This is a genomic window from Pseudoalteromonas sp. P1-11, from assembly GCF_001399995.1.
GTDB classification, from domain to species: Bacteria; Pseudomonadota; Gammaproteobacteria; order Enterobacterales; family Alteromonadaceae; genus Pseudoalteromonas; species Pseudoalteromonas atlantica.
Window position 1 is genome coordinate 231,934 of the sequence record NZ_LJSP01000003.1, and the last position, 57,671, is coordinate 289,604.

The 57,671-nt window shown below is 40.8% G+C and carries 49 protein-coding genes and 1 tRNA gene (2 of these 50 only partly in view); 29 read left to right on the forward strand and 21 right to left on the reverse strand.

Annotated elements, in window-relative coordinates:
- A protein-coding gene (gene sppA, locus AN390_RS06745) for a signal peptide peptidase SppA (RefSeq protein WP_055253456.1) crosses the window boundary here: on the reverse strand, positions 1 to 1,649 show its 5' portion. 217 nt of this gene lie to the left of the window's left edge; only the first 1,649 of its 1,866 coding nucleotides appear in the window; it begins with the start codon at positions 1,647 to 1,649; its stop codon lies off the left edge, out of view.
- A 219-nt stretch (positions 1,650 to 1,868) separates the two neighbouring features.
- On the opposite strand from sppA, the gene AN390_RS06750 reads away from it, so the two are divergent.
- The 7 genes from AN390_RS06750 to AN390_RS06780 all read left to right on the forward strand — a co-directional run bounded on the left by AN390_RS06750 (position 1,869) and on the right by AN390_RS06780 (position 7,326).
- Positions 1,869 to 3,830: an FAD-dependent oxidoreductase gene (locus AN390_RS06750; RefSeq protein ID WP_055253458.1), complete on the forward strand. Its 1,962-nt coding sequence runs from the start codon at positions 1,869 to 1,871 to the stop codon at positions 3,828 to 3,830.
- 90 nt (positions 3,831 to 3,920) lie between these two features.
- Complete coding sequence (locus tag AN390_RS06755; RefSeq protein ID WP_055253459.1) at positions 3,921 to 4,604, forward strand: DoxX family protein; 684 nt, start codon at positions 3,921 to 3,923, stop codon at positions 4,602 to 4,604.
- A 241-nt stretch (positions 4,605 to 4,845) separates the two neighbouring features.
- Complete coding sequence (locus AN390_RS06760) at positions 4,846 to 5,394, forward strand: NAD(P)H nitroreductase (protein ID WP_004587853.1); 549 nt, start codon at positions 4,846 to 4,848, stop codon at positions 5,392 to 5,394.
- A 204-nt stretch (positions 5,395 to 5,598) separates the two neighbouring features.
- Entirely contained in the window at positions 5,599 to 5,976 is a 378-nt protein-coding gene (locus AN390_RS06765) for a hypothetical protein (RefSeq protein WP_024034084.1), read from the forward strand.
- A 128-nt stretch (positions 5,977 to 6,104) separates the two neighbouring features.
- A tRNA-Ser gene (locus AN390_RS06770) sits at positions 6,105 to 6,196 on the forward strand.
- A gap of 53 nt (positions 6,197 to 6,249) precedes the next feature.
- The gene (locus AN390_RS06775; protein WP_029772511.1) at positions 6,250 to 6,636 is read left to right on the forward strand and encodes a hypothetical protein; all 387 of its coding nucleotides are present in this window, start codon (positions 6,250 to 6,252) and stop codon (positions 6,634 to 6,636) included.
- 69 nt (positions 6,637 to 6,705) lie between these two features.
- Positions 6,706 to 7,326: an FKBP-type peptidyl-prolyl cis-trans isomerase gene (locus tag AN390_RS06780; RefSeq protein WP_055253461.1), complete on the forward strand. Its 621-nt coding sequence runs from the start codon at positions 6,706 to 6,708 to the stop codon at positions 7,324 to 7,326.
- A gap of 267 nt (positions 7,327 to 7,593) precedes the next feature.
- Here the strand turns inward: AN390_RS06780 and AN390_RS06785 are convergent, their stop codons facing one another.
- The gene (locus AN390_RS06785) at positions 7,594 to 9,999 is read right to left on the reverse strand and encodes a TonB-dependent receptor domain-containing protein (protein ID WP_055253463.1); all 2,406 of its coding nucleotides are present in this window, start codon (positions 9,997 to 9,999) and stop codon (positions 7,594 to 7,596) included.
- Between the two features lie 124 nt (positions 10,000 to 10,123).
- Positions 10,124 to 10,513, reverse strand: a complete 390-nt coding sequence (locus AN390_RS06790) for a YkgJ family cysteine cluster protein (RefSeq protein ID WP_029772513.1) — start codon at positions 10,511 to 10,513, stop codon at positions 10,124 to 10,126.
- Between the two features lie 210 nt (positions 10,514 to 10,723).
- Here AN390_RS06790 and AN390_RS06795 point away from each other — a divergent pair, with 210 nt between their 5' ends.
- The 3 genes from AN390_RS06795 to AN390_RS06805 are packed head-to-tail and all read left to right on the forward strand — an operon-like array spanning position 10,724 to position 12,294.
- Positions 10,724 to 11,152 (forward strand): hypothetical protein, encoded by a 429-nt coding sequence (locus AN390_RS06795; RefSeq protein ID WP_024034088.1) that lies wholly within the window; start codon positions 10,724 to 10,726, stop codon positions 11,150 to 11,152.
- A 39-nt stretch (positions 11,153 to 11,191) separates the two neighbouring features.
- Complete coding sequence (locus AN390_RS06800) at positions 11,192 to 11,671, forward strand: hypothetical protein (protein ID WP_236695080.1); 480 nt, start codon at positions 11,192 to 11,194, stop codon at positions 11,669 to 11,671.
- Positions 11,672 to 11,691: 20 nt separating this feature from the next.
- On the forward strand, positions 11,692 to 12,294 hold the full coding sequence (locus AN390_RS06805) for a DUF1287 domain-containing protein (protein ID WP_055253465.1): 603 nt from the start codon (positions 11,692 to 11,694) through the stop codon (positions 12,292 to 12,294).
- 2 nt (positions 12,295 to 12,296) lie between these two features.
- Here the strand turns inward: AN390_RS06805 and yfaE are convergent, their stop codons facing one another.
- The 5 genes from yfaE to ubiG all read right to left on the reverse strand — a co-directional run bounded on the left by yfaE (position 12,297) and on the right by ubiG (position 17,858).
- On the reverse strand, positions 12,297 to 12,569 hold the full coding sequence (yfaE, locus tag AN390_RS06810; protein ID WP_004587862.1) for a class I ribonucleotide reductase maintenance protein YfaE: 273 nt from the start codon (positions 12,567 to 12,569) through the stop codon (positions 12,297 to 12,299).
- Positions 12,569 to 13,699 (reverse strand): class Ia ribonucleoside-diphosphate reductase subunit beta, encoded by a 1,131-nt coding sequence (nrdB, locus tag AN390_RS06815; RefSeq protein ID WP_004587863.1) that lies wholly within the window; start codon positions 13,697 to 13,699, stop codon positions 12,569 to 12,571. Before nrdB ends, yfaE begins: the two co-directional genes overlap by 1 nt.
- 73 nt (positions 13,700 to 13,772) lie before the next feature.
- A complete protein-coding gene (gene nrdA, locus AN390_RS06820; RefSeq protein ID WP_024034091.1) occupies positions 13,773 to 16,055 on the reverse strand; it encodes a class 1a ribonucleoside-diphosphate reductase subunit alpha in 2,283 nt (760 codons plus the stop codon).
- 412 nt (positions 16,056 to 16,467) lie between these two features.
- A complete protein-coding gene (locus tag AN390_RS06825; protein ID WP_055253467.1) occupies positions 16,468 to 17,148 on the reverse strand; it encodes an HAD family hydrolase in 681 nt (226 codons plus the stop codon).
- On the reverse strand, positions 17,148 to 17,858 hold the full coding sequence (gene ubiG / locus AN390_RS06830) for a bifunctional 2-polyprenyl-6-hydroxyphenol methylase/3-demethylubiquinol 3-O-methyltransferase UbiG (protein ID WP_004587866.1): 711 nt from the start codon (positions 17,856 to 17,858) through the stop codon (positions 17,148 to 17,150). Before ubiG ends, AN390_RS06825 begins: the two co-directional genes overlap by 1 nt.
- 178 nt (positions 17,859 to 18,036) lie before the next feature.
- On the opposite strand from ubiG, the gene gyrA reads away from it, so the two are divergent.
- From gyrA to AN390_RS06880, 10 genes are all read left to right on the forward strand, one after another.
- Positions 18,037 to 20,736, forward strand: a complete 2,700-nt coding sequence (gene gyrA, locus AN390_RS06835; protein WP_055253468.1) for a DNA topoisomerase (ATP-hydrolyzing) subunit A — start codon at positions 18,037 to 18,039, stop codon at positions 20,734 to 20,736.
- A 110-nt stretch (positions 20,737 to 20,846) separates the two neighbouring features.
- Positions 20,847 to 21,929 (forward strand): 3-phosphoserine/phosphohydroxythreonine transaminase, encoded by a 1,083-nt coding sequence (gene serC / locus AN390_RS06840; protein ID WP_055253471.1) that lies wholly within the window; start codon positions 20,847 to 20,849, stop codon positions 21,927 to 21,929.
- A complete protein-coding gene (gene aroA / locus AN390_RS06845) occupies positions 21,929 to 23,206 on the forward strand; it encodes a 3-phosphoshikimate 1-carboxyvinyltransferase (protein ID WP_055253473.1) in 1,278 nt (425 codons plus the stop codon). The genes serC and aroA overlap by 1 nt, the downstream gene beginning before the upstream one ends.
- Positions 23,207 to 23,313: 107 nt before the next feature.
- Positions 23,314 to 24,024, forward strand: coding sequence for a (d)CMP kinase (gene cmk, locus AN390_RS06850; protein WP_004587870.1), 711 nt, complete (start codon positions 23,314 to 23,316; stop codon positions 24,022 to 24,024).
- A 95-nt stretch (positions 24,025 to 24,119) separates the two neighbouring features.
- Positions 24,120 to 25,787 carry a 30S ribosomal protein S1 gene (gene rpsA / locus AN390_RS06855; RefSeq protein ID WP_004587871.1) on the forward strand — a complete coding sequence of 556 codons (1,668 nt, stop codon included), beginning with the start codon at positions 24,120 to 24,122 and terminating at the stop codon, positions 25,785 to 25,787.
- Between the two features lie 65 nt (positions 25,788 to 25,852).
- Positions 25,853 to 26,140, forward strand: coding sequence for an integration host factor subunit beta (gene ihfB, locus AN390_RS06860; RefSeq protein ID WP_004587872.1), 288 nt, complete (start codon positions 25,853 to 25,855; stop codon positions 26,138 to 26,140).
- A gap of 21 nt (positions 26,141 to 26,161) precedes the next feature.
- On the forward strand, positions 26,162 to 26,443 hold the full coding sequence (locus AN390_RS06865; RefSeq protein WP_004587873.1) for a lipopolysaccharide assembly protein LapA domain-containing protein: 282 nt from the start codon (positions 26,162 to 26,164) through the stop codon (positions 26,441 to 26,443).
- 2 nt (positions 26,444 to 26,445) lie between these two features.
- Positions 26,446 to 27,582 (forward strand): lipopolysaccharide assembly protein LapB, encoded by a 1,137-nt coding sequence (gene lapB, locus AN390_RS06870; protein ID WP_004587874.1) that lies wholly within the window; start codon positions 26,446 to 26,448, stop codon positions 27,580 to 27,582.
- Between the two features lie 46 nt (positions 27,583 to 27,628).
- Complete coding sequence (gene pyrF, locus AN390_RS06875; RefSeq protein WP_055253475.1) at positions 27,629 to 28,333, forward strand: orotidine-5'-phosphate decarboxylase; 705 nt, start codon at positions 27,629 to 27,631, stop codon at positions 28,331 to 28,333.
- A gap of 91 nt (positions 28,334 to 28,424) precedes the next feature.
- Positions 28,425 to 28,799 (forward strand): hypothetical protein, encoded by a 375-nt coding sequence (locus AN390_RS06880; RefSeq protein ID WP_004587876.1) that lies wholly within the window; start codon positions 28,425 to 28,427, stop codon positions 28,797 to 28,799.
- A gap of 250 nt (positions 28,800 to 29,049) precedes the next feature.
- On the opposite strand, the gene AN390_RS06885 is transcribed toward AN390_RS06880, so the two are convergent.
- Positions 29,050 to 29,880, reverse strand: a complete 831-nt coding sequence (locus tag AN390_RS06885) for a S1 RNA-binding domain-containing protein (RefSeq protein ID WP_054982457.1) — start codon at positions 29,878 to 29,880, stop codon at positions 29,050 to 29,052.
- A gap of 2 nt (positions 29,881 to 29,882) precedes the next feature.
- Positions 29,883 to 31,208, reverse strand: coding sequence for a DEAD/DEAH box helicase (locus AN390_RS06890; RefSeq protein ID WP_029774003.1), 1,326 nt, complete (start codon positions 31,206 to 31,208; stop codon positions 29,883 to 29,885).
- A 198-nt stretch (positions 31,209 to 31,406) separates the two neighbouring features.
- Here AN390_RS06890 and AN390_RS06895 point away from each other — a divergent pair, with 198 nt between their 5' ends.
- The 5 genes from AN390_RS06895 (at position 31,407) to AN390_RS06915 (ending at position 39,505) form a co-directional block, all read left to right on the forward strand.
- Positions 31,407 to 32,414: a rhodanese-related sulfurtransferase gene (locus tag AN390_RS06895; RefSeq protein WP_029774004.1), complete on the forward strand. Its 1,008-nt coding sequence runs from the start codon at positions 31,407 to 31,409 to the stop codon at positions 32,412 to 32,414.
- 253 nt (positions 32,415 to 32,667) lie between these two features.
- Entirely contained in the window at positions 32,668 to 33,684 is a 1,017-nt protein-coding gene (locus AN390_RS06900) for an efflux RND transporter periplasmic adaptor subunit (protein WP_055253480.1), read from the forward strand.
- Between the two features lie 2 nt (positions 33,685 to 33,686).
- A complete protein-coding gene (locus AN390_RS06905) occupies positions 33,687 to 36,764 on the forward strand; it encodes an efflux RND transporter permease subunit (protein WP_055253482.1) in 3,078 nt (1,025 codons plus the stop codon).
- 137 nt (positions 36,765 to 36,901) lie between these two features.
- Entirely contained in the window at positions 36,902 to 38,797 is a 1,896-nt protein-coding gene (locus AN390_RS06910; RefSeq protein WP_055253484.1) for a DUF294 nucleotidyltransferase-like domain-containing protein, read from the forward strand.
- A 3-nt stretch (positions 38,798 to 38,800) separates the two neighbouring features.
- Positions 38,801 to 39,505: a 3'-5' exonuclease gene (locus AN390_RS06915; RefSeq protein WP_055253487.1), complete on the forward strand. Its 705-nt coding sequence runs from the start codon at positions 38,801 to 38,803 to the stop codon at positions 39,503 to 39,505.
- A gap of 120 nt (positions 39,506 to 39,625) precedes the next feature.
- Here AN390_RS06915 and AN390_RS06920 read toward each other — a convergent pair whose 3' ends face one another.
- Positions 39,626 to 41,206: a BCCT family transporter gene (locus tag AN390_RS06920; RefSeq protein ID WP_004587884.1), complete on the reverse strand. Its 1,581-nt coding sequence runs from the start codon at positions 41,204 to 41,206 to the stop codon at positions 39,626 to 39,628.
- A 435-nt stretch (positions 41,207 to 41,641) separates the two neighbouring features.
- Between AN390_RS06920 and egtB the strand changes: the two genes are divergently transcribed.
- Together egtB and egtD are read left to right on the forward strand one after the other, a co-directional pair.
- Positions 41,642 to 42,916 carry an ergothioneine biosynthesis protein EgtB gene (egtB, locus tag AN390_RS06925; protein WP_055253489.1) on the forward strand — a complete coding sequence of 425 codons (1,275 nt, stop codon included), beginning with the start codon at positions 41,642 to 41,644 and terminating at the stop codon, positions 42,914 to 42,916.
- Positions 42,913 to 43,887 (forward strand): L-histidine N(alpha)-methyltransferase, encoded by a 975-nt coding sequence (gene egtD, locus AN390_RS06930; RefSeq protein WP_055253492.1) that lies wholly within the window; start codon positions 42,913 to 42,915, stop codon positions 43,885 to 43,887. The genes egtB and egtD overlap by 4 nt, the downstream gene beginning before the upstream one ends.
- 4 nt (positions 43,888 to 43,891) lie before the next feature.
- Here the strand turns inward: egtD and AN390_RS06935 are convergent, their stop codons facing one another.
- The 4 genes from AN390_RS06935 to pxpB all read right to left on the reverse strand — a co-directional run bounded on the left by AN390_RS06935 (position 43,892) and on the right by pxpB (position 48,420).
- The gene (locus AN390_RS06935; protein WP_055253493.1) at positions 43,892 to 44,731 is read right to left on the reverse strand and encodes a PhzF family phenazine biosynthesis protein; all 840 of its coding nucleotides are present in this window, start codon (positions 44,729 to 44,731) and stop codon (positions 43,892 to 43,894) included.
- The gene (asnB, locus tag AN390_RS06940) at positions 44,715 to 46,388 is read right to left on the reverse strand and encodes an asparagine synthase B (RefSeq protein ID WP_055253494.1); all 1,674 of its coding nucleotides are present in this window, start codon (positions 46,386 to 46,388) and stop codon (positions 44,715 to 44,717) included. The genes AN390_RS06935 and asnB overlap by 17 nt, the downstream gene beginning before the upstream one ends.
- Before the next feature lie 438 nt (positions 46,389 to 46,826).
- Positions 46,827 to 47,759, reverse strand: a complete 933-nt coding sequence (locus tag AN390_RS06945; RefSeq protein WP_055253495.1) for a biotin-dependent carboxyltransferase family protein — start codon at positions 47,757 to 47,759, stop codon at positions 46,827 to 46,829.
- Between the two features lies 1 nt (position 47,760).
- Entirely contained in the window at positions 47,761 to 48,420 is a 660-nt protein-coding gene (gene pxpB, locus AN390_RS06950; RefSeq protein ID WP_055253496.1) for a 5-oxoprolinase subunit PxpB, read from the reverse strand.
- A gap of 196 nt (positions 48,421 to 48,616) precedes the next feature.
- On the opposite strand from pxpB, the gene msrA reads away from it, so the two are divergent.
- Positions 48,617 to 49,906, forward strand: coding sequence for a peptide-methionine (S)-S-oxide reductase MsrA (gene msrA, locus AN390_RS06955; RefSeq protein ID WP_055253499.1), 1,290 nt, complete (start codon positions 48,617 to 48,619; stop codon positions 49,904 to 49,906).
- 116 nt (positions 49,907 to 50,022) lie between these two features.
- Positions 50,023 to 50,778 (forward strand): ABC transporter substrate-binding protein, encoded by a 756-nt coding sequence (locus AN390_RS06960; RefSeq protein ID WP_055253500.1) that lies wholly within the window; start codon positions 50,023 to 50,025, stop codon positions 50,776 to 50,778.
- 743 nt (positions 50,779 to 51,521) lie between these two features.
- On the opposite strand, the gene AN390_RS06965 is transcribed toward AN390_RS06960, so the two are convergent.
- The 6 genes from AN390_RS06965 to AN390_RS06990 form a co-directional block, all read right to left on the reverse strand.
- Complete coding sequence (locus AN390_RS06965) at positions 51,522 to 52,403, reverse strand: LysR family transcriptional regulator (RefSeq protein ID WP_004587893.1); 882 nt, start codon at positions 52,401 to 52,403, stop codon at positions 51,522 to 51,524.
- A gap of 315 nt (positions 52,404 to 52,718) precedes the next feature.
- The gene (locus AN390_RS06970; RefSeq protein ID WP_055253502.1) at positions 52,719 to 53,375 is read right to left on the reverse strand and encodes a CoA transferase subunit B; all 657 of its coding nucleotides are present in this window, start codon (positions 53,373 to 53,375) and stop codon (positions 52,719 to 52,721) included.
- Positions 53,376 to 53,390: 15 nt separating this feature from the next.
- Positions 53,391 to 54,089, reverse strand: coding sequence for a CoA transferase subunit A (locus AN390_RS06975; protein WP_004587895.1), 699 nt, complete (start codon positions 54,087 to 54,089; stop codon positions 53,391 to 53,393).
- A gap of 45 nt (positions 54,090 to 54,134) precedes the next feature.
- The gene (locus tag AN390_RS06980) at positions 54,135 to 55,037 is read right to left on the reverse strand and encodes a hydroxymethylglutaryl-CoA lyase (protein ID WP_055253505.1); all 903 of its coding nucleotides are present in this window, start codon (positions 55,035 to 55,037) and stop codon (positions 54,135 to 54,137) included.
- Entirely contained in the window at positions 55,037 to 57,028 is a 1,992-nt protein-coding gene (locus AN390_RS06985; RefSeq protein ID WP_055253507.1) for an acetyl/propionyl/methylcrotonyl-CoA carboxylase subunit alpha, read from the reverse strand. The genes AN390_RS06980 and AN390_RS06985 overlap by 1 nt, the downstream gene beginning before the upstream one ends.
- 8 nt (positions 57,029 to 57,036) lie before the next feature.
- Positions 57,037 to 57,671, reverse strand: partial view of an enoyl-CoA hydratase/isomerase family protein gene (locus AN390_RS06990; RefSeq protein ID WP_055253509.1) — the 3' portion only. It continues 136 nt past the right edge of the window; only the last 635 of its 771 coding nucleotides appear in the window; its start codon lies off the right edge, out of view; it ends in the stop codon at positions 57,037 to 57,039.

Below are 57,671 nucleotides of genomic sequence, written 5' to 3' on the forward strand. Positions count from 1 at the left end.
TCTTGCTTAATTGTTTTCACTTCGTAGTGATTAAGTTTTGCAAGTGCCGCTGCGGCATCAATCGCATCTTGTTTATCACCAAGCTTATCAACTAGGCCAAGCTCTTGTGCTTGTGAAGCAATCCACACACGCCCTTGCGCAATTTTATCAACTTGCTCTGGTGTCATATTGCGCGCATCAGCAACCACATCTATAAAGCGGCTATAAGCTTCTTCAACACTCATTTGAATAACTTGCGCCATTTTTTCATTAAGCGGGCGAGTAATAGAAAATCCAGCCATTTCTGACGTTGCAACACCATCTGAGTACACACCAATTTCAGATAAAGTATCTTCAAAAGTCATAAATGTACCAAACACACCAATAGAGCCGGTGATAGTACTTGGTGCTGCCCAAATTTCGTTAGCTGCTGAGGCAATCCAATAACCGCCAGATGCAGCAACTGAGCTCATTGATGCGATTACAGGTTTGCCTGCGGCTTTAAGTGCTAATACTTCAGCACGAATAACCTCAGAAGCAAACATACTGCCGCCACCTGAATCAATACGTAAAACAACCGCTTTTACTTTATCATCAAGGCGTGCTTTGCGAAGTAATGCTGCGGTAGAATCGCCGCCAATTTCACCTGCTTTGCGCTCACCATCAACAATCGTACCTTTAGCAACAACTACAGCAACTTTTTCTGTAATTGGGTTATCAAATTCGATAGGGGGCTTAACTAAGCTTAAATATTCACGAAAAGACACTTGCTTAAATGTTTTACCGTCTTCTTGTGCGCCAACTAAATCAATGAGTTGTTGGCGAATTTGCTGAGTTGTTTTAAGCGAGTCGACCCATTGATGGTCAAGTGCATATTTACCTGCATCGCCATTTGCAGCCTTCATTTTAGCAAGGTAAGCATCCATGGTTTCGTCAAAGTTAGATTCATCAAAAGGGCGTACCGCAGCAACATCTTGCTTATATTCGCTCCATAATGCACCAAGCCAAACGCGGTTTGCTTCTTTAGCAGCATCAGACATATCGTTACGAATAAACGGCTCTACCGCCGACTTAAACGTACCAACACGGAAAATATGCTGCGTTATTTTAAGTTTTTCTAGTGCTTCTTTAAAGTAAAGTGGATACATTCCATAGCCTTCAATGGCTACCGAACCATAAGGATGCATTGCAATTTCATCGGCATGCGATGCAATATAATATTGCGATTGAGTGTAATAGTAGCCCGATGCAATCACTTTTTTACCCGCTTGCTTAAAGGCATCTAACGATTTAGTAATACGCTTTAGCTTATTTAGGTGGGCTTTTGGCATTTCTTGCAAATCTAGTAAGATAACGCTGATGCGCTCGTCATTAGTGGCTTCATCAATCACTTTGACTACATCATCAAGTAAAATTTCACTAGGTGCTTCTGAATTAGACGTAGCATCGTTAATAGCTGCTTCGACAGGGTCTATATATGTTTTTTCTTCCACAATAGGCCCATTAAGATTAAGCCTAAGTACAGAGCCATCTTCTATTATTATTGTATCGTCATCGCTTGATAGCGACATAAAAAATACAACAACCAGTAATAAAAACAAAATGTTGAGTATTAAACGACGAGAAAAGTTTATTCCAGCCCAAATACCTCTAAATACCTTTGCTATCAAAATAGCTCCTTAATTTGGTACAGCTAATACATTAGTTCCATCTTAGCCTAGAATAAAAATAATTTTAACTGCTAAATCGTAACGAAGTGTTTATGAGGTTACATAAATATACGTTTTTAATCGTATTTTTAATTAAATGCAGGCACATATTGCTTATTACTTGCCATTAAAGCAGAATTAGCTAATGTATACAGGTTAGACCAGTTAACGGGGCACAGGATGTTAGAACAACAATTACAATTAAAACACACACAATTACGAAACCGCTTGGTAATGGGCTCAATGCATACAGGCCTTGAAGAGGGCTGGCACAACCGCAAAAGGTTAAGCGCTTTTTACGAGGCGCGTGCTAAAGGCGGCACGGCCATGATCATTACCGGGGGCTACAGCCCTAACTTGCGCGGTAAATTAACGCCTATTTCTTCATCATTTAACAGCTATTATGATGTATTTAAACACCGTGCATACACAGGCGCCGTTCATAAACATGGCGGAAAAATATGTTTGCAGCTTTTACATGCTGGTCGATACGCTTATCATCCGTTTAACCAAGCCCCGAGCGCTATTCAAGCGCCTATAAATCCATACAAACCTAAACAAATGTCGTTAGGCTCGATTAAAAAAACCATTAAAGACTTTGCGCACTCTGCCTATATGGCAGAAAAAGCAGGTTACGATGGTGTTGAAGTAATGGGCTCTGAAGGTTACTTAATTAATGAATTTATGGCGCCACACACCAATAAGCGCGATGACGAATTTGGTGGTAGCCTAGAAAATAGAATGCGATTAGCGCTTGAAATAGTTAAAGCCGTTAGGGCTAAAGTATCAGATACGTTTTTAATTATTTTTAGATTATCTGTCATGGACCTAATCCCGAATGGCTCAACCCCTGATGAAGTCACTATTCAGGCAAAAGCACTTGAGCAGGCCGGTGTTGATATTTTTAATACTGGCATTGGGTGGCATGAAGCACGCGTGCCAACAATCGCCAGTATGGTGCCTCCTGGAGCATTTAAAGAGGCTTCAAAACGATTAAAGTCAGTGGTGAATGTACCTGTTATAGCTGTAAACCGTATTAACACGCCGGATATAGCCAACCAAATCCTTAACGATAATGAAGCCGATTTAATTTCAATGGCGCGCCCTTTATTGGCCGATCCGGAGTTTTTTAACAAATATCAAAATCAGCAAACTAAACAAATAAATATTTGTATTGGCTGTAACCAAGGCTGTTTAGACCACGTTTTTAAAAATAAACGTGCAACTTGTTTAGTTAATCCACAAGCCGCCTTTGAACTTGATTACCCGTTAGATAAAGCTACTAACGCTAAAAATGTATTAGTTGTTGGAGCGGGTCCTGCTGGGCTTTCGGCAAGTTGTTATTTGGCTGAAAAAGGGCACACAGTAACGCTTATCGATCAAAAAACACAAATGGGTGGCCAATTTAATCTAGCTATGCAAATTCCAGGTAAAGAAGACTTTAATCATACGCTTAGCTACTTTACTAATGAACTTGAAAGGCTCAACGTAAATGTAGAACTTGGTAAAGCCTACGATGATGCAATGTTACAAAAATACGATGACATCGTATTTGCCACAGGTGTACGCCCGCGTGAAGCTGCAATTGAATGCGCAGACTCTAAGCGTGTATTTGCTTATGATGAAGTTATACGCGGTGAGGTCGAACTGGGCAAATCAATAGCCATTTTAGGTGCCGGCGGTATTGGCTTTGATATGGTTGCTTTTTTAAGTGAGCACAAATCGCAATCTATTCCTGAGTTTAAAAAGCAGTGGGGTATTGAGTGCGAGGCAGAGCCGGATAAAGATGAGCGACAATTATACATGCTAAAACGCAGTGCAGGGCGCTTTGGTAGCGGGCTTGGAAAAACCACAGGCTGGATACATCGTCAAGTTGCTAAGCAACATGGTGTTAAACAAATTGCTGATTGCCAGTACCACAGTCTTGATAAAAATGGCCTTACAGTTACTGTTGCCGGAGAAAAACAAGTACTGCCGGTTGATACGGTTATTGCGTGTATAGGGCAGGTTTCTAATAATGAAGTGCTTGAGCAACACCGTGACAATGCAAAGGTACATGTTATTGGTGGCGCTAAATTAGCAGCAGCAATTGATGCAAAGCGTGCAATTTTTGAAGCGCTTCAAGTGGCCAGAGCCATTTAACAGTGTTAATAAAATGAAATGATTTACAGTGCCCTCAGGTCTTGTGTGTATAGAGTCCATAACTTAATACACTGACAAAGCAGGCCACACATGAGTAAATTATTTCGTTTGTACAATAAAATCATGGGTAATCTATCGTATGCCGACGGATTACCTGCGTTACTTTTTCGCTTAATTTTAGCCCCCGTAATGATTATTGCGGGCTTTAATAAATTAGCCCTAAGTGGAGAAACTGACGGCTTTTTTAGCTATTTTCTTGCTGATGCAAGCGTTGTGCAATGGTTTGGCAATAGTGAATGGGGTTTAGGCTTACCATTTCCAGACTTACTTGCCTTTTTAGCTGGCTGGAGTGAATTTTTAGGCGGGTGGTTTTTACTCTTTGGGCTATTTACCCGCTTAGTAAGCATTCCGCTGATGTTTACAATGGTTGTGGCAGCAACAACTGTGCATTGGCATAATGGTTGGTTTGCTATAGCGCCATCAAACCCTACAACCAGTTCAGCTCAAGTACTTGATTGGTTATCAATTCCAGGGGCTAAAGAAAGCCTTGAAAACTCACTAGAAGTACAAGAACGTATAGGTAAAATTAGGGGCATAGTTGAAGAGCACGGATTTACTGATTACTTATATGAAAAAGGTAAACCTTCCATAATAAATAACGGTATTGAATTTTCTGCTATTTATTTTGCCATGTTACTTAGCTTGTTTTTTGTAGGTGGCGGTCGCTTTGTTAGTGTTGATTATTGGCTCAGGCGTGCAGTAGTAAAAGAGTAGCAAACAAATTGGTTTAAAAAGGGCGTATAAATATTTTTATACGCCCTTTTTGTTTGTAACGTGTGTTAAACGCATAGCGCCTCTCTCGGATTTATACAGTGGTATATGAATATTGTTTACGCAGTAAGGGCGCTTTTATACGAGAGAATAAGTAGGGTTTTAATAAAATTGATAATTACGCAGAGTTTATTTTTTAAAGGCATAAATGGTACTCTAACGTTTTGAATTATGAGAGTACGCTATGGATGCTATTGAGCTTTTACTAACCCGCCAATCTGACGCTAAATTAACCGCCCCAGGGCCAAATTCAGAGCAGCTCGATATTATAAAGCAAGCCGCGTTACGGGTGCCTGATCACGGATGCATTGCGCCTTGGCAGTTTATTGTCGTTCAAGGTGATGCCCGCCATAAATTAGGTGAGATATACCATCAAAGCGCCGTTGCTGAGCAGCAAGAAGAAAAAGTGATTAAACGCGCAAAAGAGCTTGTGCTGCGCGCACCGATGATCATTATTGCTATTGCTAAATATCAAGCCCATCCAAAAGTGCCGCGTATTGAGCAAGTACAAAGCGCCGGTTGCAGTGTACTTGCCATGCAACAAGCCGCATTTGCACAAGGTTTAGGTGGTGTATGGCGTACAGGATATTTTGCACAAAGCACAGCAGTCAAAAATGCCCTTAATTTAGACGAGCAAGATGAAATTGTTGGGTATTTATATTTAGGCACCCCAGAGATTGAGTGCAAAAAGGCAGCTAAGCATAAACCAGATGATTACTTCACTTATTTATAATAAATAATGAACTATTGCAGTTCTGCGCAGTCATATAGCATTAAGGTTGCTGCTGTTAGGCTCGTCCTTTTTTGATTTAGCTGTGAGAAGCGCACGGAAGCAATATAGGTTAACTTTTTCTTCTTCAGTTTGTTTTTTAATCGGTTGTTTTTTGTTAAAGTATGGAAAGTCTTAATAAAAATAACGATAAAGAAGACGAAAACGATGGGAAATTTATTTTTACAAGAAAAAGAGAATTGGCTGGCATGGTCAATTTGGGGAATAGTGGGTGCTTTTATTACACTTTATGTGGCAATGAGCACGAATACTGCACATTTTATAGCTGGCTCTGCTATGGGAATGCTTGTTTTATTAACCTGGTGGATGCAGCAGTCTAAAAGGTTTGATTTTGGTCGGGCCTTTAAAATTTGTTTTTATGTGTTATTGCTTAGTGTATTACCAGCATTTTTATTTGTGGTTGTACCAAGTGATGATTTAAACCGTTTTGATTTAATATTTCAAAGCGTTACATTTTTAGCACTTAGTTTATTACTGTGCTTAATTTGTTCGTGGATTGCACGTAGGCCAAAGCAATATTATTAATAGGGCAATGAGCAATGTAGGTTTTTAGCTATTTGTGGTGGTTTTTTGAACCAAATGCTGTTTTTAGCTAATTATTTACATTTAGGTCTTTACAAGTTGCTCAATACCCCCTATTATTCGCGCCGTACGGAGAGATGGCAGAGTGGTCGAATGCACCGGTCTTGAAAACCGGCAATAGGTTTGTAGCCTATCTAGGGTTCAAATCCCTATCTCTCCACCATTATTTAAAAAAACCGCCTTATGGGCGGTTTTTTGCTTTGTGGAGTTTAATAAATGTCAAAAGAAGCAAACCTTACAACATCGCAACGCTTAGTAAAGCATGTACTACTGTGGATTGTATTTGGCTACTGTTATCAAAGCGCGATTAATTTATTAATAAAAATGGCAGCAGATGCACAACCAGACGCAACGCTTATCACCGCCTTTGTGTATGGCATTGGCTTTAACGTATTAACTGCGCATCTTATTACTAAATACGATACGCATTGGCCTGTCATTGGCGCAGCTTTTATTGCTTTAGTTGGTTTAGTATTAGTGCCATTGGTGCTGTTTGGCAGTGGCGGTTTACTAGCGTGGCCATTGCTTGTTGGATTTTTATTCAGTTTACCCCTTTGTAGCTACATAGTTGGCAAAATTAAGGTAAAACACAGTAAAAACTAGCCCCAAACCGGTTTTATTTTATGTTAGCATGTACGCGTCTTTTAACTAACAAAACGTGAAAAACACATTATGTCAGATAATTTTACTACAGATGCTGAAAAAGCAAGTTACGGTATTGGCTTACAAATGGGTGAGCAACTTAAGTCTAACCCTTTTGAAGGCTTAAACCTAAATTCAGTATTTGAAGGCATGAAAGATGCGTACGCTGGTAGCGCTTTTCAAGTTGAGATCCCTGAGATCCAAGCTGCATTTGAAAAAATTAACGAAGAGAGCCAAGCGCGTCGTGAAGAAGAAGCAAAAGTACTTTCTGCTGAAGGTATTGCATTCTTAGAAGAAAACGCTAAGCGTCCTGAAATCACTGTTACCGAGTCTGGTTTACAATACGAAGTACTAGCAACAGGCGAAGGCGAAAAGCCAACTGCTGAGTCTACAGTACGTGTTGATTACCACGGTACATTAATTAACGGTACAGTATTTGATAGCTCTTACGAGCGCGGTCAACCAGCTGAATTCCCAGTAGGTGGCGTGATCAAAGGTTGGACTGAAGCTTTACAAATGATGCCAGTTGGCACTAAATGGCGTATTTACGTTCCTCATGAGCTTGCTTATGGTGAACGTGGTGCAGGTGCTGCAATTGCACCTTTCTCAACGCTTGTATTTGACGTTGAGCTACACGAAATCCTTTCTTAATTTAGTTATTAAGTCAGTATTTAAAAAGCCGTGGTCTTGACCGCGGCTTTTTTGTGTCTTGTGGTTTTATACCAAGCTATAAAACGTTAAGAATTTAGGCCAATCCGCATAATTAAGTGAGTTATTTTGGGGGAAAGATAAACTTGCTACCTGCGCTACAAACGCTATTACAACAAGTAAATAACCTAGTTAATTAAATGAGTAGGCATAAAAAAACCGCATATAAAATGCGGCTTTAAAAGTAACTAAATAAATGCCAAAGCGTTATTAAAAATAACCTCTAATACCAAAGCGGAAGTTTCTACCTGGTAGTGGGGCTTTATCTTTTATAAACGAGCTGTGAACAAAGCCAAGTTCGTCTGTAATGTTATCTATATTTAAGTATAACTGCGTATCTATAGCGCCTAAACTTAACTGATAATTAGCTTGAGCATCAACAATTGTGTAGCCATCGGTTTTAGTTTCATAGGCGCTAATATTATCTTGCTCAAAGTAGTGCGTACCTGTGAGTGTTAGTTGTAAATCGCCTACATTGTATTGTAATTCAGATCCTAATTTATTTGCTGGTATGCGCGGCAAGTTACCTTCGTCGTCTTTTAGCTTAGCGCGTGTTGAATCACCAAATACTTTAACCATGGCATTAGGGTCAATTTGATAGTGTACATCAAATTCTACACCATAGAGTTCAGCATCTTTACTGGCAAACTGATATACGGCAACCGCATCATCGTGAGCGCCAATTGCAGACTCTAAACCATCTTCTTCGTCGTAAACTAATCCAGTGTTTTGTTGATAATAAAAGTTTTTAATATCGTTATAGAAAAAGTTAACTGTGTAACCAAAGTCACCGCTAAAACGTCTAAAGCTAAAATCTAAATTGGTCGATTTTTCTTGTTTAATGTCTTCTGGCTCAAAGTGAACCTCGTTATCTTCAATATGATAGCCAAGGCCTAGCTCGTAAGTACCTGTAGCAATGTGTAATCCGTTTGATAAAAGCTCAGCAGAAAGGGGCGCACGCTCAGAGTGAGATAAGCTAAGTGCTACGCTTTGCCCTGGTGTGTATTGCCAAATAGCACCGGCAGAGGCGCTTACATTAGTAAAGCTTTCGCTGTATGCAATGCTTTCTTCTTCGCCTTCGTCATGATCTTCTTCTTCATCGTGATCATGTGCGTGCTCGCTGTCGGTAATTGTGCTTGTTATTTCGTAATCTTCAATACGCGCACCAAGCTCGAGTGTAACATCACCAAATTCACGTTCTTCAAGTAGGTATAACGCATGTGTAGTGGTTACACTTGCAGGAGTAAATGCTTCTTCGCCAATTGCGTCGTAGTCCGATTCGCTATAATGATAGCCCATCATACCGTGCCACTGCGCTAACTTGTGCTCTACATTTAAGCGTGCTTCGGTTGTTTCATTTTTAAAGGTGGTGCCAATTTCACCGTCTTCAATTTCACTGTGTTTGTAATCAGTGTAGCCAACACGAAGGTTAATATTTTCAATCCAGTTGTTATCGAGCGCATAGCTTATAAGACCTTGCCAACGATCTTGCTCTAGATGTGCATAAACAGACTCTTCTTCCTCTTCATCTGCGTACTCATCGTGTTCTTCTTCGGTTTCACCTTCATGGTCATGGTCATGGTCATGGTCATGGTCATGATCATGATGCTCATGCCCAGGAATACCGTAATTGGTTTCAATGCTACCGTAAGAAAAGCCAACCGTTAAATGATCGCCCACATAACTCGTACCCACATTAAATGTGTCGCTATCAATAAAAGTGTTTTCTACAGAGTTATGGGTTTCTACATCACCATCTTCATCTGTAATGTTAAATGTAGGCGTTTCATAGTCATCGCCGCTGCGTTTAGTCCCATCAAAATGAAAGTTAAATCCGTCATTTCCTGTTTCTAGTTTTGCAGCCAGGGTATTTGAGTTAGAAACCGTGTCATGGCTGTATTCAGCAGCACCGGTTAAATCATCTAAATTGCTCGTTGGAATACGGTTATCAACCACATTTACCACACCACCTATTGCGCCTGAGCCATAAAGTAGGGTGCTTGGTCCGCGCAATACTTCAATTTGTTCCGCTGCTAAGCTGTCGCTTGAGGTTGCATGGTCAGGACCAATGCGCGATGCATCGCTGGCATCTAAACCGTTTTGGGTAATTTTAACGCGAGGGCCATCTAAACCACGGATAATAGGGCTTGATGATACCGGACCAAAGTAACTGGCATTAACACCTGGTAAGCCCTTTAGTGTTTCGCCAAGGGTCGCTTTTGATTTGTTTTTAAGCTCATCACCTGATAAAACGCTCACCGGCGAAATCATTTCTAAGCTATTTTTATGCAGTGCAGAGGCATATACAACGACGGTTTCTACCGAGGTAGGGGTAAGCGACACCGTCACATTGTTTGAGTTTTCATTTACCGCAATACGAGAGTCTATAAAGTTGTCTTTACTTACATGCAATTGACTTTGAGAGTCTACATCAATAGAAAATTCGCCCTGTGCGTTGGTTTTTACACCTTGGTCTTTACCATGTACGTGTACAGCTGCGTTTTCAATAGGTTGGTTTTTATCGTCTGTTATTTTACCGGTAACGGTAGCAGCAAGTGCTGAATGAGAACATAAAACAGAAAAAACTGCAGAGGAAATTAATGTTAACTTTGTCATTATCGTAAAGGTTCGCGGTTACTATGTTGTGATATAATATAACACCGCATTTTTGACTTATCAACAATGTTATACTATAGCTTAATGTTTTTCGATGAATAAACACGCAAATAAGATAAGCTGTTTAAGAGCGGCTATCAAGCATAATTATATTAAGCTTATGTTGTGCTCTAGTTTGGTTTTTTACATCGATAGGTTCTATCATTTCGCATTCATCACGTATCATTTCTGAGACCAGGCTTGGATAATGGCGGCAATCTTCTGGCCTATCTAGGTAAATGCTACAGGTATACATTGTTTTATGAGAGGGCTCTTTTTTGGGCGCTATTTCTAAAAAGGGGCAAGTGGAGAGTCGCAATTGCGTTTTTGGATCAAACCAAATTTCATCATCTTTAACATATTGATAAATCTCTGGGTTAAACAGTGCCCACATTTCAATTTCTTGTACGGTTGCACTTAAATCGCCCCCACCGTATTTAATACAGCATTTACCGCATTGGTTGCACTCTTTCATTTTTAGCCAGTATATTAGGTGTCCATTTGTTTTTCAGTGTATCACTGTAACTAACGTGGATTACTTTTTTATATAATTTTAAAACCACACTTTTAATTCCAACCCGCTATCTATTATTAATGTATTATTACACCTAAATAATTAGCCGTTCTAATAAGATTAGGACGCCTCTAAATAGTTAGTTTAGTGACCAGTTAAGGATAGTTCCTGATGATGAACACCAAAGTATATAAAGCAGTACATGATTTAGCAGAGCAACTGATGGAAGCTGCAAATAGAAACGACCGTAAAAGGTTTGAATTATTATTTTCTAGGCTCAAAGCTATTTGTGAAGAAAACGAGAATACTTCAAAAGATCACCCTGTACAGTGGGAAACCTTAGCTGACTTTACCGAAGAACTTGAAGAGGCAATTACCACGTATGAAAAAGCGCTACAGAAGTCGGTTGCGATTAATAACAAAGATCATATGTCGTCGGTTGCTTATTCAATGGCAACTCTACAAATAGAGCTTGGACAAAAAAACGAAGCGATTAAAAGCCTAAAAAATGCCAAGGTCAGCGCTAATAAAATTGAAGATAAAGCGCTTAAAGCCGAAATTCATGATTTACTTGAGTCACTCACTGAAGAAGAAGGTTAATTAAGCCTAGTTAGTCGCGATTTTAATGAGGTTTGGAATATGGATATGTTAACCGCAATCGAGCAATGGATTGATGAGGTAAATCATAAATATAAATACAAGCGGGTGTGCTGTACTCAATTTACAGCACAGTTTGCAGGTTTTTACCCAACTGAATTTTTGGAAAGTGCCTTTTATGTTGTAATCGATGAAATACCCAAGCCCGATTTTGCTGCTTTACGTGCCATGGGGCTGGGTGATTTTATTGATATGAAAGTAAGTGGTATAACTTATAAAAATACTTACTACTTGTTGCCGACAAGTGTTGATAACTTGCGCGTACATTTTCATGAATTAGTGTATGTATTGCAGTGGCAAAATCTTGGTGCTTTAGCCTTTATAGCGCGCTATATGAATGAAATTAAGCACTTTGGTTATCACAATGCGCCGCTTGAAATTATGGCTTATTCGCTCGATACTCACTTTATAAGTTCAGGCGAGAAAATAAATGTGCCTGAGTATGTACTGGATGCATTATAAATTTTTTACAGGAACAGTATATGGCTAATGTATGGTTATATTTTAGTGTATTAGCGCCTTTTAGTGCGTTAGCTAATTCATTTGAAGAAGACATAACTGCTGCATTAATACAGCGAACAACACACCAAGTTACGTATGATGGGAGTTATCGTTCAATAAGTTACCCAGGTGGTGACGTGCCAAGTAATATTGGGGTGTGTACCGATGTGATAATTCGTGCTTATCGCCAGTTAGGTATAGATTTACAACAGTTAGTACACGAAGACATGCGTGACAATTTTACCCTGTACCCCTCAAAGCGTATTTGGGGGCTGACCAAACCCGATAAAAATATAGACCACCGCAGAGTGCCTAACTTACAAACCTACTTTAAAAGACAGGGTCGTGCGTTAGTATTATCTGATAGTGCTGAAGAGTATAAAACAGGTGATATAGTGACTTGGATGTTACCGGGTAACCTGCCACATATAGGGATGGTAGTTAATGAGCGTTCAGTACAAACTGGCAATCCATTAATTGTACATAGCATTGGGCGTGGGGCAGAAAAAACCGATATGCTTTTTGATTATAAAATCACGGGGCACTACCGGTTTGAACCACAGTATTTGAATAAAACGCAGTAAATTTATTTTAAATTAATACTTATATTACCGTTTGGCTTACAACAGCACAGCAGTATTTCTCCCTCGCGTACAAACGCTAAAGGCTCTTCGTTATAGTGCACTTGGCCTGAAACTAACGTGGCTCTGCACGCGCCACAATAGCCTTCGCGGCATTGATACGCTACGTCTATTTTTTGGTTTTCTAAGCAATGTAAAACAGAAGGGCAGCCAGTGCTAAATTCTATACACTGGCTGTTATCTGCAAGCGTTATACTTGCAGTGGGTTTGTCACTCATTATAAATCAAAGTCACCAAATTCTGAGGCATCTACTTGTGAGTCAATTTGACCTACAAGGTATGAGCTAATTTCTGCTTCTTGCGGTGCAACTTGCACGTTGTCAGACACAAGCCATGAGTTGATCCATGGAATTGGGTTACTGTTGTTTTCAAACTGCGCAGGCAGGCCAATGGCGGTCATACGTGCGTTGGTGATGTATTCAACATACTGACATAAAATGTGTTTGTTTAAGCCAATCATAGAGCCATCTTTGAATAAGTACTCTGCCCATTCTTTTTCTTGCTCTGCGGCTTCAACAAACATTTTAATGGCTTCTTCACGGCACTGCGCGGCAACAATCGCCATTTCAGGGTCGTCTTTACCATCTTGCATAATGTTTAAAATATGCTGCGTACCCGACAGGTGAAGCGCTTCATCACGTGCGATTAGCTTGATGATTTTAGCGTTACCTTCCATTAATTCACGCTCAGCAAAGGCAAACGAACACGCAAAGCTGACATAAAAACGAATGGCTTCAAGAATATTTACCGACATCATGGCAAGGTAAAGTTTCTTTTTAAGATCAAATAAGCTAATTACAACGGTTTGACCGTTAATTTCGTGCTTGCCTTCGCCATACAGGTTATAAAGCGACACGCCATTGATTAAATCATCGTAGTAGGTGGTTACCGCATCAGCACGTTCGCTAATTTTTTCGTTACTTACTATGTCATCAAAAATAAGTTCTGGTGACTGTGTAACGTTACGAATAATGTGGGTGTAAGAGCGACTGTGAATAGTTTCACTAAATGCCCATGTTTCTATCCATGTTTCTAGCTCAGGAATAGATACAATGGGGAGTAGGGCAACGTTTGGTGAGCGGCCTTGTACACTATCAAGCAGCGTTTGATATTTTAAGTTACTTAAAAATATGTGCTTTTCGTGCTCTGGTAATGCTTGAAAGTCTAAACGGTCTTTACTTACGTCTACTTCTTCTGGACGCCAAAAAAACGAAAGTTGCTTTTCAATCAATTTTTCAAAAATAGGGTATTTTTGTTGATCGTAACGCGAAACGTTAACGGTTTGGCCAAAAAACATTGGCTCTTGCATTTGATCATTATGGTTACGACTAAAAGTAGTATAAGACATGTCTATCACTCAAAAAACTATCACTAAAACTATCAGGACAAAGCGGGCAAAGAGCCCGCTTTAAGTTTAACTATTAAATTTTACACGCGCCGCCTGCACAATCATCATCTTCCACTTCTGGAGTGTCGTCTTGTGCATCTGATGCGCCATCGCGGGTGTTATGGTAGTAAAGTGTTTTAACACCAAGCTTGTATGCACCTAGTAAGTCTTTTAATAAGACTTTCATAGGTACTTTACCGCCTTCGTATTTGTTTGGATCATAATTAGTATTGGCCGAAATAGTTTGGTCAATAAACTTTTGCATTATGCCCACTAACTGTAAGTAACCATCGTTTGATGGAATATCCCACAGTAGCTCGTAGTTATCTTTTAAGCGTTCGTACTCAGGAACTACTTGTTTTAAAATACCGTCTTTACTTGCTTTAACGCTGATGTGACCACGTGGTGGCTCAATACCGTTAGTTGCGTTAGAGATTTGCGACGATGTTTCTGAAGGCATTAATGCGCTAAGTGTTGAGTTACGCATGCCGTGCTCTTTAATGCTGGCACGTAACGAATCCCAATCTAAGTGCAGTGGCTCATCACAAATTTTATCTAAGTCACGTTTGTACGTATCAGTTGGCATAATACCTTGAGAGTACGTTGTTTCGTTAAACTTAGGACACGCGCCACGCTCTTTAGCCAGCTCGTTTGATGCCTTCATTAAGTAGTATTGAATTGCTTCAAACGTTTTGTGAGTCAGTGCATTAGCACTGCCATCTGAGTAACGCTTACCATTTTTAGCAAGGTAGTAAGCGTAGTTAATTACGCCTATTCCTAACGTACGACGGCCCATAGTGGCATTACGTGCAGCCGGTACTGGGTAGTCTTGGAAATCAAGTAGGTTATCAAGTGCACGTACTGCAAGCTCAGCAAGCTCTTCAAGTTCATCAAGTGACTCAATAGCGCCTAGGTTAAATGCAGATAGCGTACAAAGTGCAATTTCGCCTTCTTCATCGTTTACGTTATTTAACGGCTTAGTTGGCAATGCAATTTCTAAACATAAGTTAGATTGGCGAATTGGCGCCACTTTAGAAATAAACGGGCTGTGCGTATTACAGTGATCCACGTTTTGTAAATAAATACGACCTGTGCTGGCACGCTCTTGTGCGAACATTGAGAAAAGCTCAATCGCTTTAATACGCTTTTTACGAATAGACTCGTCTTGCTCGTATTTTACGTATAACGCGTCAAACTCGTCTTGGTCTTCAAAGAATGCATCGTAAAGGCCAGGCACATCTGATGGGCTAAATAACGTAATGTAGTCGTCTTTAATTAAACGAGAATACATTAGTTTATTAAACTGTACGCCGTAATCTAAATGACGAACACGGTTATCATCAACACCACGGTTATTTTTAAGTACTAGTAGGTTTTCTACTTCTAAATGCCAAAGCGGGTAGAATAACGTTGCAGCACCGCCACGTACGCCACCTTGCGAGCAGCTTTTAACTGCTGTTTGAAAGTGCTTATAAAAAGGAATACAACCTGTGTGGTACGCCTCACCATTACGGATATGGCTACCTAATGCACGAATACGGCCGGCGTTAATACCAATACCTGCACGTTGTGAAACGTACTTAACAATGGCAGATGAAGTGGCGTTAATTGAATCAAGGCTGTCGCCACATTCAATAAGTACACACGAGCTAAACTGACGCGTAGGTGTACGCACACCCGACATAATTGGCGTAGGTAAAGAGATTTTAAACGTTGATACTGCATCGTAAAAACGTTTGATGTAGTCAATACGCGTTTCGCGCGGGTAGTCAGAGAATAAACTCGCAGCCACTAAGATATATAAAAACTGGGCGCTTTCGTAAATCTCACCCGTTACGCGGTTTTGTACTAGGTATTTACCTTCAAGCTGCTTTACTGCTGCGTAGCTAAAGTTAAGATCGCGCGAATGATCAAGATAAGCATCTAGCTCGTCAAGCTCTTGCTCTGTGTAATCAACAAGTAAGTGAGCATCGTAGCGTTTGTCTTCAACCATCTTTGTAACATGGTCAAATAAACGTGGTGGCTCAAACTGGCCATACGCTTTTTTACGTAAGTGGAATACAGCTAAGCGGGCAGCTAAGTACTGGTAGTCAGGCGACTCTTTTGAAATTTGATCGGCTGCTGCTTTAATGATGGTTTCGTGAATGTCTTTTGTACGAATACCGTCGTAAAATTGAATGTGTGACTTTAATTCAACCTGTGAAACCGATACGTTGTTTAAACCTTCGGCGGCCCATTCAATAACGCGATGGATCTTATCAAGATCTAAAGGCTCTTTACGCCCGTCACGCTTGCTTACAGATAACTGTTGGTTCATAGCTTTGCCTGTATTCCTTGGGAATTGTGTATTTTGACCAATGCTTTATACCTCGCTAAAGCAAGGTACGTATTCATTTATTATAAGTTTCACCGTATTGGCGAATTTAATTGAATAACATTTGGCCACAATATCTGGTGTTGTTCAATTTAGAGATCACAAGATAGTGTGGTCTGAGATGATTTGCAAGGGACATAATTGCCCCTATTTGTGGATAACTTTGGGATAACGCATTTGTGTTAGTAGTCACTCACCTTCGAACAATCATTTAAGTTGAAATAGCTAAAAATCAACTAATGATCTGCAAAATTTATGCATTTTGAAAATAAATTTCGACTGCTTTTTTTATCATCAAGCTTTGCATAAAAACTAACACAATCACAATATATAGTGTTTAAAAATTTACATGACACTATATATGGTTAAAAGCATCAATAGGGCTGTGCCAGTTAAAATCGGCTTCCCAGCCCTTGGCCTCATCAATACTTGGTATATAGCCCCAAAGCGCTGTTGCTGTGTGCATACCTGCGGCTTTACCTGCTTCTATATCACGTTGAGCATCACCTATGTATAAGCAACGTTTAGGATCTACGTTCATCAGTTTTGTACAGTGTAGTAAGGGTAAAGGTGATGGTTTAGCCTCGGTGAGCGTATCGCCACTGATCACAACGTGTGCATTTTTTAAAGCGGGTATAGCAGCCACTAATGGATCGGTTAAAAACCCGGGCTTATTAGTCATTATTCCCCATTTTATACCTTGGTTCTCAAGGGCTATGAGTAATGATTCTATGCCTTCAAAGCAGCGGGTGTGTGTCGCTAGGTTTTGGCTGTAGTGGCTGACTAACTGTTTTATACGTTCAGTTTGAGGTAGCGATGCCCATTGCGCTTTAAAGCCAAGTTCAAGCAATGCGCCGGCGCCATTAGACGCTACTTTTCTATACGCTTCAGGCGTAACTTGCGCAACACCTTCACTTTTAAGTACAGCATTTAAAGCAGCACCTAAATCGTCTGCCGTATCAAGCAAGGTGCCATCTAAATCAAATAAGAAAGCGTCGTACTCAAAAGGAGTTAAGGGGGTATGAGAGCTAGCCATTATGCTAACTTCTCAAAATGAAGAATATAATTAACACTCACATCTGTATTTAGTGAATACTGCTTAGAAAGCGGATTGTAGCCCAGGCCAGCACTGGCACGTACTTTTAAACCGGCTTGTTCAGCCCATGCAATAAGTTGTGCAGGTTTGATAAATTTGTTGTGATCGTGTGTGCCCTCAGGCACCATTTTTAACAGCTTTTCAGCACCTACAATAGCAAACAAGTAAGCTTTAGGCGTTTTATTTAGGGTTGAGAAAAACACATCAGCCCCTGGCTTGGCAAGCTCTGCGACTGCATGAATAATAGAAGCAGGATCAGGTACGTGCTCTAGCATTTCCATACAGGTTATTACATCAAAGCGAGCAGGGTGCTGGGTTGCAAATTCTTCTGCAGGTACTTTTATATAGTCAACATTTACACCGGTTTCTAGGCTATGAAGCTTTGCTACGGTGAGTGGCTCTTGCCCCATGTCTATACCGGTTACGTGTGCGCCCATGCGTGCCATGCTTTCGCTAAGAATGCCGCCACCACAGCCTACATCGAGTGTTTCTTTATCAAATAAGCCTTGGGTTTTGTTAGCCACAAAGTCTAATCGTAATGGGTTAATTTCGTGAAGAGGTTTAAACTCTCCGTCTTGGTCCCACCATCGCTCTGCAATGGCTTCAAATTTTGCTATTTCTGCGTTATCTACATTTTGATGTTCGGTCATAAAATACTTCCTCGTCAATCTGAGGCCATTATATAGGGCTAAATTGATAAATCGCAAAGTTTTGCGCCTGTAAATTTAAATTAATTGTGATAGCATGGTCGCTTAGAAATAATAACAAATACTCTTGGCGCCTAATACCGGGTTGCTAAGAGCTGATACTGAAGGAATGTGATATCAAATGACTGATCTCGCCAATGAAATTCTGCCAGTCAATATTGAAGACGAGTTAAAAAACTCCTACCTTGATTACGCAATGAGCGTAATTGTAGGACGTGCATTACCAGACGTACGTGATGGTTTAAAACCTGTTCACCGCCGCGTTTTGTTTGCAATGAACGAGCTTAGTAATGACTGGAATAAGCCTTACAAAAAATCGGCCCGTGTGGTCGGTGACGTAATCGGTAAATACCACCCACACGGCGACAGTGCAGTTTATGACACCATCGTGCGTATGGCACAGCCATTCTCACTACGTTATATGCTTGTAGATGGCCAAGGTAACTTCGGTTCGGTTGATGGTGATTCAGCAGCGGCAATGCGTTATACAGAAGTACGTATGGCAAAAATGTCGCATGAGTTATTAGCCGATCTTGAAAAAGAAACGGTTGATTTCGTTCCTAACTACGACGGTACCGAACAAATTCCTGACGTTTTACCAACCAAAGTGCCTAACTTACTTGTTAACGGTTCATCGGGTATTGCGGTAGGTATGGCAACAAACATTCCACCACATAACTTAACTGAAGTGGTTAATGGTTGTTTAGCGCTTATTCAAAACCCTGATTTAACGATTCATGAATTAATGGATTACATTCCGGGTCCTGATTTCCCAACGGCTGCCATTATCAATGGTAAAAAAGGCATTGAAGATGCTTATTTAACCGGCCGTGGTAAAGTGTACATGCGTGCACGTGCCGACATCGAAACCGATGAAAAAACAGGCCGCGAAACCATTATCGTGCACGAAATTCCTTATCAGGTTAACAAAGCACGCTTAATTGAAAAAATTGCTGAGCTTGTTAAAGATAAAAAAATTGAAGGCATCAGCGCACTACGTGATGAATCAGATAAAGACGGTATGCGTATCGTTATTGAGATCAAACGTGGTGATGTAGGTGAAGTTATCCTCAACAACTTATATTCACAAACTCAGTTACAAACTGTGTTTGGTATGAATATGGTTGCATTAATTAACAACCAACCTAAGTGTTTCAACTTAAAAGAAATGCTTGAAGAGTTTGTTATTCACCGCCGTGAAGTGGTTACACGCCGTACCGTATTTGATTTACGTAAAGCGCGCGACCGTGCTCATACCCTTGAAGGTTTAGCAATTGCGCTTGCCAACATCGACCCAATTATTGAGCTTATTCGTAAGTCGCCAACCCCAGCTGAGGCTAAAATAGCCTTAACAGCTCGCCCATGGGACTTAGGTAACGTACAAGCTATGCTTGAAAAAGCAGGCGAAGAAAACGTAGCACGCCCAGATTGGCTGGCAAGTGAGCTGGGTATTCGCGATGGTCAGTACTATATTTCTGAGCAGCAAGCACAAGCAATTCTTGATTTACGTTTACACAAACTAACCGGTCTTGAGCATGAAAAAATCTTAGCAGAGTACCAATCGCTGTTAGATTTAATTGCTGAGCTACTACACATTTTAGGTAGCCCTGAGCGTTTAATGGAAGTTATTCGTGATGAGTTAGTTGAAATTAAAGAGCAATATGGTGATGAGCGTCGTACAGAAATTAACGCGGCAGCGCACGATATTAGCCTTGAAGATTTAATTAACGAAGAAGATGTTGTTGTGACCCTATCGCACGAAGGTTACGTTAAGTATCAGGCATTGTCTGATTACGAAGCACAGCGCCGTGGTGGTAAAGGTAAGTCAGCAACGAAGATGAAAGATGAAGATTTCATTGAGCGTCTTTTAGTGGCTAATACCCACGATACCATTTTATGTTTCTCTACTGCGGGTCGTTTGTACTGGCTTAAAGTATACCAGTTACCACTGGCTAGTCGCGCCGCTCGCGGTAAGCCAATTGTTAACTTACTGCCACTTGAAGATGATGAGCGCATTACTGCTATCTTACCTGTACGCGAGTACGAAGAAGATAAATACATTTTCATGGCAACTGCATTTGGTACTGTGAAGAAAACACCACTAACGGCATACAGTCGTCAACGTGCAAGCGGTATTATTGCGGTAAACCTTAACGAAGGCGATAGCCTAATTGGGGTTGATATTACCGACGGTAGCAACGAAATTATGTTGTTTACTGATGCAGGTAAAGTGGTACGCTTTAAAGAAGCGGAAGAGTCTGCTGTTGTTGATGAAAACGGCAACCCGGTACTTGACGAAGAAGGCAACCCTGAAATTCGTTTCAAAGGTGTTCGCCCTATGGGTCGTACTGCTACCGGTGTTCGTGGTATTAAAATGGCCGACGACCAACGCGTAGTGTCGTTAATTGTGCCTAAGTCTGATGGTGCTATTTTAACTGTGACTGAAAATGGTTACGGTAAACGTACTCAACTTGAAGATTACCCATCTAAGAGCCGTGCAACACAAGGTGTTGTATCTATTAAGGTGAGTGAGCGTAATGGCGCAGTAGTTGGCGCTGTACAAGTTGACGACAACGACGAAATAATGATTATTTCAAACCGTGGTACGCTAGTACGTACCCGCGTTAATGAAGTATCGACGGTTGGACGTAACACCCAAGGTGTTATTTTGATCAGAACTATTGACGAAGAGCAAGTAGTTGGTTTACAACGTATCGAAGAGATTGAAGTTACAGACAGTGACTTAGTTGATATTGAAGACGTTGAAACGGTTGATACAGTAAATGAAGAAGCAACGGATGATAATCCACCTTCTGAATAACTGAAATTGAAAAAGCGGCTAAGGCCGCTTTTTTTAATCATGTTGAAAAAAATTAATAATCCTTTTTTGTTTATCAAAAGAGTTTAAATTACTGGAATGAGGCAAAGGTAATGAGTAAATATAATTTTTGTGCGGGGCCAGCTATGCTTCCACAAGCTGTTATGCAAAAAGCACAAAAAGAATTTTTAGACTGGCAAGACTTAGGCGTATCTGTGATGGAAATAAGCCATCGTAGTAAAGATTTTTTAGCGCTTACAGCAAAATGCGAAGCCAGCCTTCGTCGTTTAATGAACATTAGCGATGAATTTGAAGTGTTATTTATGCACGGTGGTGGCCGCGGTCAATTTAGCGCTGTGCCATTAAATTTACATCAAAATGATAAAACGGCGGTTTACTGCGAGAACGGCGTTTGGTCTAAAAGTGCCACTGACGAAGCTAATAAATTTACTCAAACCCACTCAATCAACGTTAGAAATGACGCAAACGGGCTGTTTTCTATAAAAGAAGTGGCGCAGTGGGAGTTACCTGCAGATGCATCTTACATTCACTACTGTCCAAATGAAACGGTAGACGGATTAGAGATTTTTGATGTGCCTAGTCACCCAACAGCGCCTATTATTGCTGATATGTCGTCGACTATTTTGTCGCGCGAAATTGACGTAAATAAATTTGATTTAATTTATGCCGGTGCACAAAAAAATATAGGTCCATCAGGTATAGCTATTGTTATTGTTCGCAAAACATTACTTGAGCGTGACGGTTTAGCTAAACCTGGCATTTTAGATTACGCACTTGAAGCAAAACAAGGCAGCATGTTTAATACACCGCCTACTTTTGCATGGTATTTAGCGGCCGAAGTATTTGAATGGCTAGAGAAAAACGGTGGCGTTAAGGCAATGGAAGCACAAAATATTGCTAAAGCTAAGCTGCTTTATGACTTTATTGATGAATCGCCTTTTTATACTAATAAAGTAGCGACGCATTGTCGTTCGCGTATGAATGTACCGTTTTGGCTAAACGATGAAAGCTTAAACGAAAAGTTTGTAACGCAATCTAAAGAAGCTGGCTTACTTGCCCTAGAAGGACACAGAATTGTAGGCGGTATGCGCGCAAGTATTTATAACGCAATGCCACTTGCAGGTGTGCAAGCCTTGGTTGACTTTATGGCGGCATTTGCACAGGAGCACAGCTAATGGAACAACTTCGTTTAGAGCCTATTTCTCGTGTAAATGGCAGTGTTACCTTACCTGGGTCTAAAAGCCTATCAAACCGTATTTTATTATTAGCAGCGCTGGCTCAAGGGACTACCGTTGTTGAAAACCTGCTAGATAGCGATGATATTCGCCATATGTTGGGTGCATTAAAACTACTAGGTGTTAACGTAACGCTTAATGATGATCGCACTGTGGCAACCGTAGAAGGGGTTGGCGGTGTATTTAAAACCCCAAGTGAACCTTTATTTTTAGGCAATGCAGGTACTGCTTATCGTCCTTTAACCGCGGTACTCGCAGCTGTAGCTGGGGAGTATGAGCTTATAGGTGAGCCGCGCATGGAAGAGCGCCCAATAGGGCACTTAGTAGATGCACTTCAAGCACTTGGCGGCGATATTACCTACACAAAACATAAAGACTACCCACCACTAAAAATAATTGGTGGGCAAATTAAAGGCGGTACTGTTGAAATTGATGGCAGTATTTCTAGCCAATTTTTAACAGCATTGCTAATGGCTGCCCCTTTATTTAGTGGTGATACGCAAATTACCATTAAGGGTACTTTGGTATCTAAGCCTTACATTGATATAACGTTAGATGTAATGGCGCGTTTTGGGGTGACTGTTGAGCACAGCGACTATACAACATTTAAAGTTAAAGGCGGCCAACAATACCAATCACTAGAGCGTATTATGGTGGAGGGTGATGCATCATCAGCGTCTTACTTTGTTGCGGCAGCGGCCATTGCCGGTGGCGAAATTGAAATTAAAGGCGTGGGCGCTAAATCAGTTCAAGGTGATATTGGTTTTGCTAAAGTGATGGAACAAGTTGGCGCTGAAATAAAATGGTATGACGAGCGTTTAGTTGTTCGCAAAGGTGAATTAAAAGGTGTAGATATTGACGCTAACGCTATCCCTGATGCGGCAATGACACTTGCTACGGTTGCTTTATTTGCTAAAGGGCCCACGGCTATTCGCAATATTTATAACTGGCGTGTAAAAGAAACCGACCGTTTATATGCAATGGCAACTGAACTTCGTAAAGTGGGTGCCGGGGTTGTAGAGGGTGAAGATTTTATCGAAATTACACCACCGAGTGCATTCAATGATGTGGCTATAGATACGTATGACGATCACCGTATAGCGATGTGTTTTGCAATGGTTGCCGTAGGCGGAAAGCCTATTACAATCAACGATCCTAAGTGTACATATAAAACTTTTCCAACCTTTTTCAAGGTTTTAGCATCAGTGAGTGAGTAGGTTTTTTATAAATAATTATAAAAAGTTACACACTAAAGCGGATCTATTTGCAGAAGTGGCGTATAATATCGCGGTTTTATTTAGGTGTGCATTGCAGGAGGTTTTAAATGCAGGCGTTATTAATGCCCGTAATCACCGTTGATGGCCCAAGTGGTTCAGGTAAAGGAACTGTTTGTCGCTTGTTAGCCGACAAATTGGGGTGGGATGTATTGGATAGCGGCGCAATTTACCGTGTATTATCCCTTGCCGCACTTCATCACCAAATAGCATTAGACAACGAAGAAGCGCTTGTCCCGCTTGCTGCAAACTTAGATGTGCAGTTTTTGGTTGATAGCCAAACTAATGCTGGAAAAGTTATTTTAGAAGGCGAAGATGTAACCTCGACAATTCGTAATGAAGAGGTTGGGGCAGCTGCTTCAAAAGTGGCTGCATTACCGCGTGTACGTGAAGCGTTACTTCGACGCCAGCGTGCGTTTAAAACCGAACGGGGCTTAATTGCTGATGGCCGAGATATGGGCACCGTGGTTTTTCAAGACGCACCATTAAAAATATATTTAACCGCTAGTGCACAAGAACGCGCGCGCAGACGTTATGTTGAGTTGAATGAGCGCGGCCTTGATGTTACACTAAGTGGTCTATTACAGGACATTCAAGCTCGTGATGAGCGCGATATGAATCGCACCGTTGCGCCGCTTGTTCCTGCTGATGATGCAATTGAAATAGACACAAGCGAGCTTAACGCTCAGCAAGTGTTTGATAAAGTTATAACTTTAGTAGATATTGCTATCTCACAAGGCAAGCTTCCTAAACGAAGCTAAACACATTTTATGCACCAGCAGGACGCCAGTGCTATTTTAACAACCCCATGCAGCATGGTTGCTTATTGGTATTAATATATGAGACGTATATTCGTATGTCAGAAAATTTTGCGCAGTTATTTGAAGAAAGCTTAAAGGGTTTTGAAGCAGAGCAAGGCTCTATTGTTAAAGGTACAGTAATCTCAATCGAGAATAACATTGTACTTGTAGATGCTGGTCTTAAATCAGAAAGTGCTATCCCTGCAGAGCAGTTCAAAAATGCTGCTGGTGAACTAGAAGTTGCTGTAGGCGACGAAGTAGATGTTGCACTAGATGCAATCGAAGACGGTTTCGGTGAAACTATCCTTTCTCGTGAGAAAGCGAAGCGTCACGAAGCGTGGATCCGTCTTGAGAAAGCATGTGAAGAGCAAGAGACTGTTACTGGTGTTATCAACGGTAAAGTTAAAGGCGGTTTCACAGTTGAAGTTGATTCAATCCGTGCTTTCCTACCTGGTTCACTTGTTGATGTTCGTCCAGTACGTGACACAACTCACCTTGAAGGCAAAGAGCTTGAATTTAAAGTAATCAAGCTTGACCAAAAACGTAACAACGTTGTTGTTTCACGTCGTGCAGTTATCGAATCTGAAAACTCACAAGAACGTGAAGAGCTTCTTGCTAACCTTGTTGAAGGCCAAGAAGTTAAAGGTATCGTTAAGAACCTTACTGACTACGGTGCATTCGTTGACCTTGGTGGTGTTGATGGTCTACTACACATCACTGATATGGCGTGGAAGCGTGTTAAGCACCCTTCAGAAATCGTTAATGTTGGCGACGAAATCGCAGTTAAAGTTCTTAAATTCGACAAAGATAAAACTCGTGTATCTCTAGGCCTTAAACAGCTTGGCGAAGATCCATGGGCTGCTATCGCTGGTCGTTACCCAGAAGGTTCTAAGCTTTCTGGTCGTGTAACTAACCTTACTGATTACGGTTGCTTCGTAGAAATCGAAGAAGGCGTTGAAGGTCTAGTTCACGTTTCTGAAATGGATTGGACTAACAAGAACATCCACCCTTCAAAAGTTGTTTCACTAGGTGACACTGTTGAAGTTATGGTTCTTGAAATCGACGAAGAACGTCGTCGTATTTCTCTTGGTCTTAAGCAATGTATTGCTAATCCTTGGCAGGAATTTGCTCGTCTACAAAACAAAGGCGACCAAGTTACTGGTAAGATCAAATCAATCACTGACTTCGGTATCTTTATCGGTCTTGACGGTGGTATTGATGGTCTTGTACACCTTTCAGACATTTCTTGGAACACGCCTGGCGAAGAAGCTGTACGTGAATTCAAGAAAGGCGACGAAATCACTGCTATCGTATTGCAAGTTGACCCAGAGCGTGAACGTATCTCTCTAGGTGTTAAGCAAATCGAAGCTGACCCGTTCAATAACTACCTTGATGCAAACAAAAAAGGTGCTATTGTTAAAGGTAAAGTGACTGAAGTTGATGCGAAAGGCGCAACTGTAGAGCTTATCGAAGGCGTTGAAGGTTACATCCGTGTAGCTGATATCGCTCAAGAGCGCGTTGAAGATGCAACGACTGTTGCTTCTGTAGGCGACGAAATCGAAGCTAAATACGTTGGCGTTGATCGTAAGAACCGCACTTTAAGCTTATCTGTTAAAGCTCTTTTCGAAGCAGAAGAGAAAGAAGTACTAGAGAAGCTTAAGAAAGAAGAGCCAGTGTTTGAAAACGCAATGGCAGCTGCTTTCGCAAATGCACAAAAAGACTAATTTCTAATTAGTTTTTAATTGGAAGGGCAGTTTTGCCCTTCCACTATTCTCTTTAAGGAAACGCTATGACTAAGTCAGAACTGATAGAAACACTTGCCGAACAGCACGCACACGTTCCAGTGAAAGATGTTGAAAATGCAGTAAAAGAAATTCTTGAACAAATGGCCGGCTCATTATCTACTTCCGATCGTATTGAGATCAGAGGTTTTGGTAGTTTCTCTTTGCATTACCGCGCTCCTCGCACAGGTCGTAATCCTAAGACTGGCGATACAGTAGAGCTTGATGGTAAGCATGTACCTCATTTTAAACCAGGCAAAGAATTACGCGACCGCGTAAACGAGAGTATTGCCTAGTTAACCAGTTGGAGTAGTTACTTGTTTAAGGTATTAAAAATTATTCTGGTTGTACTATGCCTATTTTGCGCATTTTTATTGGGTTCTCAAAATCCACAATTAGTACAAATCAATTATATTATTGCCAGTAATACCTTGCCACTCGCTGTAATAATAAGTATCTGCTTTATACTGGGTGTGATAATAGGGTGTTTTATTAGCTTTAAATTGTTTTCTAAATTAAAGTGGCAAAATTACCGCTTAAAAAAACAATTAGCGCCAGAAAAAAATAATAGTAAGCTTATTGCTAATAAAGACACCTAATCATGATTGAGCTTTTGTTTTTACTACTGCCTGTTGCTGCCGGTTATGGCTGGATTATGGGCAAAAATAGTGCAAAAAACCAAGCTCATCAACTCAATCGCCAAATCACTTCAGAATACAGTAAAGGCTTAAAGTTTTTACTAGACAGAGAAGAAGATCAGGGCTTAGAGCATCTAATAAACCTATTAGAAGTGGCTGCTGACTCTGTTGACCATTATTCAACCCTTGCTACCATGTTTCGCCGAAGAGGCGAGCTTGACCGCGCAATAAAAATTCATGAACTCCTTTTAAAACACCCAAGCTTAAATGAACAACAAGCTGCCGCTAGCCGTTTAGAATTAGCTGAAGATTATATTATGGCCGGCTTATTAGACGGTGCAGAAGAGCATTTAGTGTGGCTTGTTAAAGCTGGGCATGAACAAGCACTTGACCCAATTATTACTTTATACTCGCAAACCCGAGAGTGGGAAAAGGGCATTAATATGTTCGAAGCCCATAGTGAGTTATTCGTTAAAGAGCAGCATTTTAAAGCAATTGCTAATTTTTACAGCGAAGCTGCCTTAAGCGAAAATAAACCGCAATTAATGAACAAAGCCATTAGCTTAAATTACAAAGCGGTTCGCCCTTTATACGAATTAGGGTTATCGGCTTACACAAGTGAAGACTACGTAAAAGCAATTTACTATTGGCGTGAACTCGTTTGCCAATTTACGTTATTTGCACCTTTGTTTATTGACCAGCTTGCACATAGTTATAAGCAGTTAAATTTAACACATCAGTTTCATGATTTATTATGTGACTTGCTCGATAAAGGTGGGGTGCTAATAAAAATAAAACATTGCCAAGCACTGTTAGAGCAGGGAAATACTAAACAGGCATTTGAGTTTTTAACCGACAGCTTAAAGCGTCAGCCTACAATTCGAGGTTTTAGCTTTTTACTACAGCTAATGGGTGATAAAAATCCAAATACCAAAGAAGTACTTGATGAAATTGATAAGCTAGTTACGTCGTATATAGCTACAAAACCAGACTTTCAATGCCAACATTGTGGTTTTACAAGCCACACTATTTATTGGAACTGCCCATCTTGTAAACATTGGGAAACCATTGTGCCAAGTAGAGGCCTAGACGGATTTTAATAACCCCCAACTATTTATAACTTTACTGCCATTCATTAGGATAGTTATGTCTTTAGAAGATACAAAAAAAGTTCTTATTGCCCTAGATTACGATTCACAAGACGCGGCTCTTAATTTTGTAAAAAAACTCTCACCAGATACGTGTCGTTTAAAAGTAGGTAAAGAAATGTTTACTTATTTTGGCCCTGCATTCGTTAAACAGTTAATCGATTTAGGCTTTGACGTATTTTTAGATTTAAAATTTCACGATATCCCTAATACAGTGGCAAAAGCGGTCACCGCAGCGGCTAATATGGGCGTTTGGATGGTAAACGTTCATGCATCAGGTGGTTTTGAAATGATGAATAAGGCAAAGCAGGCACTTGAAAAGTTTGGTGATAAAGCACCTTTATTAATAGCAGTGACAGTGCTAACCAGCATGGACGAAGCTGAACTAAAGCGTTTGGGTGTTGAAAAATCAGCGCAAGAACAAGTTATTCATTTAGCTAAATTAACAAAAGAAGCAGGGCTTGATGGCGTAGTATGTTCTGCCCAAGAAGCGAAAGCGCTAAAAGCACAATTAGGTAGCGAGTTTAAGCTAGTTACTCCAGGCATTCGCCCTGCTGGTAGTGATGTGGGTGACCAAAAACGCATTATGACACCTAAGCAAGCTATTGAAGCGGGTAGCGATTACTTAGTGATTGGTAGACCGATCACAAAATCGTCAGATCCGGTACAAACTTTAACTGATGTTAATAAATCACTAGTTTAAGTTAACAAAAAGCAATTATTTAGTGCTAAACCCCTTTTATGAATACATTTTTATGCTACATTAGTACTAAGAATGCAGTAAGGGGTTTATTTTGAAGTTAATTTTTGGATCTATTTTAATTGTTGTTGCAGGTTTTTCAGTAAATAAATATGTTTTTTCTAGTAAAGCTTATGATGGAGTAGCGACGATTACTGACTTAGTCGCAAATTACCCTGTCGATTTATTTGAATTTAAGCAAACCATGCATGGCTACGCACACCACTTATGCTATAAAAATGAAGAGCGCTTAACGCGCCAAAACGTAACTACGTCAGATTGCATTTCAAATCACGACGACAAACAAAGTGAATGTGAAAATAAAGTATTTAGGTTGGCGCCACTAAGCTTAGAAACCAAAGCTGAGATACTTGATTATTCAAAGCAATATACAGAATGTACGTTGCCGTATAAGCGTATTATGGGCTAATGCCTATTAGTAATTCCCTAATTATTTTTCAGGGGTAAACCTCGTGTTAGCTTTGTTTAAAAAATTTTATTTACGCGAAGGTGAGGGCAGAGAATAGGGCAATATAAGTGCCGTTAGTGATAATAGCTAAATAACGTTTTTTATTCATCAAAACGTTATATGCCCTTTGAATAATCATTTAATTAAACTATTTAGAAAAAATTTAACTATAAGCGCCAACATAATGTTAGCGCTTATAAAAAGTGTACAACTATTTTAAGCGGATAGATTTGGCTTCTATGTCTATCAAGCCTTGCTTAAATAAACCACCAATGGCTTTTTTGTAGTTAGCTTTACTGGTTGAAAATACTTTTTTGATAAGCTCAGGATCAGATTTATCACCAATGGCTAGTATGCCGCCTTCGTTTTTAAGCTTTTCCATTATTTTATCGCCAAGTTCACTTACTTTACCCATGCCTGGCTTTTCAAGTATAACGTCGATTTTTCCGTCTTCTCGTACTTTTTGAACAAACCCTTTAAGCTTTTGCCCTACAAATAAGTTTTTAAATACCATGTTGTAAAACACAACCCCAAAGTGAGACTCTTCAATAAGCACTTTGTAGCCAATATCTGTTTTACCAGCAACAATTAAATCAACTTCTTGAAGATGTGTGTACTCAGGTTCATCTTTTGATAAAAAGCGATTAAAGTTGCTTGATGCACAAATACGTTGGCTCGCATTATCTAAATATAAGCGAACTAAATAAGAATGACCTTCTTGCATACGTGGTTTTTGCTCGTTAAATGGAGCTAAAACATCTTTCTCTAGTCCCCAATCTAAAAAAGCGCCAATGCTATTTATTTCTTTAACACGAAGCAGTGCGTATTCACCAACTTGGGCATGGGGTTTTTTTACTGTTGCTGTAGGTAAATTGGCGTTATCTAAAAAGATAAAAACGCTTATGCTATCGCCAGCTTCAAGTTCATCTTTAATTTCGTGTTTTGGTAAAAACACTTCCCCTAAATCATGGCCATCAAGGTAAGCACCTTCATTGCTCACTTCTTTTACAAATAAGGTTTGTGTTGTTCCTAGGTAACTCATAATTATTCCTGCTCAGGCTTTTTTTTACGGCGCATTGGTGAATTGCCATCAATGTTCATCGGGGCTTTTATAGGTGCAGCTGGTTTTTTAGGTTTTGCCTTGCGTTTAACTTGCGGCTTTTTCACCTGTGCAACTTTTTTAGTTTTTACAGCGGCTGTTGCAGGCTTTTTCTCTTTTATACCTTTAAATTTAGCTTTAAGGCCATCAACGCTTGCAAAAACCAGCTCGTCGTTCAAAAACGACTTAATTGCTAAGTAGCTTGCCCAGTCTTTAGGGCCTACTAGCGATAATGCATTACCTTTAAATCCGGCGCGGCCTGTACGACCTATACGGTGTACATACTCTTCAGCGTGTTTTGGTAAATCAAAATTGATTACGTGCGTTACACTTAATAAGTCCAATCCTCGCGAAGCGACATCAGTGGTGATCAAAATTTTAAAGTTTTCGCGGCTAAACGAGTCCATGATCTCTAGGCGTTTGCTCTGTGTCAAATCGCCAGCTAAAGCCACCGATTTAAAACCTTTTGCATTTAATGCTTCACTTAAACGGCTGGTATCGGCACGGGTTGCTGTAAATATAATACATTGGCCAACATCATCTTGTTTTAAAAAATGCTCAAGTAACGCTTCTTTATGATCAAGGTGATCGGCTAAATAGAGTGTTTGTTTAATATCACTGTGTTGCTCGTTAGCGGCGCTCAGTGTAATTTGTTTTGGCTTTTTTAATAAATTACGCGATAGGGCATCTACTTGAGCGTGATCTAGTGTCGCTGAAAACAACAATGTTTGGCGCAAGCGGTGATTAGCTTGCTCGTTAATCATTTTCAGCTGTTCAGTAAAACCTAAGTCTAAAATACGGTCGGCTTCATCAAAAATTAATAGCTCTAACCCACTTAATTGTAATGAGCGTTTTGTGATGTGATCGGCCAAACGCCCTGGGGTTGCCACAACAAAGTGCGGGTCGTTACGAAGGGCTTTAATTTGATCGTTAAAGTTCTCGCCACCTAGTATTTTTACAGCTTTAATGTTTGTGCCCGCAATTAATAAACGCAATTGCGTAAATACTTGCGTTGCAAGCTCACGGGTTGGTGCAACAATGAGGACACGTGGATCGCGTTTACTGAGCGCTTTTTGTTTCATAACTCGCTGAACAGCAGGTAATAAAAACGCTAATGTTTTGCCCGACCCAGTTTTAGACTGAGCAAAAATGTCATGCCCTGCAAGTGCGGTAGGCACTGCATGTGCTTGAATATCTGTGGGCTGGGTGATCCCTTGATGTGCTAATTGTGTTTCAAGGCGAGTATCAATCCCAAGATCAGTAAAGTGCAAAGTCGTGTTCTCCAATGTGCAACTTAAATTAATGGCCGCATTATAGCTTACACAAGGGTTATGCCGACAGTAAAAACCATTCTAACGCGCTATTTTTTGCAATTAATCATAAAAAGCGTAAAATACGCGCCCCATATGCGCCGGATTTACGATTCGGTAAACGCCACTTAAGGCTATCAAGGCAAAATAGGAAGTAAAATGACTGCTGTTCATAAAGATGATGTAACAAACGAGCACTTTGTAGTGTGTGCAATGTACAAATTTGTAGGTTTGCCAAATTTTGAAGCGTTACGTAAACCCCTTTTAGAAGTGATGGAAGCAAACGAAGTACGCGGTACTTTATTGCTTGCTGCTGAAGGTATTAACGGTACTGTATCGGCTAAGCGCGAAGGAATAGATAACTTACTTGCGTGGTTAGACACACAAGAAAACCTAAAAGACATAGTGACTAAAGAATCATTCGATGATGAATGCCCGTTTTACCGCACTAAAGTAAAGCTAAAAAACGAAATTGTTACTATGGGCGTTGAAGGGGTTGACCCACTAAAAGTAGTGGGAAGCTATGTTAAGCCTAAAGAGTGGAATGCATTAATATCAGACCCTGAAGTGATTTTGATTGATACACGTAACGATTACGAAATTGAAATTGGCACTTTTCAAAATGCAGTCGATCCTAATACCAAAACTTTCCGAGAGTTCCCACAGTGGGCTAAAGAAAATTTAGACCCAGAAAAACACAAAAAAGTAGCCATGTTTTGTACCGGTGGTATTCGCTGCGAAAAATCAACGGCTTACATGAAAGAGCAAGGGTTTGATGAAGTTTACCACCTTGAAGGCGGTATTTTAAAATACCTAGAAGAAGTGCCAAAAGAAGAAACAATGTGGGAAGGCGAGTGTTTTGTTTTTGATAATCGTGTAGCAGTAAATCATGATTTACAAAAAGGCTCTTACGATCAATGTCATGCGTGTCGTATGCCGATTACAGAAGAAGAAAAGCAAAAGCCAGAATACATGGAAGGTGTTTCGTGTCATCACTGTATCGACAATGTAACCGATGAGCAACGTGCTCGTTTTGCTGAGCGTCAAAAGCAAATAGAATTAGCACAAGCACGTGGTGAAGGGCACATTGGTAATGAAGCGCAAGCGGTTTTACAACAACGTAAAGAAGCTAAAAAAGCACAAAAAGAAGCCCAGCGCGGTAAATAATCTTTAACTACCTATTATCTACATAGCCCAGTTTATACTGGGCTTTTTTATTTATATAGCCACTTTTTAGTTTAATCCTGCCTGTATTTGTATAAATGCTTAGTCTTTAAGCGCCTTTTTCAAAAATTAATTGGTATTACCAATTTAATTTCATCTTATAGTTTTGCTAATTTATCGTTCTATCCTACCTATTGATCAATCAGCTGTTAGACTTCGTAAGGTAATGGAAATAATAATTAATTAAGGTGTTACTTTGAAATCGCAAAACTTTTTAATCGGTGTGCTTAGTTCGCTGCTGTTTTTCAGCCTTCCTGCAATGAGCGCGAACGTTGTTGTACAAAAAATTGCCCTCGAAAGTGCTAAACAACAAGTGCAAGCGGTAGGAAATACAGAGGCAATACATTCGGTTGTAATGTACCCTGCAGTAGGCGATAGAGTAACAGGCGTTTTTTTTAAGCCAGGTGATAAAGTAAAAAAAGGCGATACTTTACTCGAACTTGATTCTCGTAGGCAAAAAGCAGCGCTTGATGAGGCTAAAATTAAACTTGCCGACACCCAGCGAATACTAAAACGATTAGAACAAAGTCAGGCCAAAGGCGCAGTGCCTAAAAGCGATGTTGATGATGCTAAAACCGTTGTAGAGCTTGCCAAAGTCACTCTCATACAGGCCCAAACTGAGCTTGAAGACAGAAAAGTAATTGCGCCAATAAATGGCATTATGGGTTTAACAGATGTTGAGGTAGGCGATAGAATAACCGAGCAAACACCCATTGCCACAATAGATGACACAACAAGCCTGTACATAAATTTTAACGCACCGGAGTCGGCTATCAGTATGCTGCGTAATAAAAGCAGCTTAACGGTGTTTCCTTGGCAATCAGACACTGCCATTAACGCTGATATTGCCTATTTAGACTCACGCGTAGACCCACAAACTCGTACTTTACGTGTTAAAGCCAAGCTAAATAATGAAAAACAACAATTTTTACCTGGTATGAGCTTTAGAGTACATATTGAAGTGTTAGGCGAGCATTTTGCTGCAGTTCCTGAGGCTGCATTACTGTGGGGTGCAACAGGCCCGTATGTATGGACCAGCGTTGATAAAAAAGCCACACGTGTTGATGTAAAAATAGAGCAGCGCTTGGCGGGGCGATTATTGGTTTCTGGGCCGTTAAATAAAGGCGATATTTTAGTAATTGAAGGGGTACAACGCTTACGTGCAGGCCAAGAGCTAAGCTTTAATTTACCCTTACAAGATTCGCAGGAGTAGGTATGAAACAGCAACCTATGATGCAAGATTTACCTTCAATGGCGATTCGCCGCCCAGTACTTATTGTGGTGCTTAACTTGTTAATTATTATTGCAGGTATTGCCGCTATTGCGGGTGTTGAAGTAAGAGAGCTTCCTGATGTAGATAGACCACGTATTACGGTTTCGGCGCCATTTCCTGGCGGCTCGCCTGAGACCGTTGATACCGAAGTAACCAGCAAATTAGAAGGCGCAGTAGCGCGTGTAAGTGGCGTTAAATCGATACGCGCACAAAGTGAAGAGGGAAATGCACGTATTGTGGTCGAATTTAGACCAGGCATAAATTTAGATGACGCCGCGAATGAAACGCGTGAGTCTGTTGCACGTGTAGAGCGAGACCTTCCAGAGGAAGTCGAGCGTGTTTCTATTATTAAAGCCGACAACGACGCCGAAGCAGTTGTGTCTCTCACTGTTTCAAGTGAAAGTTTATCGCTTGAAGCACTTACCGAGCGCGTAAATGTTGACTTAGCACCGCAATTTTTAACTATTCCGGGTGTCGCAGATGTACGCTTAAACGGAGATAGAGAACGCGTATTAAGAGTACGAATTGACCCGCTAAAACTAAGTAGCTTTAATTTAACAGTGCCCGATGTAGCACAAGTGCTTAGCCAAGCGCCGTTTGATGTGCCAGCAGGGAGTTTAAAGTCAAACGATCAGCAAATTATTGTACGTGCTGATGCAACCTCCATTACCCCAGAGCAAGTTGGCGATATTATAATACAAGGCGATACCCGAATTAGTGATATTGCGGCTGTGTATTTTGGCCCTGCCGATCCGCGCTCTATGGTAAGGCTAAACGGTAAGCCCGTTATTGGTATGGAAATTATTCGACAAGCACAATCAAATACAATTGAAATATCAGATGAAGTGCTCAAGCTCATTACAAGCATGCAAACGCGCTTTCCAGAAATGGAATTTACACTTACCTCCGATGACGCACAATTTATAAGAAGCTCAGTAGATGAAGTAATTTACTCTTTATTACTTACAGTATTGTTAGTGGTTGTCACTTTGTGGGTATTTATTGGCTCTTGGCGCGCCACTTTAGTGCCTGCTTTTGCTATTCCTGTTGCCTTAATAGGGTCTTTAGCACTTATATGGGCACTGGGTTTTTCAATAAATATTTTAACCTTGTTGGCGCTTGTATTAGCCACAGGCTTAATTGTTGATGATGCCATAGTAGTAAGTGAAAATATTCAGCGCCAGCGGGGGCTAGGTTTAGGGCGTCGGGCAGCTGCTGTAATAGGCACGCGCGAGGTATTTTTTGCTGTTGTAGCAACCACGGCTGTACTTGCTGCTGTATTTATACCTATTGCGTTTTTACCCTCTACTGCGGGTCGATTATTTAGAGAGTTTGGTGGTGTACTTGCCGGTGCGGTAATTATATCAAGCTTTGTGGCACTTTCATTAGTGCCTGCTCTTACCTCCAAATTAAAGTTAAAGCAGGGCGGTTTTCACCCATTTGCTAAACTAGGCCTTTGGTTGGGTGGTATTTATACAAAAACAATTCATAAAGTGCTTAACCATGCATGGCTTACGTTTGCGCTTTGTTTATTGGTTGCAGCAGGCTCAGGAGCGTTATACGCCAGTTTAGACAGCGAGCTTTTACCCACAGAAGACCGAGGTAAAATTCGTATATTTGCACGTGGCCCAGATGGTGTAGGACTAAACTTTATGGATAGGCAAGCGATAAAAATGGAAGATATTCTACTTCCGTTTGTCGATAGCGGAGAAATTGAGTCTATTTATACTGTGGTAGGTCAATGGGACCCTAATATTGTGTTTATTACTGTGCCATTAAAGCATTGGGATGAGCGCCATTTTAGCCAACAAGAAATTATTAATAAGATACGCCAGCCACTTGGCGATATTCCAGGAGCACCGGCCTATCCTGGTGGGGCTAATAGTTTAAATTTACGTGGCCAAGGGGGAGGCGTTGAAATAGCGTTGCTTGGGCAAGATTATTTGCAAATATTTAAAGCGGCTCAGCAGTTTTCTGCGGCATTAGAAAAAGCCATTCCTGAGGTGGCACCTGTGCGTATTTCGTATCAGCCATCGCAACCACAACTTAGAGTAAATATAGACAGACGCCGTGCACAAGAGCTCGGTGTATCGCTAGACGACATTGCCATTACCTTGCGCGCAGCAATAAATGGCGACGATGTAGAAGATTTAAACATTGGCGATCAGTCTGTGCCAATTATGCTACAAGCGCAAAACCAAACCATAAACAGTCCAAGTGATTTGGCTAATTTATACATCAGAGCGGGTAATGGCAGTTTAGTACCATTAAGTAGTGTTGCGTATATTTCTGAAGAAGGGGTGGCTGCAGAGCTTGAGCGTCATGCCCAGCGCCGCTCAATAGAGCTCAGTATGGAGTTGCCAGAATCGTTAACCATTGCTGCTTTAGTAGAGCAAATAAAAACGGTGTCTGAGCAATCGTTAGAGCCAGGTATTGCACTTGCGTTTAAAGGCGAAGCGCTAACGTATGAAGAAACATCCAGCGAAGTACTTGTAACTTATGTACTTGCTTTTTTAATTGTATTTTTAGTATTGGCTGCTCAATTTGAAAATGTAAATAGTGCCATTGTGGTTATGATAACCGTTCCCTTTGGTATTACCTCGGCCATATTAGCGCTTTATTTAACCGGCACATCGTTAAATATTTACTCTCAAATTGGTTTAGTGATGCTGATAGGCTTAATCGCTAAAAACGCAATTTTGCTTGTTGAATTTGCAGACCAATTACGCGATCAAGGTTTAACGGTCAGAAAAGCCGTCGAGCAAGCTGCGTTGGTACGTTTACGCCCAATTACGATGACCCTTATATCTACTCTACTTGGAGCATTGCCGTTAATTCTCTCTACAGGCGCAGGGGCTGAAGCCCGAAATGCAATTGGCTGGGTGGTGTTTGGCGGCTTAGCACTTGCGGTGTTGTTTACGCTTTATCTTACTCCGGTAATTTACTTGGGCTTAGCACGCTTTACCACGCCAAGGGGGGATGAATCTAAGCAGCTCGCACAAGAGCTTGAAAAAATCTAACCTTAAAGCCATGCCCAGCAACGTTTTTAAATTAAAAGTGTACTGGGCATGGTTATGGCTTGATTGGCACTACTTGTTTGTTAAGATAGCCACTTAAGCATATACATGCATTTTTGTGTGGCCACAAGGAATCCCCAATGCAAGCCGAACAAGTTGAAATTGCGCAGTTTTTAGCGCAGCACCCGCCATTTGATGACTTACCGACAAACGCTTTAAACGAGCTTGCGCAACAAGTTGAGGTAGCTTACTACCGCTCGCAAACTGATATTTTAACGTTAGGCCAAGACATCGCTGATTTATTTATAATTCGCAGTGGCTCTGTAGAAATTTATCGTCGTAATAACGAGCTTTATAACCGCTTAGATGTGGGCGGTATTTTTGGCCAAATGGGCTTGTTGATGAATCGTAAAGTGCGCTTTCCTGCAAAGGCACTCGAAGACACCCTAGTGTATTGTATTAACTTTACGCTGTTTAACCGTTTTTGTGACGAGTTTGACAGCTTTGCTGATTATTTTGAAGCCGATGGCAATGTACGCCTTCGCCAAGCGTTAGTTGAGCAAGCCGACAGCAACGATTTAACAACCGCCAAAGTTAAGTCGCTCATTCACCGCGATGTGGTAACGCTAAGTACGCAAACCACCATACAAGATGTTGCTAAAGTAATGACAGAAGAAGCGGTTTCTTCTGTGTTAGTTACAGATTTAGACAAACCAATAAGCGATGACCCAGAAGAAGACGATGGGCAAATTGTAGGCATTATTACCGACCGCGATATACGCACAAAAGTGGTAGCCGAAGGCCTAGGGCTTGATGTTACCGCAGATAAAATTATGTCGACTAATCTTGTACTGCTTGATTCAAATGCTTATGTATTTGAAGCCGTCCTTGCTATGCTGCGCGACAACTTGCACCACTTACCTGTTGTACAAAAGCGCCGACCTATTGGGGTTATTTCACTATCCGATATTTTAAGGTACGAGTCGCAAAGTAGTTTACTCTTGGTACGCGGTATTTTAGCGCAGCAAACCATTGAAGATTTAGCACATTACGCGCGCCAGCTGCCCAATGTATTTGTACGTATGGTAAACGAAGATGCTAATTCACATATGATTGGTACTGCAATGGCGGTAATAGGGCGTACTTTTAAACAGCGCTTATTAGTACTGGCTGAAGAAAAATATGGCCCGCCGCCAGTACCTTACTGTTTTATAGCGTTAGGCTCTATGGCGCGAGATGAACAACTTATTGTAACAGATCAAGATAACGCGCTTATTTTGGATGACAATTACGATGATGAAAAACACAAAGAGTACTTTCAAAATATTTCTGATTTTGTGTGTGATGGCTTAGCGCAATGTGGTTATACCTATTGTAGCGGCGAGATAATGGCCTCGTTCAAAAAATGGCGTAAAACACGCTCGCAATGGTTTGATCAATTCTCACAGTGGATAGCCTTACCTAAACCACAAGCCCTACTTAACAGCTCAATATTCTTTGATTTAGATGGGGTGTGGGGTAAAACAAAATGGGCCGATGAGCTTAAAATTTTTATTGCTAAACAAAGTAAACAAAACCGTGTGTTTTTAGCAAATATGGCTGCCAATGCCCGAAACCGCACACCGCCACTTGGTTTTTTTAAAGGCTTTGTGCTTGAGCATAACGGCCAGCATAAGCGCTCAATGAACTTAAAACGCAGAGGCACCGCGCCGCTTTCTGATGTGATAAGAGTGCATGCACTGGCGATAGGCTCTCGTAAGCAAAATTCGTTTGAACGCCTTGAAGATATTATTGAATCGCGCCTGTTACCTGAGGGTAAAGCACAGGATTTACGTGACGCGTTAGAATACATTGCCATGATGCGAATTCGCCATCAAGCATGGCAAATAGAGCAAGAAGAAGAGCCCGATAACGACATCGACCCGCATTTACTTTCGCCGTTTGAGCAACGCAATTTAAAAGAGGCGTTTGCCATACTCGAAAAAGCACAAAGCTACTTAAAGTTTAGTTACTCAGCCAATGCAGGTGTTAAGTAACGAATGGCTAAGCAATCGTATTTTGACTGGCAGGCTCATTATCAAACACTGGCTAACAATGCTAAAAATGAGCATTTAAAGGCGTTTTATCAGCACGCTTATGGTGATACGCACACGCCCATAAAAGACATTTCGTTTGTGGCTCTTGATTTTGAGACAACCGGTCTAAATAGTGAGGTGGACGATATAGTCAGTATTGGCTTAGTCCCTTTTACAATGCAAAGAGTATATTGCACACATGCTAAGCATTGGGTAGTACAGCCTCGTAAAAGCTTAAGTGAAGAGTCGATTGTTATTCATGGTATTACGCATTCAGAAGTGGATGATGCTCCCGATTTAACCTCCCGACTAGGGCCGCTACTTAATGCACTTAGTGGTAAAGTCGTGGTGGTGCATTATGCAGCGATAGAGCGGCACTTTTTAAACAATGCATTACTTGCGAGAATTAACGAAGGGATCCAGTTTGCATTAGTCGATACCATGGAGATTGAGCAACGAGCGTTGCGCGCCCGCCAAGGCTTAATAGGGCGTTTGTTTAATCAAAAGGTAGGCTCACTGAGACTCACAGATTGCCGCAGTCGATACTCTTTGCCTGCTTATCATAATCACAATGCGCTAACTGATGCATTAGCCACAGCAGAGCTGTTAATTGCACAGCTGCAATACCATTACCGCGATGATACGCCACTAGCTGAATTACTAAGTTAAATCTATTTTTAAATTCTAGCGAGTGCAATACAGAGTTAAATTATTAAAAAGCGTTTAGCTTAGCTAATAAAAACGCCGCATATTATGCGGCGTTTTTTAAGTTTACTGGCAAGCGACTAATTATTTAACAGCGCGAGGCTCAGTACGTAATCCTAATAATAGGCTTACACACATTAGTAGTAACACTAAAGTAAACGGAAGACCTGTTGAAACAGCACCCGCTTGTAATGCTTGAATCGCCTCTGTACCGCCAATCCATAATAGAGCAGCAGCAATAGAGCCCTCAACCGTAGCCCAAAAGATGCGTTGTGGTACTGGTGCATCCACTTTACCGCCTGCTGTAATTGAGTCGATAACTAATGAACCCGAGTCAGAAGAGGTAATGAAAAACACTAATACTAATACCACAGCTAGGAACGAAAGCACGCTCGACATAGGCAGTTCGTCTAGCATTTGGAACATCGCCATAGGTACATCGGTTAAACCGTTTACGCCTAAGCTACCTACACCTTGAACAACTTGGTCTATTGCAATGCCGCCGTAAATAGACATCCATAAAATAGTAACCGCAGTAGGAATTAATAATACAGCGATTAAAAACTCTCTAATTGTACGACCACGAGAAACACGCGCAATAAACATACCTACAAACGGTGACCACGAAATCCACCATGCCCAGTAAAATACAGTCCAACCGTGCATCCATGTTTCGTCTTCTCGGCCATGTGGGTTGCTCAGTGGAATAATATTTTCAACGTAACCCATAACCGTATTTGGTACGTTACCGATTGCCACAGCAAAGCCAACTAAACCAACAAACAGGAGTAAGGCAAATGCAATAAGCATGTTTATATTACTAAGAACCTTTACGCCGCCATCAATGCCGCGTACTACTGAGATAATAGCCAGTAAGGTAACGCCAATAATAACCAATAATTGTGCACCTACGCCGCCATCAGTTCCAAATACATGATTAATACCTGCAGAAGCCTGCTGCGCGCCTAAACCTAACGAGGTTGCAAGGCCAAACAAAGTGGCAAGCACGGCAAGAATATCAATAATATGACCAGGCCAACCCCAAGCTCTGTCGCCTAATAGTGGATAAAAAATTGAACGGATTGATAAAGGAAGACCTTTATTATAAGTAAAAAACGCAAGTGAGAGCGCTACAACGGCATAAATAGCCCACGGGTGAAGACCCCAGTGAAACATGGTTGCACCCATTGCTACTTTTGCAGCCTCTGGCGTATTTGCGGTTACATTAAGTGGGGTTTCGTACCAGCCAGTAAAGTAAGCTACAGGCTCTGCAACACCCCAAAACATTAACCCAATACCCATACCTGCGGCAAATAACATGGCAAGCCATGACATACGCGAGTGCGTTGGTTTAGCACCTTCTCCGCCTAAACGAATATTACCATAGGGCGATACAATTAATGCCAAACAAAATATAACAAAGAAGTTTGCTGCCCACATAAAAAACGCATCAAAGTTATTTATTATATCGAGCTTAATACCATCAAGCGTTGCTTTGGCTGTTTGCGCATCCGAAACGAGAATGGCGACTAAAAAGATGACAATCAAACCGGCACTAATACCAAAAACAGGATTATGTATATCAAATCCCCATTTTTGCACGTTATCTTGACCTACGGTGTAGTCCGTATTATCAATACTATACTTGTCATGATTTTCGCTCATGAATACCTCTTATGTTGTCCTAACAAGCCAGAGAGTTCCGGCATAACACTAAGTTAATTAGCCACAAAGTAAGTTGCATTATTTACAATAAAACTTATTTGAGGACTAACTAAATTAATCGCTGATCATACCCTTAATAGTGTATGAGTTAAATCGTAAATGTAAAACTATTTGGTTATATATGCCTGATTACTTAGCGCTAAAAGCTATTTATCACTAAAAAGATAAGCTATTGTTAATTCAGTGAGTGTTAAAAATTAGTTTGTTATTAAACTAAAATTAAAGCAGCGCCACCAAACTCGTTTAGTCGTTAATACATTAGTCTACGTTTTAAATGGGTAGAGGGTTTGATTTAATCATTATGTAACATGCATAAAGGTAAAATCTGGGGTAGGCTTTATTTAATCGCAAAGAGTGAAAAGGACTAACTTTAATATGCTAAACACGAAAACGAATGAAGCGCACAGTACTGAAAAAATACACGCTCAATTTCAGTCAATTCGCCAACATAGTCTAACACTTATAAAAAACCTCAGCGCAGAAGATTGCCAACTACAAGCAATGGATGATGCAAGCCCAATGAAATGGCACTTAGCTCACACCACGTGGTTTTTTGAAACATTTTTACTTGCTAAGTATCTGCCTAACTACACGCTCTTTGATGAACAATTTAAGGTGCTTTTTAACTCCTACTATAACGGCATAGGTGAGCAGTTTAAGCGTGCTAATAGAGGATGTTTATCTCACCCCAGTTTAGAGGTGGTGTTGCGCTACAGAGCCTATGTTGATAATGCGCTAAACGAGCTGCTTCAATTAGGCATTAACCAAACACTGTGCAATATTATAGAACTTGGGCTGAATCATGAGCAGCAACATCAAGAGCTCATGCTAATGGATATTAAATATAATTTTTCGGTTAATCCAAGCTTTCCTGCCTACAGCCAAACCCCAAATAACTTAATAAAGGTGAGTGATTCGTTAGGCACTTTAAAATATACCGAATTTAGCCAAAGCATAACCAATATAGGGGCTGATGCTAAAAACGGTTTTTCGTACGATAACGAACAACCTAAACATCAAGCCCTTATTCATGCGTTTAGTTTTGCTAACCGATTAGTAACTAATAGAGAGTACTTACAATTTATAGAGGCGGGCGGGTATAAAAACCCTTCATTTTGGTTAAGTGATGGCTGGGCTAATATAAACACCGAGCAACTTAGTCACCCTTTATATTGGCAGTATATTGACGGGCAGTGGTTTGAATTTACTCTCTACGGACTGCAGCCTTTAAATTTAGATGCGCCAGTGAGCCATGTAAGTTATTTTGAAGCGGCAGCCTATGCTAATTTTGTAAATGCGCGCCTACCTACTGAGTTTGAATGGGAGTATGTAGCGCAGCAGCAAGCACTTAAGCAACAGCAAAACGATTTGCTTACGCCAAGTGTATGTAAAAACCCAGATGTTATCTCGCAGTTAAGCGATACATGCTGGCAGTGGACTAATAGCGCCTATTTACCTTACCCAGGCTTTAAACCCTTTAGCGGAGCCGCAGGGGAATACAATGGTAAATTTATGAATAACCAAATGGTTTTGCGTGGTGGGTGTGTGTTTACCCCAAAAGATCATTTAAGACAGACCTACCGTAACTTTTTTTATCCGCACCAAGCGTGGATGTGCAGCGGCATTAGACTAGCAAAGGACATACTATGAGCCAAGTAACAGCAATTAATCAGCAATCAATAACCGATCTAGACTTTTTAAATGATGTATTACATGGACTTGCTCAACAGCAAAAGTCGCTGCCGTGTAAGTATTTTTACGATGATAAAGGGGCGGCTTTATTCGAGCAAATAACCTCATTGCAAGAGTACTATGTTACCCGCACTGAACTTGCCATATTAGAAGATTACTCAAAAGCTATCGCTAATAGGCTGCCCGGGAACCTATCAATTATTGAGCCTGGCTGTGGCTCGGGTAAAAAGGTCGCGTATTTACTCGCCCATATGAGCAATGTAAAAACATTTGTTCCTTTTGAAATATCATCAGAGATGCTTAATTACTCGTTAGCGCATTTATCACCGTTATTTCCGGAGTTGGCCATTACACCATTGCTAGGTGATTTTACCCATAGCCAAATGGTTAAGCAGTTAACAAAAGACACCGCCTTAGACAGCCAAACAAATTTAGTTTATTTTCCAGGCTCTACACTGGGTAACTTTGCGCCAGTAAAAGCCATTGAAATAATGAATAATTTCCACCGTTTATGTGGTGTTGATGGCTATGTATTAATAGGTATTGATTTAGTAAAAGAGCGACAAGTGTTACTTGATGCTTACGATGACAAGGCCGGCATTACCGCAGCCTTTAATAAAAACTTGCTCCAGCGTATAAATAACGAGTTAAATGGCACGTTTATTTTAGATAATTTTAAACACGAATCGCGATTTAACGAAGTGCACAGCCGCATTGAAATGCATTTAGTGAGCAAGTGTAATCAAAGCGTGGTCATTAACGATAAGCAAATAGACTTTGTAGCGGGAGAGAGTATTCACACTGAAAACTCGCACAAATATACGCTTGAGTCGTTTAAAAATCTTGCTGCTCAGGCTAATTTATCGCTTGAACAAACATGGCAAGACGAGAAAAGCTACTTTGCACTTTGCCTACTAAGGCCAATGTAATAGCTTAATTTACAACTACCTGATTGCTGCTAAACGTGTAGTTTAGCAGCGCGCCTTTTGGTGACTGCTGTATAAGGGTTACTTTATTTAAACCATATAGTCTAAAAATAAGGGGCGCAATAACCGACACAGCAGAGCCTGTAGCCGTATCTTCATTTACCCCAAATTGCGGCGCAAAATACCTAAAATATGCGCTTGCGCTGTTTTTATTAATACTATGTATTTGCAGTGCAATTACCGCATTGTTATGCACATTTACTAAATGTGTAAAATTAACCTCTAAATGCTTTAAATCAGCCATGTTTTTAAACAGTACAACGGTATAGCCATTTTTATAAGCTGTTGAGTAAGTTGCTTTTATAGAGTGCGAAAACACATCACTAAGGCTATTAACCTCATCACTCTTTTTTAAATTAATAGCCGCTAGCTGAAGTTGTACCTGGCCTGTAGCTCGCTTGATTTTAAACCGTTCTTTATCGTTTGAAATAAAGTGTGAAGGGCAAAAACCAAAGTGTGCTAATAAACATTTTGCAGCAGCAAGGGTGCCATGGCCGCAGCGCTTAATTTCTGATGTTTGGTTAAACCAGCGAATGTTACATACCCGGTGAGAAATTTCATTTTCATTTAAAAAAACGCTAGCAGGGTGCTGCGAATTTGATGCAATTTTTTGCATTACACGCGTACTTAACCCTTGCGTATAAATAACAATTAACGCACTTGAACCAGCTAAGTTATGCTGTGAACTAGAAAATACAGGAACTGAATAAAGGTGCTTTATATATCGCAACCTAGGCTGTTGTAGCCTACGTTGCGATAAAAGGGTGCGTTTAGCCTTTGCTTGCATACGCGTCGTTGTGAACGCCAGCAGCACGGCCTGAAGGATCAGCATTATTTTGAAATGATGCATCCCATGCAAGTGCTTCAGGTGTTGAACACGCAACCGACTTACCATGCGGTACACATTTAGCTGATGCATCACCTGGGAAGTGTGATTCAAAAATAGAGCGATAGTAATACGCTTCTTTAGAATCTGGCGTGTTAATAGGGTATTTAAACTTAGCGTTGGCAAGCTCTTGGTCGCTTACTTGCTCGTTTACAAACTCTTTTAACGTATCTATCCAGCTGTAGCCAACACCGTCTGAGAATTGCTCTTTTTGACGCCACAGTACTTCTTCAGGCAGGTAGCCATCGAAGCCTTCGCGTAAAATGTGCTTTTCAATTTTGCCATCGTTACACATTTTTGCTTCAGGGTTGATACGCATAGCCACATCAACAAACTCTTTATCAAGAAATGGCACGCGTGCTTCTACGCCCCATGCAGCCATTGACTTATTGGCACGTAAACAGTCAAACATATGCAGCTTTGACACTTTACGGTTCAGCTCTTCATGAAATTCTTGTGCGTTTGGCGCTTTGTGGAAGTATAAATAGCCACCAAATAGTTCATCAGCGCCTTCGCCCGATAATACCATTTTAATACCCATAGCTTTAATTTGGCGCGCCATTAAATACATTGGCGTTGAGGCACGGATAGTGGTTACATCGTACGTTTCAATGTGGTAAATAACCTCACGAAGCGCATCAATACCTTCTTGAATGGTAAAGTGAATAGGGTGATGTACTGTACCAATCATATCCGCTACTTTTTGCGCAGCGGCTAAATCAGGTGAACCCTCAAGCCCAACCGAAAAAGAATGCAGCTTAGGCCACCATGCGTCGCTTTCATCGTTATCTTCAATACGTTTAGCAGCAAAACGTTGCGTAATAGCCGAAATAACCGACGAGTCTAAACCGCCCGATAGCAATACACCATACGGTACATCACACATTAGCTGGCGTTTTACAGCGCTTTCTAGCGCTTCTTTTACGTCTTGCGCTTGTGCGCTGTTATCTTTAACTGAATCAAAGGTTTCCCAATCGCGCTTATAATAAGGCGTTAGTTCACCATTTTTGCTGTATAGGTAGTGCCCTGGTGGAAACTCTTCAATGTGCTTACAAATTGGTGAAAGCGCTTTAAGCTCTGAGGCAACATAAAAATTACCATGCTCATCGTGACCAGTATAAAGCGGAATAATACCAATATGATCGCGGCCAATTAAGTACGCATCGTTTTCTTCATCGTATAAACAAAATGCAAAAATACCATTTAAGTCATCTAAAAACTCAGGCCCTTTTTGTTTGTATAACGCTAAAATAACTTCACAGTCTGATTGAGTCTGAAATTCAAAATCTACCTCTAGCTCTGCTGCCAGCTCTTTGTGGTTATAAATTTCGCCGTTAACCGCTAAAATATTTGTTTTTTCAGGGTTATATAATGGTTGTGCGCCGCTTGATACACCAACAATGGCTAAGCGTTCATGCACTAAAATCGCTTTCTCAGATGAATACACACCAGACCAATCGGGGCCACGGTGCCTTAGTAGTTTTGACATTTCAATTGCTTGGGTACGCAACTGAGTGGCGTTAGATTTAATATCTAATACACCAAAAATTGAACACATAGTAACTCCTCATTCCTATTATGTGTGCAGCAGGGCAACTTTGCTGTGCTGCGAAACCTTGTTTTATCAGAAATAATTACTCAAGTCACACTGCTTTTACAATTAATTAAGAATAATTTATGCACCAACTGAAAAGTGCGCGCACCAAAGTAGTGCGCTGCGCGCAGGTGTGGCTATATTTACAACACTTTTGGTGTGTAAAGTGGCGTTAGTAAGGCATTCAGTGCAGTGTTTGCAAAAAAGCACACTGCACAAATGCACCAAGTGTGTGCGAAAATTAAAGCAGAGCTTAAATTGCCTTATTATAATTTTTTGCGTTAGCGTGTTTTAATTTTATGCGCTTAATTAACCAATCTAAGCCTACCTATTGCAAGTTAAGTAGAGCGCCGCTTGTACTTTTATTAGCTCCTTGTAATAGGTTTATATCTCACCTTAGAGTTAACTATATTTAAGCGCCAAGCTGAGCTGATGTAAGTGACCTTTAAGCTTTTGTTTTGCTAATCTAGCTTGCTCATGGGTTACTTGCTTAAATTCAATTGAGTCACCGGGTCTAAATTGCGCAAATTGATGTAAATCAGCCTCTATTACCGTGCCAAGTAATGGGTAGCCACCGGTTGTTTGTGCGTCGTTAAGTAATACAATAGGCTCACCACTGGGCGGTAATTGAATAGAGCCCGGGCCTGTACCAAGAGAGGCAAGTGAGTGACTATGAGTTAGGGGACTTTCGTTTGTTAGCCTAAGGCCCATTCTGTTGCTGTTATGGCTTACTTTAAACGCCGTTGAAAAAAACTGTTTAAGTAGCGTATCACCTAATAGATGCGCATGTGGGCTTGCATATACCCTAATCACCTTTAGTTTAGGCGGAGTAATAGCGCCGCGCTGTATAAAGCGCGTTATTGGCACGGGCGATGTTTTAATAGGAATAATATCGCCCTCGCTAAGTGCTTTACCTGCTAAACCGCCAAAGAGCGCGTTTAAATCGGTTGATTTTGAGCCCATGATATCTTTAACATCAATGCCACCTTGTACGGCTACATAGGCACGCAAACCAGCGCGGCCAGTATCAAAGCTTAAAGTTTGTTTGGCTCTTACTTGGTAACTCCAGCCAGGGTACAAGGGTGTTTCATCAAGCGCAGCGTTTAAATCAGCACCTTGTAGGGCAATAACAGTATCGGTTTCAAACTGTAACTCGCAAAGGCCTAACGTAACTTCAAGCACAGCTTCATTATCTTTGTTACCCACTAATTTATTGGCAATTATTTGTGCGTAAGGGTCTAAACAACCCGCTTGGCTTACACCTAAATGACGATAACCGCAGCGCCCGCCATCTTGAATTGTAAGTTGTACGCCGGGTTTAAGAACTTTTATCACTTTATGCTCCTTGCATTGTGTTTATTGAAACGAACGATAGCGTGTCGCCGGGTTTAAATAAGCAAGGATCTGAGTGTGTGCTATCAAAAAGGGGCGTGTTTGTGTGGCCGATGATATGCCAACCGCCAGGTGTTTCTGCTGGGTAAATGGCAGTTTGCTCTGCGCCTAAAGCAACCGCACCTTTAGGTACTTTAGTACGCGGAGTGTCTCTGCGTGGGATATGCAAGCGTGAATCTAATCCATGCAGGTAAGCAAACCCGGGCTGAAACCCTAAAAATAAAACGTGGTAAGTGGCTTGGCTATGTATTTGAATAATTTGCTGGGGTGTTAAATTAGTTTGTTTGGCAACAAAATCTAAATCTTCTCCTTCATAAGTCGTGAGTATTTTATGGTGAGTGCCTTTAAATGTTGTTGCTTGTACTTTGTCCCATAAATCAGGCAAGGCGTTTTGCCATTTTTCTAAATTACTTGCTGATTTTAAATAAAGCGTTAAAGAGTTCATGCCTGGGACTAAATCGATAAATTCGTTACTTTGCATTAGCTGCTTAGTGAGTGCCCAAATTTTTTTTTGAGTGTCTAACACATTGTTTTGTTTATGCTGTGTGGCATCTAATAGCAAACTGTTATTTGTTAAAGTAAATACCTGTAAAAATGCAGTCATAATTTAATCTTTTTATACAACGTGCAGCAAAGCTAACATAGTTTTGTCAATTTATTCAGTACCTAGCCATAAGAAAAATAAACGAAAAAGAAATGCAGACTCAAACTGTATTCAAATTTAGCACGTATTTATTTACTGAAATTAAAACAAGGGATGTTGGGTCTTAATTAAAACACGTAGGTATTAAGAGGTATTTATGACATTTTCTCGCTCAGTTTATTTATTAGGCGCCGCTATTACATTTAGCGCCGGCTGTTTTGCTTTATCAACCGAAAAAATAGAGCACAGCAACGTAGAGGCCACAATGCATATAAAAACCATTGTGTTAGGCTCTGGCTGTTTTTGGGGAGCCGAAAAGCGCTACGAAGCACTAGAAGGGGTTATTGATGCAGAGTCAGGCTATGCAGACGGGCACGGCTTTAAAGCAACCTATAAAAATATCACCGACCAATCTCGCCGGTTTGACGAAAACAACTACGCTGAAGTAGTGCAAGTGATGTACAACAGCAATATCATTTCTTCTAAAGCGCTATTACAAAATTACTTTGAAAGCCATGATCCTACACAATCGAATCGCCAAGGTAATGATATTGGCACGCAGTATCGATCAATTATTCTTACTACCACTAAAGAGCAAGCGCAGCTTGCAGAGCAAGTTAAAGCCGAGTATCAGCCGTTATTAAGTGAAGCCGGTTATGGGGCAATTAAAACAGTAATAAAACCGCTTGAGGGGTTTGTATCTGCTGAGGAGTACCATCAAAATTATTTACAAAAGAACCCAAATGGCTATTGCCCAGATCACGCCACGGGTGTGGTATTTAATAAAACTAAAAAAGCAGATGTAGACAATAGTGTTTTACTCACGGGCAAGCAGATTGTGGTACTTGATTCGCGCGAATACTGCCCTTACTGTGAAAAATTTAAAAAAACAGTCGCTAACAATTACAAAGGTTCAATCCCACTGACATTTCGTCACGCCGATGAGCTTAATGGCCTAACTATAAAATCGGCAACTTGGGCAACCCCCACCATTTTGTTTTTAGAAAATGGAAAAGAGGTGTACGCGCGTCAAGGCTATGCAAGCCCCGCTGAATTTTACAAAGCGCTTGGCGCCTTTAAGCTAGGCGATAGTGATGCCTACGAAGTCGCATTTAATGAGCGCACCGACAGACCATACTGTAAGGAGTATAAAGAATTTAAAAACACTCCCGATGGCGTATTTGTTGATAAATTAAGTGGTGAGCCATTATTTGATACCCGCGATAGATTTAATTCGGGCACGGGGTGGCTGTCGTTTAAACATCCGGTTAAAAATAGTGTTACTAAGCATAAAGATACCAGCTGGGGGATGACTCGAATTGAGCTTAAATCAAAAAGCACCGGTATACATTTAGGGCATTTATTTAAAGGTGAGGGGCCAAGAGGCACAGATAGATACTGTATTAATGCTACTGTGTTAGAGTTTATACCTCGTGACAAAAGCTAATTTATAAGAGCGATTAATTCGCTCTTTTATATTTAATAAATCTAAACTTTAATTAACTGTGATTATGTTATATAAATTAATAATCCAAACGATATAAACGGCATTTTACTATCAAATTGATTAACACGTTAGCACTTGTATCAGGGCTTATAACTATAAGCCCTGTATTAGCACAGCCAACCGAAAAATATGTAATAGGGGTAGAGAATATAGAATACCTGCCTTATTACGATGGCAGTGGCACTAATAAGCGTGATTATTTTGGTTTTAGTAAAGAGTTACTGGAACTATTTGCAAAACAACAAAATATTAAATTTGAATTTTACACTTTGCCTATTCCGCGCCTTTATAAAGAATTTATAGAGCATCACCATGTTGACTTTAAATACCCCGACAACCCTAATTGGCAAGTAAGTTATAAAAATCAGCATCAACAAGATATTAATTATTCTGTGCCTTCATTAGTTACACATACAGGGATAGCGAGCTTAAAGGACAATATTAAACTTGAAGATTGTAAATCACTTGCAAAAGTGCGTGGCTTTACATTGCAAGGGCTTGAAAAGTTAACCTCAATGCCAGGCTTGCAAGTACTCGAAAATGATAACGTTATTGAGATGATTTATTTGCTGCATAAAGAGCGAGTTGATTGTATATATATTTCACACGATGTACTTAAATACAATATAGAAGAATTTTTTGATACTCCCGTCCCCGTGTTTTTTCAACATCAGTTGCCTGTTGATCACCAAGCATTTATGTTATCGAGCATTAAACACCCACAGCTAGTTAAAAAGTTTAATGTATTTTTAAAAGACAATGAAAATGCCATTGAAGAGCTTAAACAAAAACATAACTTTATAGTTGAATAATACTAAATTTAAGCGAATTGGTATAAAACGGTGGGGCAGGTAATCGTGTTTATAAAACAAAAACGGCCCATATAAGGTCACCACCTCACATGAACCGCTTTTCACACTGACAACATCTTACACACACAATATAAGATTATCTTACACACACAATATAAGATTTGGTTTGCTACACAGTAGCTAATTACGTTATTGCTGCGTGCTGATGGTGGAATAAAAAACAGTTCAAACCAAGTCACCACCTGACTTGAACTGCCTTTTCACACTGACAACATCTTACACACACAATATAAGATTCTTTTCTTACCTTGTTAGAGCTATCACATCTAAAAAGGTTGCATTTATTTGGTGCAAAACAGTAAATAATGTCTAATTAGTAAAAACGTTTAGCTGTTTGCTTGCGATGGGTTAACTTTAAAATAATCGTAAAAGTCAGACAAACGATAAAAATAAAACCAATAAGTGAAAAAAATTAAGCTATAGACTTTAGTCTAACGTGTTGTGTTATTTTATTGATTTTAAATGATAAATTTATATAGGTTAGTTTGTAGGGAAAAAACGAATGATTAAATAAAAATATTTAATTAATAATAAATCACTAAACGGTGTTGTTAAGTTTCAGGAAAGTAAAAAAGAAGGAGCTTTACAGTTTACTGCGTGCAGCTTTAGCACTTGCTACGTGCTGCACACATTAAAATTGCCGTTATTAAACCAAAATGTAAATTGCATTTACTAAGGCAACACTAACCTTGAATGTTGCTAAATGTAGATACAACCCATTTAGCAAATAAATCTAGCGCGGGATTTGGCGAATTAGCTTCATGCTGTACTAAATAGTATTTATCTTTGGTGGTAAGGGGCTGTTGAAATAATTTATAAAGCCATTTTTCATCAAACCAGCTTTGGCTAATAGGCAGCGGTATAAGTGAAATGCCAATGCCCTGTTGCGCTGCACGAGCGACCCCAAACATACTATCAATTTGTATAATTTGCGTAGGCGAAAAGTCATCTATACCCGCTTTTTCAGCCCATTGGTGCCATGCCCACGGCCTTGCTTTGTGAAGGATTAATGGTACTTGGTTTAATGCTTGGCAGTGATCGTCTTTCCACTGTTTTAACAGTTTTTCGTTACACGCCGGTATATATTCAAGATTAAATAGCTCTGTAGTAAGGCCCTCAGTGGGTTTACTTGAGGATAAAACAATCGATAAATCACTGTGGCGGGTTAGCTCTTTACGGGTTTTGAGCGTATCCATTTGTAAATTTATATTAGGGTGCTCAGATGTCCACTCACTTAATTTAGGCATAAGTAGTTCACTGGCAAAAAATTCAGGCAGCGTAATAGTTATATTAGTATTTTGCTGCAATTGACTGAACTCGTTGATGGTGTTTTCAAGCGTATAGATAATAGGCGAAATGGCATCAAAAAAGTTTTTACCCGCAGCCGTTAAACTAATGGATCGGGTTTGGCGTTGAAAGAGTTCAATGCCTAGTTGTTCTTCAAGTTGTTTTATCTGATGGCTTACCGCAGAGGGCGTTAAGTACAGCTCTTTAGCTGCATGTTTAAAACTTAAGCTTTTTGCTGCAAAGCAAAAAGAGCGGAGGCCTCGAATAGGAGTTTGCATGTTTTCCAGAATTGTTTAATTAATTTAAGACGCCTTTAATAGGCAATAATCGAACCAATAATTTAATATAATAATATCAATAGTTTAATTTTAAATATAGCACTAGTTCACAAAAAAGGTGCAGACAATCCACAAATTAGTGCAAATAATCTAAGCGCTTACATTAAAAGCTATTTGTATTATAGATAATATTTACTACAACTGTATTAAAACTGAAAAAAAGTTTATGGCAGGCAAAAAAAATCCCTCTTTCGAGGGATTTTGGGTAACTCAGCGCCATTGGCACTGGGAATGAGGTCGGTACATGGTAAAGCGTTAAAAAACCATTTCTGGTACTTCACCGTCAACAAGTAATTTACCTGCTGTTTTACTAATTATTTCATCAACCGATACGCCCGGAGCGCGCTCGAGTAAATGAAATGCGCCGTCTTTAACTTCAAGTACGGCCAAATCTGTTACTATTTTTTTAACGCAATTAACGCCCGTTAGCGGTAATGTGCACGACTCTAATAATTTAGAATCACCATGCTTACTGGCATGGGTCATAGTAACAATAATATTCTTTGCCCCAGCGACTAAATCCATTGCGCCCCCCATGCCTTTTATCAGCTTTTTGGGGATCATCCACGAGGCAATGTTGCCGCATTGGTCTACTTCAAATGCACCCAGAACGGTTAAGTCTACATGACCACCCCGTATCATGGCAAAACTATCTGCACTATTAAATATGGCTGCGCCTGTGGCAGCTGTCACGGTTTCTTTACCCGCGTTAATCATATCGGCGTCTAGCTCGGCTTTTGTAGGGTAGGGGCCCATACCTAAAAGCCCATTTTCTGACTGTAACATAACTTCAATACCATCAGGTACATAGTTTGCGACGAGTGTCGGAATTCCTATGCCCAAATTAACGTAAAAACCGTCTTGTAGTTCCTGTGCAACGCGCATTGCAACTTGTTCACGTGATAATGCCATAACCTATGCTCCTGCTTAATCTCGTGTTGTTACACGTTCAATGCGTTTTTCAAAGTCGCCTTTAATAACGCGATTTACAAAAATGCCTGGGGTATGAATTTGGCTTGGCTCAAGTTCACCGGGCTCTACTATTTCTTCTACTTCTGCAACGGTAATCTTACCTGCTGTTGCGGCCATTGGGTTAAAGTTCATGGCAGTGTGCCTAAATACTAAATTACCGTATCGGTCGGCTTTCCACGCTTTTACAATGGCAAACTCACCGGTGATCGACTCTTCTAAAATATAAGGGCGACCGTCAAACTCTTTTACATCTTTACCCTCTGCAACGGGCGTACCGTAACCTGTAGCGGTATAAAATGCAGGAATACCTGCACCGCCTGCGCGCATTTTTTCAGCCAAGGTGCCTTGCGGGGTAAGCTCTACATCTATTTCACCGCTTAGTAATTGCTGCTCAAATAAGGCGTTTTCGCCCACATAGGAGGCAATTACTTTTTTAATTTGTTTATCTTTAAGTAAAATTCCTAATCCAAAGTCATCTACACCACAGTTGTTAGAAACCACGGTTAGCTCTTTGGTGTTCATTGCCTTAATTTGTTTAATTAAGCCCTCAGGAATACCGCATAAGCCAAAGCCACCAGCAATAACGGTATCGCCGTCTTTCAACCCTGCCATTGCAGCTTCGTAACTAGAAACCACTTTATCAAAACCGGCCATGAGACTCTCCTCATTGTGTTAACTGCCATTTGGCAAGTTAAGCTATTATTTTTGTGTGTTGCCTAATGCAATTGAAACTTTGCTTACAGGCGTTTTGCCAAGTGCTTGTGTAATTTTCCAACCAGCGCTACTTAACCTTTGTAAATCAATTCCATGTTCAATGCCAAGCCCATTGAGTAAGTAAACCACATCTTCGGTGGCAACATTTCCTGACGCGCCTTTGGCATAAGGGCAGCCGCCAAGGCCTGCAACAGCGGCATCAACCGTTGCTATACCTAAGCTTAACGCTGCGTAAATATTTGTGAGCGCTTGCCCGTAGGTATCATGAAAATGCACTGCCAGTTTTGATTTATCAATATGCTCAAGCAAAAGTGTTAAAAGCTGGGTAACTTTATTTGCAGTGCCAACACCTATGGTATCGCCAAGGCTTATTTCGTAGCAGCCTAAATCTAAAAGCTTTTGCGAAACGCTAAGTACTTTATGCGGGTCTATTTCTCCCTCATAAGGACAACCGAGTACACAACTGACATAACCGCGTACACGTATGTTATTGGCTTTTGCAAATGCCATAACGTCGCTAAAACGCTCAATACTTTCATCAATATTGCAATTTATATTTTTTTGACAGAACGATTCGCTTGCCGCGGTAAATATGGCAAATTCTTTTATGTCAACGGCATGGGCTGCTTGCGCGCCTTTTAAATTGGGTGTAAGCGCACTTAAATTTACATGTGGTAAATTAAGCGCTGTTATCACCTCGGCCGAATCGGCCATTTGTGGCACCCATTTAGGCGATACAAAAGCACCGGCTTCAATATTTTTTAAGCCCGCGTCACTAAGTGCATTTATTAATGAAATTTTATCAGCTGCAGTGACTGGTTTTTCGTTTTGTAGGCCATCACGCGCGCCTACTTCAACAATTTTAACTTCAGTTGGAAAAGCAGCCATCACGATGCCTCCTGCGCCGTGGTGTCTTCTACAATTGCTAATAAAGCGCCGTGCGAAACTAATTCGCCTTCATCAAAGCAGTAGCTTTGTAAAATACCATCGTGCGGGGCGTTGAGCGTGTATTCCATTTTCATGGCTTCAATAATCACTACGGCATCGCCTTTGGTAATGGTGCTGCCTACATCAACTAAATGCTTAACCACAGTGCCATTAAGTGGCGCCGCAAGGGGCAAGGCATCGCTTTCATGGCTGCTAATGTAATGTTTAGTGTTTAAAGCAAGCTTAATTTGCAGCGCAGCAAACATTACGCTAATGCTTTTATCAAAGTGGCTAACATGGGCGGTAAATTTTTCCCCATTAATAAACACATTACATACGTTTTGGTTTACAAAGCCTGCTATATCGAACGACTTATCATTATGCGTTACAACGTAACCCGTTTTAGTTTTAACCGCACTAATAGCTAAGTCTGTAAATGGTACATCCACTTTTTGGGGTGCGTTAAGCGTAAAACCACTGAGTTGCTGCCACGGGCTTGCGCTTTGCTGAGTTACTCTTTCAGTACTAAGCGATTCAAGGTAGGCAAAGGCTGCAATTAGTTGTGCTTTTTCAAGCGCGGCGCTATCAACACTTACCAATGCATCGCCTTGCTCCGCAATAAAGTGGGTACTTGGCGCACCTTGAGCAAATGTAGGGTGGCTTGCTAAGTTGTGTAAAAAGCCAATATTAGTGCTAAAACCCGCTAAGTGAAATTGCTCAAGTGCTTGGCGTAAACGCGATAATGCTTGCTCTCGGTTATCATCATGTACTATAAGCTTTGCAATCATCGGGTCGTAATACGGGCTTATTTCATCGCCTTGTGCAATACCGGTATCAATACGAACAAACTCACTGTTAAGTGGTGTGCTTAACGCTTCTATTGTGCCCGAGCAGGGAATAAAGTCGTTACTTGGATCTTCTGCATAAATACGCGCTTCAAAGCTGTGGCCTTGGAGTTGTATATCTGATTGCGTTAGTGGCAGTGTTTGCCCAGCGGCAATATTAATTTGCCAATTGACTAAATCTACGCCGGTTACCATTTCTGTCACAGGGTGTTCTACTTGCAGGCGCGTGTTCATTTCCATAAAGAAAAACTCATCGCCACACAGTAAAAACTCAACCGTACCTGCACCTCTGTAGTTTATTGCAAGGGCACAGCGTACTGCGGCTTCACCCATTTCTTTACGCAGTTCATCAGACAAACCCGGCGCTGGGGCTTCTTCAATTACTTTTTGATGACGGCGCTGCAGTGAACAATCACGATCCCCTAAATAAACACAGTTACCGTGGTTATCGGCAAAAACTTGTACTTCAACATGGCGAGGCTGGTTAACATAGCGCTCAAGCAGCACTAAGTCGTTACCAAAGCCCGCAATTGCTTCACGCTGTGCGCCCTCAAGTGCACTTCTAAAGTCTTTGGCATGCTCAACAACGCGCATGCCTTTACCGCCACCACCAAAGGCCGCTTTAATTAGCACGGGGTAGCCAATTTTTTCAGCTTCAGATTGTAAAAAAGCAGGATCTTGGTTATCACCGTAATAGCCTGGCACTAATGGTACATTTGCCGCGGCCATAATTTCTTTGGCGCGGGTTTTAGAGCCCATGGCTTCTATGCTGCTTGCAAGAGGGCCAATAAACGCAATGTTGTTAGCTTCACAGGCTTTAGCAAACTCACTGTTTTCAGATAAAAAACCGTACCCAGGGTGTATACAATCGGCACCGCTTGTTTTTGCAACCTGTAAAATTTTATCTGTTACAAGGTATGAGTCTTTACTTGGTGCAGGGCCAATGTGGTAGGCCTCATCAGCCATTTTTACATGTTGGGCGTGTTTGTCGGCGTCAGAGTAAACAGCGACCGTTGTTAGGCCCATTTGCTTTGCACTTCGCATTATACGGCATGCAATTTCACCACGGTTGGCAATGAGTATCTTTTTTAATGTGTGTGTGTTCATAATTAGTCCTACAGTTGCCAAGCGGGAGGGCGTTTATCAAAAAAGGCGCTTAGTCCTTCTTGGCCTTCGTCCGATACCCGAATATTTGCAATACGTTCGGCCGTGAGTTCAATAAGATCATCATTAATAGGCTTATTTGCTACATCGTTAATTAATGATTTAGCGGCTTTTACAGCTACTGGGCCGTTATCGATTAATATTTGCAGCATGTTATCAAGGGCACAGTCTAAATTACCGGTCACCTGATGAACCAAACCAAGTTGTTTTGCTGTGTGGGCATCAAACACCTCGGCAGTTAAAAAGTAGCGGCGCGCAGCGCGCTCACCAATGGCTTTAATTACATACGGGCTAATTACCGCAGGAATAAGCCCTAGCTTTACTTCGCTTAAACAAAACTGCGCATCGTCTTTACTTAGGGCAATATCGCAACATGCAATTAAGCCCAGAGCGCCGCCAAACGCAGCGCCTTGTACAGCACATATGGTTGGGTGAGGAGAGGCGGCTAGTACCTGCATTAATTTAGCGAGCTGCATAGAATCGGCAAGATTATCGGCGTAGTTGTTATCAGCCATTGATTTCATCCAGGCTAAATCGGCACCGGCAGAAAAGTGCTTACCTTCAGTTTTTAAAACTAAAGCGCGAA

Coding starts and splice junctions, on each gene's coding strand:
- AN390_RS06795 (WP_024034088.1), top strand. CDS start 10,724: ATGATGAACACCAAAGTATATAAAGCAGTACATGATTTAGCAGAGCAA.
- serC (WP_055253471.1), top strand. CDS start 20,847: ATGAGTAAATATAATTTTTGTGCGGGGCCAGCTATGCTTCCACAAGCT.
- nrdB (WP_004587863.1), bottom strand. CDS start 13,699: ATGTCTTATACTACTTTTAGTCGTAACCATAATGATCAAATGCAAGAG.
- AN390_RS06970 (WP_055253502.1), bottom strand. CDS start 53,375: ATGGCATTATCACGTGAACAAGTTGCAATGCGCGTTGCACAGGAACTA.
- asnB (WP_055253494.1), bottom strand. CDS start 46,388: ATGTGTTCAATTTTTGGTGTATTAGATATTAAATCTAACGCCACTCAG.
- AN390_RS06915 (WP_055253487.1), top strand. CDS start 38,801: ATGGCTAAGCAATCGTATTTTGACTGGCAGGCTCATTATCAAACACTG.
- AN390_RS06920 (WP_004587884.1), bottom strand. CDS start 41,206: ATGAGCGAAAATCATGACAAGTATAGTATTGATAATACGGACTACACC.
- lapB (WP_004587874.1), top strand. CDS start 26,446: ATGATTGAGCTTTTGTTTTTACTACTGCCTGTTGCTGCCGGTTATGGC.
- msrA (WP_055253499.1), top strand. CDS start 48,617: ATGACATTTTCTCGCTCAGTTTATTTATTAGGCGCCGCTATTACATTT.
- AN390_RS06885 (WP_054982457.1), bottom strand. CDS start 29,880: ATGAGTTACCTAGGAACAACACAAACCTTATTTGTAAAAGAAGTGAGC.
- aroA (WP_055253473.1), top strand. CDS start 21,929: ATGGAACAACTTCGTTTAGAGCCTATTTCTCGTGTAAATGGCAGTGTT.
- gyrA (WP_055253468.1), top strand. CDS start 18,037: ATGACTGATCTCGCCAATGAAATTCTGCCAGTCAATATTGAAGACGAG.
- cmk (WP_004587870.1), top strand. CDS start 23,314: ATGCAGGCGTTATTAATGCCCGTAATCACCGTTGATGGCCCAAGTGGT.
- AN390_RS06750 (WP_055253458.1), top strand. CDS start 1,869: ATGTTAGAACAACAATTACAATTAAAACACACACAATTACGAAACCGC.
- AN390_RS06790 (WP_029772513.1), bottom strand. CDS start 10,513: ATGAAAGAGTGCAACCAATGCGGTAAATGCTGTATTAAATACGGTGGG.
- pxpB (WP_055253496.1), bottom strand. CDS start 48,420: ATGACTGCATTTTTACAGGTATTTACTTTAACAAATAACAGTTTGCTA.
- AN390_RS06905 (WP_055253482.1), top strand. CDS start 33,687: ATGAAACAGCAACCTATGATGCAAGATTTACCTTCAATGGCGATTCGC.
- AN390_RS06760 (WP_004587853.1), top strand. CDS start 4,846: ATGGATGCTATTGAGCTTTTACTAACCCGCCAATCTGACGCTAAATTA.
- AN390_RS06755 (WP_055253459.1), top strand. CDS start 3,921: ATGAGTAAATTATTTCGTTTGTACAATAAAATCATGGGTAATCTATCG.
- nrdA (WP_024034091.1), bottom strand. CDS start 16,055: ATGAACCAACAGTTATCTGTAAGCAAGCGTGACGGGCGTAAAGAGCCT.
- AN390_RS06785 (WP_055253463.1), bottom strand. CDS start 9,999: ATGACAAAGTTAACATTAATTTCCTCTGCAGTTTTTTCTGTTTTATGT.
- AN390_RS06765 (WP_024034084.1), top strand. CDS start 5,599: ATGGGAAATTTATTTTTACAAGAAAAAGAGAATTGGCTGGCATGGTCA.
- pyrF (WP_055253475.1), top strand. CDS start 27,629: ATGTCTTTAGAAGATACAAAAAAAGTTCTTATTGCCCTAGATTACGAT.
- AN390_RS06780 (WP_055253461.1), top strand. CDS start 6,706: ATGTCAGATAATTTTACTACAGATGCTGAAAAAGCAAGTTACGGTATT.
- egtB (WP_055253489.1), top strand. CDS start 41,642: ATGCTAAACACGAAAACGAATGAAGCGCACAGTACTGAAAAAATACAC.
- AN390_RS06935 (WP_055253493.1), bottom strand. CDS start 44,731: ATGCAAGCAAAGGCTAAACGCACCCTTTTATCGCAACGTAGGCTACAA.
- AN390_RS06975 (WP_004587895.1), bottom strand. CDS start 54,089: ATGGCCGGTTTTGATAAAGTGGTTTCTAGTTACGAAGCTGCAATGGCA.
- AN390_RS06825 (WP_055253467.1), bottom strand. CDS start 17,148: ATGGCTAGCTCTCATACCCCCTTAACTCCTTTTGAGTACGACGCTTTC.
- egtD (WP_055253492.1), top strand. CDS start 42,913: ATGAGCCAAGTAACAGCAATTAATCAGCAATCAATAACCGATCTAGAC.
- ihfB (WP_004587872.1), top strand. CDS start 25,853: ATGACTAAGTCAGAACTGATAGAAACACTTGCCGAACAGCACGCACAC.
- AN390_RS06965 (WP_004587893.1), bottom strand. CDS start 52,403: ATGCAAACTCCTATTCGAGGCCTCCGCTCTTTTTGCTTTGCAGCAAAA.
- AN390_RS06980 (WP_055253505.1), bottom strand. CDS start 55,037: ATGGCTGCTTTTCCAACTGAAGTTAAAATTGTTGAAGTAGGCGCGCGT.
- AN390_RS06805 (WP_055253465.1), top strand. CDS start 11,692: ATGGCTAATGTATGGTTATATTTTAGTGTATTAGCGCCTTTTAGTGCG.
- ubiG (WP_004587866.1), bottom strand. CDS start 17,858: ATGACCGAACATCAAAATGTAGATAACGCAGAAATAGCAAAATTTGAA.
- AN390_RS06800 (WP_236695080.1), top strand. CDS start 11,192: ATGGATATGTTAACCGCAATCGAGCAATGGATTGATGAGGTAAATCAT.
- AN390_RS06775 (WP_029772511.1), top strand. CDS start 6,250: ATGTCAAAAGAAGCAAACCTTACAACATCGCAACGCTTAGTAAAGCAT.
- AN390_RS06895 (WP_029774004.1), top strand. CDS start 31,407: ATGACTGCTGTTCATAAAGATGATGTAACAAACGAGCACTTTGTAGTG.
- AN390_RS06985 (WP_055253507.1), bottom strand. CDS start 57,028: ATGAACACACACACATTAAAAAAGATACTCATTGCCAACCGTGGTGAA.
- yfaE (WP_004587862.1), bottom strand. CDS start 12,569: ATGAGTGACAAACCCACTGCAAGTATAACGCTTGCAGATAACAGCCAG.
- rpsA (WP_004587871.1), top strand. CDS start 24,120: ATGTCAGAAAATTTTGCGCAGTTATTTGAAGAAAGCTTAAAGGGTTTT.
- AN390_RS06910 (WP_055253484.1), top strand. CDS start 36,902: ATGCAAGCCGAACAAGTTGAAATTGCGCAGTTTTTAGCGCAGCACCCG.